We start from the raw sequence: 56,116 nt of genomic DNA on the forward strand, positions 1-56,116 counted from the left end.
CATGCACGGGATGACCGACGCCTCCGCTTCGACCGTGGCGGCCCTGCCCATGCCGACCGCCCACGCCATGCCCTCCATGTCACCGGCGGGCATGCTCGCGGGCCACCTCCTGGCGGCCCTGATCTGCGGCCTGTGGCTCGCGTACGGGGAACGCGGCGCCTTCCGCGTCCTGCGCGCCGTCGCCGCCCGGTTCCTCGTACCGCTGCGCCTGATCTTCCGGCTCCCCGCGCCCGCACACCGGCCCCGTGTCCGCCTTGCGCGCAACCACCGGGTCCGGACGCCCCGCAGGCTGCTGCTCGCCGACGCCCTCACCTCACGGGGTCCACCTCACGGGATCGCTGTCGTCTGACAGCCGGCTCCCCGACGCGCCACGGGCCCAGCACAACCGCACCCCGTACCCGTACCGCGCCTCGGGCATCGGTCCTGCCGTCCGGCAGGCCGTACCACCCGTTCACCGGCCGCGCGATGCCCGCGCTCCGGGCTTGCGGTCACCGTGGCCACTTCGGCCACTCCTGTCACCGCTACCAGCCCTGTCGCCGCAGGCACGGCGCTGTCCTCACCGCTCGCGACGCGGCATCGAATCCGGCCGGATTCCCAAGAAGGACACCAGGCGATGACCGCTGCCCTGCTCACCCGCCCGAGCACCGCCCCCACGACGCTCCCCACCCCCACCCCCACCCGCCGTACGGCCGGTCCCGACGAGGCCGTCACCCTCCTCGCGCTGGCCGCCCGTGACGGCGATCCCGTCGCGGTGGACCAGTTCGTGCGCGCCCTGCACCACGACGTACGCCGCTACGTCGCCTACCTCAGCGCCGACCCGCAGTCCGCCGAGGACCTGACCCAGGAGACCTTCCTGCGCGCCCTCGGCAGCCTGCACCGCTTCGAGGGCCGTTCCTCCGCCCGTACCTGGCTGCTCTCCATCGCGCGGCGCACGGTGGTGGACAGCCTGCGCCACAAGGCGGCCCGCCCCAAGATCGCCGACAGAGACGACTGGCAGGCCGCGGCCGAGCAGAGCCAGCCCCGCGGCGTACCCGGCTTCGAGGACGGCGTCGCGCTCGCGGAGCTCCTGGCGGCGATCCCCGCCGAACGGCGCGAGGTCTTCGTCCTCACCCAGCTCATGGGCCTCCCGTACGCGGAGGCGGCGCTCATGCTCGGCTGCCCGATAGGCACCGTCCGCTCCCGCGTGGCCCGGGCCCGCTCGTCCCTGATCGACCTGCTGGAGGACACGGACGCCACCGCCACCGCCGCCTGACCCGGAACGCCCGAACGGGGGCCGGCCGCGCTCTCGCGGTCGGCCCCCGTGCCGTGGGCAGGGAGGGCAGTCCTCAGGGGGAGGACAGGGCAGCCCTCAGGCCAGCAGCTTCTCCTTGGCCTTGTCGAACTCCTGTTGGGTCAGGTGGCCCTGCTCCTTGAGGGAGGACAGTTTCGCGAGTTCCTCAGCCGGACTGCTGCGTGGACCCGCGGCCTTCTGGACGTAGTCCTGGAAGGCCTTCTCGTTCGCCTGTGCCTGCTTCACGTCGCGCTGGCTCATGCTCCTGCCGCGGACGATCAGGTAGACGAGGACGCCGAGGTAGGGCAGCAGGAGCACCAGGATCAGCCAGCCTGCCTTGCCCCAGCCGTGCAGCTCGTGGTCCCTGAAGATGTCAGTGATCACCTTGAACAGCAGGAAGAACCACATGACCCACAGGAACAGCCACAGCATCGTCCAGAACAGGTTGAGCAGTGGATAGTCGTCCACGCTTCACTCCGATCACATAAGGGACAGATCAATTCATACCGCCCACTGAACCGATCCGCACGTGGAGTAGCCGGTCCACCGCCACAGCGGGACCATGACCCCATGGAGCCCACAGCGGAGCGCCCCCTCACCGGGATCAGCCCCCCGGGCCGGATCGCCGCCCCCGGCGAGGGCATCGGCCAGGACGAGCTGGCGCTCGCCGCGCGCAACCACGGGCTCCCGCTGGAGGCCCTGCGGTACGAGGTCACCCCGGCCGGGCTGCACTACGTACTCGTGCACTACGACATCCCCGACACGAGAGGCGCGGGAAGCACGGGAAGCACGGGAGGCACGGACGCAGGCGCCGACGACCCCGCCGAGACCTGGCGCCTCACCCTCCACGGCCGCCTCCAGAGCCCCCTGAGCCTGAGCCTGCGGGACCTGCGAACCCTCCCCTCCGTGACCCGCCGGGTCACCATGGAGTGCGCCGGCAACGGGCGGGCCCGGCTGTCCCCGCGGCCGGTCAGCCAGCCCTGGCTGGTGGAGGCGGTGGGCACGGCCGACTGGACGGGCGTGCCGCTGCGCGCGGTGCTCGCGGAGGCGGGGGCGGCTCCGGGCGCGGTGGAGGCGGTGTTCACGGGCGCCGACCACGGGGTGGAGCGGGGCGTCGAGCAGGACTACCGGCGCAGCCTGCCGCTGCCCGTCGACGAGGACGTGCTGCTCGCCCACACGATGAACGGCGGACCCCTGCCGCCCCAGCACGGGCATCCGCTGCGGCTGATCGTCCCGGGCTGGTACGGGATGGCGCACGTGAAGTGGCTGCGCGACATCGAGCTCGTCGACACGGCGTTCGGCGGCTACCAGCAGGCCACGGCCTACCGGTACAAGCAGAGCGCCGAGGAACCCGGCGAGCCCGTCACCCGGATCGCCCCGCGCGCCCTGCTGATCCCGCCCGGATTCCCCGATTTCATGTCCCGCACCAGAGTCGTGAGCCCCGGCCCCCTGCGGCTCTCCGGGCGAGCCTGGTCGGGCTACGGGCCCATCGTGCGCGTGGAGTTGAGCACCGACGGGGGCGCCGGCTGGACGGACGCGGCCACGCTGCCGCAGGGCGGCCACCCGTACGCCTGGCAGGGCTGGCACGCCGACTGGACGGCGGTCCCGGGCACCCACACCCTCCTGGTCCGCGCCACCGACGCCTCGGGGCGCACGCAGCCGGTCCAGCAGCCGTGGAACCGCGGGGGCTTCGGCAACAACCAGGTCCAGGCGGTCTCCGTCGTGTGCCGCTGAAGCATGCCGTCCGCCAACCCCTTGCCACAGCCCTCCCCTTCCCCCGAAACTGACACATCGTCAGATCATTGCGAGGGAACGAGGGAAGGAACCGGGGATGCAGACCATCTGGCTCGGCGGGCCCGAATGGGTCGCCGTTCTGCGGATCGGGCTCGGGCTGTGGTGGCTGGAGAGCTGGCGGCACAAGGACAAGAAGGACTGGTTCGGCGGAGGCGGCATCCGCTGGGCGGCCGGCGTGGCCGAGAAGCACCGCTGGGGGTTCGTCACGCGCGGCTTCGACATCGTCGTCAAGCCCTACCCGCGCTTCATGGCCTACCTCGTCGCCTACGCCGAACTGGCCCTGGGCCTCGGCCTCATCGTCGGGTTCCTGACCCCGATAGCCCTGCTCGCCGGGCTGCTGCTCAACCTGGTCTACCTGATCCTGATGATCCACGACTGGGGCGAGCAGGGGCAGAACCTGATGATGGCCCTGATCTCCGCGGTCGCCTTCTTCGCGATGGGCTGGCAGGTCTGGTCCCTGGACAACGCCCTGGGACTCTTCTGACCCCGCCGGCCACCGGAACCCCGCGGTGTCGGCCCCGCCGGTCGAGCGGGTTGACCGCGATGCCACAAGGGCACACGGCACAAGGGGCACGGGCGCTCAGCGCAGGCGGGGCCGGAAGTCCACCTCCGAGGGGCCCTCATCCCCCGGCCAGGCCAGCAGGCGGGGCGGAGCCGCCGGGGTCTCCGCGAGGACGGTCCCGCGCGAGACGACGTAGCGGGGGCGGACCTGGCGGCGGACGGCCTCGGTCGGGGATTCGGCCGGCAGCAGTACGAAGGAGGCCGGGTTGCCCTGGCGGACCCCGTACTCCGAGGGCGACAGGCCCAGGACGCGCGCCGCGCGCTCGGTCACCATCTCGAAGGCCACCGGGATCTCGTCCGCCCCCGTGAGCTGGGCGGCGTAGATCCCGACGAGGGCGGTCTGCAGCGGGTTTCCGGTGCCCAGCGCGTTCCAGGGGTCCATCACGTCGTCGTGGCCGAAGGCCACGTTGACCCCCGCCGCCAGCATCTCCTTGACCTGGGTGAGGCCGCGCCGCTTGGGGTAGGCGTCGAAGCGGCCCTGGAGGTTGAGGTTGGCGAAGGGGTTCGAGACGAGGTTGATGCCGGAACGAGCCAGCAGGCGCTGGAGTTTGAAGCTGTACGCGCCGCCGTAGGAGCCCATCGCCGTCGTGTGCGAGGCCGTCACGTGCCCGCGCAGCCCCGAGCGCAGGGCGTGGGCGGCCAGCACCTCCACGAACCGGGACTGCTCGTCGTCGATCTCGTCGCAGTGCGCGTCCACCCGCAGTCCCTGCTCCTCGGCGAGCCGGAAGGCGACGGCCAGCGAGGCCACCCCGTCCTCCCGGGTGTCCTCGAAGTGCGGGATCGCGCCGACCACGTCGGCCCCGCGCCGGACGGCCTCGCGCAGTAGCGCCTCGCCGCCGGGGAAGGAGACGATGCCTTCCTGCGGGAAGGCGACGATCTGCAGGGTCATCACGTCCCGCACCCGGTCGCGCACCTCCAGCAGCGCGTCGAGCGCGGTCAGCGCCGGGTCGGTGACATCGCAGTGCGTGCGCACGTGCAGCACGCCCTGCGCCGCCTGCCAGCGCAGCACCTCGGTGGCCCGCGCGATGACGTCCTCGCGGGTCAGGGTCTTCTTGCGCTCGCTCCAGCAGGCGATGCCCTCCCACAGGGTCCCGGAGACATTGGGGCGCGGATCCCCGGCCGTCAGGGCCGTGTCGAGGTGGATGTGCGGTTCGACGAAGGGCGCGCTGAGCAGGCCGCCGTGCGCCTCGATCAGCACCCCCGTCGCCGGCGGCTCCTTCTGGTCGTCGTACGGAAGCACGCGCGCGATCCGCCCGTCCTCCGCGACCTCGATGTCGTGCAGGCCTTCGCCGTGCAGCAGCCGGGCGCCCCGGACGATCATCCGCATCGCGTCAGCCTACGGCTCAACCCCGCTTCGCCTGGGCCTTCTGCTGCATGCCCCGGGTCTTCGCGGAGACCGACTGCACATCGCGCACGGCGGCCTTGGCGCGCGCCTCGGCCGCCGTGTTCTTCGCCATCGCACGCTCTGAATCATGGTGGGACGGCTTGCCGGTACGCGCCTTCTTCGCCATGACCGTCACTCCTCCACGCAGCCTCGTACGCTGGACCGCGTACCCAAACCACCCTGCGCCCGTTCGGCCCCATCGGCATCTCGGGGGCCGGGCCGCGGCCGATCCGGTTACATGGGGTGCATGACTGACGCCACCGCCGACACGAACGCCGCCGCCGTGCCCGACTGGGAGAAGCGCTTCCGGGCCCCGCGCGTGGGACTGCCCGAATGGGCCGAGGACGCGCCCGACCGCTCGCTCTTCGTCTCCAACGCCACCGGGACCTACGAGCTGTACGCCTGGGACCGCGCCACCGGCGCCCAGCGGCAGGCCACCGACCGGCCCAACGGGACCACCGACGGCACCCTCTCCCCCGACGGCGAATGGGTCTGGTGGTTCTCCGACACCGACGGCGACGAGTTCGGCACCTGGGTCCGCCAGCCCTTCGCGGGCGGCCCCGACGAGCCGGCCACCCCCGGGCTGGAGGCCTCGTACCCCGCCGGGCTGGCCATCGGACGGGACGGGACGGCCGTCGTGGGGCGCTCCACCGACGAGGACGGGACCACGATCCACGTGGTCCGGCCCGACGGATCCGAGCCGGCCGTCGTCTACCGGCACCGCGAGTCGGCCGGCGTCGGCGACCTGTCCCGGGACGGGACCCTGCTCGCCGTCGAGCACACCGAGCACGGCGACGCGATGCACTCGGCCCTGCGCGTGATCACCCTGGACGGCGAAGCGGTCGCCGAGCTGGACGACTCCAAGGGCGGCACCGAGGAGCTGGGCCTCATGGTGCTCGGCTTCGCGCCCGTCGAGGGAGACACCCGGCTGCTCGTCGGCCACCAGCGGCGCGGCCGGTGGGAGCCGATGGTGTGGGACGTGGCCGCGGGCACCGAGGAAGGGCTGGCCGTCGACCTGCCGGGCGACGTCGGCGCCGAGTGGTACCCCGACGGGTCCGCGCTGCTGATCGAGCACGGCTACGAGGCGCGCAGCGAGCTCTTCCGCTACGACCTGGCCGCGCGGGAGCTCGTACGGCTGGACACGCCTCCGGGGACGGTGTCGGGTGCGACGGCGCGGCCCGACGGGTCGGTGGAGTACCAGTGGTCCTCCGCGGCCGAGCCCTCCGTCATCCGGTCGACCGCGGGCGGGGTCGTGCTCGACCCTCCCGGTTTCCGGCCGCCGGGCTCCGTACCGGTCGAGGACGTGTGGGTGGAAGGGCCGGGCGGGCGGATCCACGCCCTCGCCCAGCGGCCCGCCGGCCACGGCGAGGGCCCCTTCCCCACCATCTTCGAGATCCACGGCGGGCCCACCTGGCACGACAGCGACGCCTTCGCCGCGACCCCGGCGGCCTGGCTCGACCACGGTTTCGCGGTCGTCCGGGTCAACTACCGCGGTTCGACCGGCTACGGACGCGAGTGGACCGACGCCCTCAAGCACCGGGTCGGCCTGATCGAGCTGGAGGACGTCGAAGCCGTACGGGAATGGGCGGTGGACTCCGGGCTCGCGGACCCGGCGCGCCTGGTGCTGTCCGGCGGTTCCTGGGGCGGCTACCTGACCCTGCTGGGCCTCGGTACTCACCCGGACGCCTGGGCGGTGGGGCTGGCGGCCGTACCGGTCGCCGACTACGTGACGGCGTACCACGACGAGATGGAGGCGCTGAAGTCCCTGGACCGCACCCTCTTCGGCGGCACCCCGGAGGAGGTCCCGGAGCGCTTCGAGGCCTCCTCGCCGCTGACCTACGTGGACGCGGTGAAGGCGCCCGTGCACATCGCGGCGGGGCTCAACGACCCGCGCTGCCCCATCAAGCAGATCGAGAACTACGTCGACCGGCTGGTGGCGCGCGGGGCGGAGCACGAGGTGTACCGCTACGACGCCGGGCACGGCTCGCTCGTCGTCGAGGAGCGGATCAAGCAGGTCCGGATGGAGATCGACTTCGTGCTGAAGCACCTGCCGCGGTAGGCCCGCGACGGGCCCCGGCACCGGCGATCCGGTGCACCCCCCGTACGGTGGTGGGGTGCACCGGTTTCTCCTGACCCCGCGCTGGTGGGGGATCAACGTCTTCGTCGCGCTCGGCGTTCCCTTCTGCCTGTTCATGGGGAGCTGGCAGCTCGGCCGGTTCGAGGACCGCGTCGACACCCACAAGGAGGCGACCAGCGCACGCCCCGCCGAACAGGCGGCCGCGCCGCTGGACTCGCTGCTCCCGGTGGACAAGCGGACCTCCGGACGGCTCGCCTCCGTCTCCGGGGAGTACGCCGACCAGCTGCTCGTCCCCGAACGGCGGCTCGACGGGAAGTCCGGCTTCTACGTCCTGACCCTGCTCAGGACCGACACGGGCAAGGCCGTACCCGTGGTCCGCGGGTGGCTGCCCGGAGCGGCCGACGCGGGCCGGGCCCCTGCCCCGCCGGCCGGCCGGGTCGAGGTGACGGGCGCGCTCCAGGCCTCGGAGAACTCCACCAGCAAGGGCGTCTACTCCGCGGGCGGACTGCCGGCCGGGCAGCTCGGCGTCATCGGGGCCGCCTCGCTCGTCAACATCGTGCCGTACGGCCTGTACGACGCCTGGCTGACCGTGCAGACGCCCGCCGACGGGATGACCCCGGTACCGGCGCGGGCTCCGGCCAACACCGGGCTCGACCTCAAGGCCTTCCAGAACCTCGGCTACACCGGCGAGTGGTTCGTCTTCGCCGCGTTCGTGCTCTTCATGTGGTTCCGGCTGTACCGGCGCGAGGTGGAGACCCTGCGCGATGCGGAGGCGGGCCTCCTCACCGAGACCGGGACCGAGACCGGGACCGGGACCGAGACCGAGACCGAGTCCGGGACTGCGGCCGCGTCCGAGACCCCGTCGGGCGAGCCGGCCCAGGCCGGGGCCGGCTCGGCGTAGCGGCCTACCTGTTCGGGATGACGCCCGTCCGGTAGACCGTTCCCCCGCACGCCTCGGCGATGGTCAGCTGCGTCGTCGGGCCGTCCGGACCGAGCGTGTTGGGCGTGTGGGCCACCAGGGCACCGAGCGGCGGAGTCTGGGCCTGGCCGGTGCCCGCCTCGGCGCCCGGGGCGCCCTCCGACGAGTTGGCGTCCCCGGACCCGCCCGCGGCGGGGCAGCCGCCCTCCGGCGGCACCCATGCGAAGCGGACCTCGTAGGTCGCGTTCGGCGCGAGCACCAACCGCAAGGTCTCCACCGACGGGTCGGGCAGCAGCCCGGTCGCCGGATCGCCCGTGACGTGGTTGACGACGGTCACCGCGGCCCCGCCCTCGAACGCCGGGCCCGCCGCCAAGCTCTCCGGGCCGCGGACGGTACAGCTGCGCGAGGACACGTTGGTGACCTTGAAACTGCCGTAGATCTTGCCGCCGGCCGACGGGGCCCGGGTGCTGCCCGCCACGCCGACCTGGCTCTGGGTGCAGTTGGGCACGTCCGAGGACGCGGGCGGGGGGACCGCACCGCCACCGACGCTGCCGCTGGTGCCGGGCAGGGGGGAGGGGGCGCCGGGCGGGGTGATGTCCGCCCCGCCGGCGCTCGGGAAGCCGCCCGGCGGGGTCGGCGAGGAGCTGGCGCCGCCGTCCTGCGCGTCCTTGTCCTTGTCCTTGTCCTTGTCGGAGGACCGCTTGGGCTTCGGACGGGAGCCGGAGCCGTTCTGGTGCAGGCCGGACCCGTCCTTCGAGTTCCCGCCCTGCTGGCCGTGGCCCGCCATGGTGGAACGGTCGGAGCTCCCGCCCGCACCGGAGAACATCTGCAGGCCCACCGGGACCGAGCCGCCCAGCACCACCACGGCCGCCGCCGCGGCGACGAGGATCCGCCGGTTGCGGACCCGGCGCGCGGGGACCGCGTGCCGCAGCCGCTCCAGCGCGCCACCGGAGGGCTCCAGCCCCCCGACGGCCCCGCGCAGCAGATCGCGCAGCACGTCCTCCTCGCCCGCGGGTTCGGAGGCCAGGGTCTTGACGAGGGCGAGCTTGGCGACGGCGGGCTCCGCCTTGGCGGGCTCGGCAGTGGTGAGCTCGGCAGCGGTGGGCTCGGACTTGGCAGGCTCGGCACCAGTGGGCTCCGCCGTGGCGGGCTCGGTGCCGCCGGCTTCCGCACCGGCGGCCGGCTCGGCGCCGCCCGGCTCGGAACCGGCGGACGCGGCCGTACCGGCCGTACCGGCCTTACCGGGCTCGTCCGCCGTACCCGGCTTGCCGCGCAGGAGCTCCATCAGGGCCTCCGGGCCCCCGGAGGCGGATCCGCCCGACAGGCCGGGCAGCGCCTGGGCCTCGTCCTCGTTCGTCTTGCGGTCCTCGTTCATGCTTGCGCAGCCTCCATCGCCACCCGCAGCGCGGCAATGCCCCGCGATCCGTACGCCTTGACCGAACCGAGTGATATGCCGAGGGTCTCGGAGACCTGGACTTCCGTCATGTCCGCGAAGTAGCGCAACGACAGCACCTCGCGCTGGCGTCGCTGGAGACCGCGCATCGCCTTGATGAGATCGTCCCGTTCCAGCAGGTCGTACGCGCCTTCCTCGGCGCTCGCCATGTCCGGCATCGGCTTCGACAGAAGCTTCAGGCCGAGGATGCGGCGGCGCAGGGCGGAGCGCGAGAGGTTGACGACGGTCTGGCGCAGGTAGGCCAGCGTCTTTTCCCGGTCGCGGACCCTGTTGCGGGCCGAGTGGACGCGGATGAAGGCCTCCTGGACGACGTCCTCGCAGGAGGCGGTGTCGTCGAGGAGCAGTGCGGCGAGGCCCAGGAGCGAGCGGTAGTGGGCCTGGTAGGTCTCCGTCAGGTGGTCGACGGTGGTCCCCGCGACGACCTCGACGACCTCGGCGATCTCGGCGGCCTGAGCCACCTCGGCCGTCGCGGCCACCTGGGACGCCTGCGTGCCACCGGTGTCCTCCGCGCTGTCGCGCGGCCCCGGCACGCGGCCGTCCTTGGCCGGGGACGGGCGGACGCCGGACGCTGCGGGCACCCCGGGCAGCAGGGGGGCGCCGGACGTCTTGGCGGCGGGCGGTACGGGAACGATCACCGGGAACCCACCGGGCATGCGGGATCGCAGGCGCAACGGGACCGGGATCGTCCCGGTGCGCGCCGATATGACGGGGAGTTCCAGCAATGCTTCTGCCACGCCAGTTGGACACGCGTGCCCCCGTCAGGGTTGTACGCGCACGGCAGATTCATCGGCGGGATTCTCATCGTCTTCTTGCGTAGCCGCACACCCGGACGCGCGTCGTCGTACGACGTCAGCCGTCGGGCCATCCACTCGATCAAGGGATTAACGATGATCCTACAAAGTGAAAGAGCCAAAATCAGCCGCGATGAGCTCCGCAGTTTGTGTGGCATTGAGCGCAGCACCCTGCCGGAGGTTGTCCGCGCAGACGAAGAACTCCAGCGACCGCGGGTCGTCCAGAGAGCGCCGCACCCGCCCCACCCAGGCCGGATCCGTTCCCGCGGCGTCCGAAGGGGTCGGGAACTCCCCCGCGGCCGGGTCGTCCACGAGGACCACCCCGGGCGCCGATTCCAGGATCTCCCGGGCGTGCGCCGCCTCGACGGCTCCCTCGAACCGGGCCCGTACGGTCAGCGAGTGGCCGGTCAGTACGGGTACCTGTACGCAGGTCACGGACACCGGCAGCTCCGCCAGGTCCAGGATCCGGCGCACTTGCGCCCGTACGGCCAGCTCGTGCGAGGACCAGCCGTCCTCGCGCAGCTCCCCCGACCACGGCACCACGTTGAGCACGAGCGGACCCGCGAAGGGCCCGGTGTCCTCGCCCACGGCCCGGCGCACGTCCCCGGGGTGCTCCCCCAGGGAGCTGCCGGCGACGAGGGACAGCTGACGGCGCAGTGCCTCCGAGCCGGCCCGGCCGGCGGCGCTCGCGGCCTGGTAGGTGGAGACGGCCAGCTCGGCCAGTGCGTACTCGGCGTGCAGCGCGCCCAGCGCCGCCATCATCGCGGCGGTCACGCAGTCGGGCCCGGCGACGATCCCGCGCGGCCGGATCCGTACCGCGTGCCCGTTCACCTCGGGCACCACGAGCGGTACGTCGGGGTCCTCGCGGAAGGCCGCGGACTGGTCCACCACGACGGCCCCGCGCGCGGTGACGCGGGGAGCCCACCGGGCCGAGACCTCGGCCGGGGTCAGGAAGAGCGCGATGTCGCCCTCCCCGAGGCCGTCGAAGGCGTCTTCGGTGAGGGCGAGCACCTCGGTCTCCGTGCCGCGCACGGTCAGCCGGCGGCCGGCCGAGCGCGAGGAGGCGATCAGGCGTACGTCGCCCCAGACGTCGGCCCGCTGGGACAGCATCTGGAGCAGGACGGAGCCGACGGCTCCGGTCGCCCCGACCACGGCGAGTGCCGGAGCCGGGGCGGACCGGGCCGCCGCCGTGATCAACGTCCCGTGCCTCCGTAGACGACGGCTTCGTCGCCGCTGTCGTTGTCGAGTCCGAAGGCCGTGTGCACGGCGCGGACGGCCTCGTTGACGTCGTCCTGGCGGGTCACGACCGAGATGCGGATCTCCGAGGTGGAGATGAGCTCGATGTTGACGCCCGCGTCGGACAGCGCCTGGAAGAACGAGGCGGTGACGCCCGGGTTGGTCTTCATGCCCGCGCCGACCAGGGAGATCTTGCCGATCTGGTCGTCGTAGCGCAGGGACTCGAAGCCGATGGTGCCCTTCGCCTTCTCCAGGGCGTCGATGGCCTTGTGGCCCTCGGCCTTGGGGAGGGTGAAGGAGATGTCCGTCAGGCCCGTGGAGGCGGCGGACACGTTCTGCACGATCATGTCGATGTTGATCTCGGCGTCCGCGATGGCGCGGAAGATGGCCGCGGCCTCACCCGGCTTGTCCGGGACGCCGACGACCGTGATCTTGGCTTCGGAGACGTCGTGAGCGACTCCGGAGATGATGGCGTGCTCCACCGGCTCGTCCCCTTGCGGATTCTCGTTGCTGACCCAGGTGCCCGGCAGTCCCGAGAAGGACGAGCGGACGTGGATCGGGATGTTGTAGCGGCGCGCGTACTCGACGCAGCGGTGCAGCAGCACCTTGGAGCCGGAGGCCGCGAGCTCCAGCATGTCCTCGGAGTTGATCCAGTCGATCTTCTTGGCCTTCTTCACGACGCGGGGGTCCGCGGTGAAGACGCCGTCGACGTCGGTGTAGATCTCGCAGACCTCGGCGTCCAGCGCCGCGGCGAGCGCGACGGCGGTCGTGTCCGAGCCGCCCCGGCCGAGGGTGGTGATGTCCTTGCTGTCCGCCGACACGCCCTGGAAGCCGGCGACGATGGCGATGTTGCCCTCGTCCAGCGCGGTGCGGATTCGGCCCGGCGTGACATCGATGATGCGCGCTTTGTTGTGGACCGAGTCGGTGATGACGCCTGCCTGGCTGCCGGTGAACGACTGGGCCTCGTGGCCCAGGTTTTTGATCGCCATGGCCAGCAGGGCCATGGAGATCCGCTCTCCGGCGGTCAGCAGCATGTCGAATTCGCGCCCGGCAGGCATCGGGGACACCTGCTCGGCGAGATCGATCAGCTCGTCCGTCGTGTCGCCCATCGCGGAAACCACGACGACCACTTGGTGGCCGTTCTTCTTGGCATCCACGATCCGCTTGGCAACACGCTTGATGCCTTCGGCATCGGCTACGGAGGAGCCTCCGTACTTCTGCACGACAAGGCCCACGTGCGCTCCTCGCTCAGTCCGTCTCATTGCTGGTGCAGTCTAACGAGCGGCCGCAATACGACCGCCTCGTACCACATCATGAGACGAAAAGATCACCGTAAACGTTCCCCGACCGGGGCGTTTACTTCCGGCCGAGTCCGCCGAGCTCCTCGGCCATGACCTGCCCGGCCTGCTCCGCGAGGTCCTCCTCCGTGATGTCCTCGTCCGTGTCCAGCCCGTCCAGGGCGGCCAGCGGCTGGTCCAGGCGGACGTGCGCGATCAGTGACTGGAGGGCGCGCAGCGTGGCCGATGCCGTCGGTCCCCAGTTGGTGAAGTACGAGAACTGCCACCACCACAGCGCCTCGGTGATCCGGCCCGACTGGTGGTGGATGAGCCCGTGCCGCAGGTCGGCGACCACGTCCGCCAGGTCGTCGGAGATCCGGTGCGGGACCGGGGCCTTGCGCGGCTCGTAGGGGTCGAAGACCTCCGAGTAGACGTCGACCGGCTCCAGCATCACCGCGAACCGCTCGCGCAGGTCGTCCACGTCCGGCTCCGGGCCCAGGTCGGGCTCGTAGCGCTCGTCGGGCAGCACGTCCTGGTAGGCACCGAGCCGGCCGCCCGCCAGCAGCAGCTGGGACACCTCCAGGAGGAGGAAGGGCACCGCGCTGTCCGGGTCCTCGCCCTTGGCCACCTCGGTGACCGCGACGATGAAGGACTCGATCTGATCCGCGATCGAAGCCGCGAAATCGTCCGGATCCTGTCCCAGGGCGTGCAGCGTTGCGTCAGACATCGAGAAGTCGCCTTCCTTCAAAGGCCCGCCCGAGCGTGACCTCGTCCGCGTACTCCAGATCTCCCCCTACGGGGAGCCCGCTGGCCAGGCGGGTGACCTTGAGGCCCATGGGCTTCATCATGCGGGCGAGGTAGGTGGCGGTCGCCTCGCCTTCCAGATTCGGGTCGGTCGCGATGATCAGCTCGGTGACCGAACCGTCCGCGAGCCGCGCCAGCAGCTCCCGGATGCGCAGATCGTCCGGGCCGACGCCCTCGATCGGGCTGATCGCGCCGCCGAGGACGTGGTACCGGCCCCGGAACTCGCGGGTCCGCTCGATCGCGACGACGTCCTTCGACTCCTCGACCACACAGATGACCGTCAGATCGCGGCGCGGATCGCGGCAGATGTTGCACCGCTCCTCCTGCGCCACGTTCCCGCACACCGCACAGAACCGGACCTTGTCCTTGACCTCCAGCAGCGCGTGCGCGAGGCGGCGGACATCGGTGGGCTCGGCCTGCAGGATGTGGAAGGCGATCCGCTGCGCGCTCTTGGGCCCGACGCCGGGCAGCCTGCCCAGTTCGTCGATCAGGTCCTGGACCACGCCTTCGTACAACGGACTGCCTTCTTTCGGTTCTGAAGTTCGTAACGGGGCCGGCTACCGGGTCCCGGAGGTCGGATCTAGAAGGGCAGGCCGGGGATGCCGCTGCCGCCGCCCAGGCCCTGCGCCAGCGGGCCCAGCTTCTGCTGCTGGAGCGCCTGCGCGTTCTCGTTGGCCGCCTGGACCGCCGCGACCACCAGGTCCGCGAGCGTCTCGGTGTCCTCGGGGTCCACGGCCTTGGGGTCGATCACCAGCGCGCGCAGTTCACCGGAACCGGTGACGGTCGCCTTCACCAGGCCGCCGCCGGCCTGGCCCTCGACCTCGGTGCGCGCCAGCTCGTCCTGCGCCACGGCGAGGTCCTGCTGCATCTTCTGGGCCTGCTGGAGCAGCTGCTGCATGTCGGGCATGCCACCACCGGGAATCACAGGTCACTCACTCCGTAGCGTCGGGCCAAGCACCGGCGGCTTGGTCAATCCGAGCCTACGTGCTCCCCGGGCGCCGCGCCCTACGCCGTGAGGACCAACTCTTTCGAGTGAGAGACGGGGCGTACGCGTACCTGATGGCGCCCTCCTTGCGGGCGGAAATCCCGGGAATCGGCGCCCACCCCGTGTCATTCGAAGGTAGGAAGAGCATGCGCACCATTGCGCACACGCGCACCACCACACGTTCAGCGCAGGCAGAGGGAGTGCCCGGGTGAGTCAGCCGGAGATGCAGCCCGAGGGGCCACCCCGGGATCCCGCTGAGGACGGCGACCTTACCGGCCGGCCGTTCCCTCTCGGGGACTGGGGCGAGCCCGCCGAGCGGCTCGACGAGCTCTACCGGCGGGTCGAGGCCGACGCGCTGCGCACCGCCGAGTGGTACCTGTCGGACCGGGCGTGGAAGCGCCGGGGAGCCCGGATCCTGCGGATCGGGGCCGCCGCCGGCGCGGTCACCGGCGCCGCGATGCCGCTGCTGGAGCTGACCGGCTCGGTGTCCGGGGCGGCTTCGTATGGCTATCTCGCGCTGCTCCTGGGCGCGGCCTGCCTGGGCTGCGACCGGTTCTTCGGCCTGACCTCGGGCTGGATGCGGGACGTGGCGACGGCGCAGGCCGTGCAGCGGCGACTGCAGACCCTGCAGTTCGACTGGGCCACGGAGAACGTGCGCGAGATCCTGGGCCCGACCGAGGGCACCGCCAGCGAGGCCGCGGAGCGATGTCTGACCGTGCTGCGCCGGTTCTCCGAGGACGTGACCGAGCTCGTGCGGTCGGAGACCGCGGAGTGGATGGTCGAGTTCAGCTCGGGCCCCGCCCCGCTGGTCATGCAGTCCCTGGGCGCGGGCGGATCCCGCTCGGACGCGTACGTCCCGCCGGCCCGCTTCCCGCTCCCCCCGGGCACCCGCCCGAACATGCCCCGTCAGCGGCCGCCGGAGCAGCCGCGCTGACGGGGTGGGGCCGGCTCCGCGTCGCGGCGGCGCCGGCCCCACCCCGTACGGCCCGCGTCAGCTGAAGATGATCATCGAGCCTTGGCCGAGGCTCCGGGTCGCGGCCGCGTGCAGGCCCAGCCATACGTGCCGCTCCCGCGCGAAGGGGCTGTCGTCGTACGGGATCGGCCCGGCGGGCTCCTCCAGCGACGTCGGCCGCCCCGGGGGCGCCGGAGCCAGCGGCGGGTTCAGGGGGTCTATCCCGATCGCGGGAGCCACCAGTGCCAGCTCGCGCAGGAGCCCCTGCGCGGACCCCAGCGGCCCGCCTCCGGCCAGCAGCTCCTCGTTGGCCAGCGGGTAGGCGAAGTCGACGGGGACGTAGGCCCCCGCGTGGTCGTAGTGCCACACCAGGTGCGACTGCTGCGCCGTCGGCTCGAACATCTCCAGCAGTTGCTCGTAGTCCCCGCCCAGCTCGTCCACCGGTGTCACCGGCAGTCCGCAGATCTGGAGCAGGTACGCCCGCCGCAGGAAGTGCAGGGCGTCGTAGTCGAAACCGGCCACCGGGGCGACGTCCCCGGAAAGCCCCGGCATGTACGCGAACACCGGCACGGACGGCAGTCCGGCCTCGCCCAGCGCCTTGTCGTACGAGGCGATCTCTTCCGCGAAGGGGTTGTCGGGGCTGTGGCACAGCACGTCGACAAGGGGGACCAGCCACAGGTCACAGGCCACTCGGCCTCCGATCAGTCGTTGTCGCCGATCGGGCCAGCGTAGTGCGCCGGACACGCTCAGCGAAGGGGTGAGCAGAACCTGGGGGACGAGAACCGCGCCGGATCCGGGCCTACGGCTCCCCCGGGCCCACCCTCCAGACCCATACGTCGCGCACCTGCTCCGGCTCCCGGCCCAGCAGCCCGGTGATCAGGCCCCGCAGCTCCCCGTCCCGGTCCTGGAAGGGCAGGACGACCGCGCCGGCCTTCCAGAACTCCAGGTCCTGGCGGGCCTGCGTCCGCCAGCCGGCGTCGACCTCGGGCGGCTGCGCGCCGTAGCGGACGTCGCGCAGGAGGTTCGAGAGGTGCCGCGGGGTGGCCCCGTAGATGCCGATCCGATCGGGTCCCCACGGGCCGTTGAAGTAGCCGCCGGCCAGGCGGAAGCCGAAGTCCGCCTCGACCTGCCAGTGCAGCGCGTCCGCCTGGCCCGGGTCCGGCAGCGGTACCGGAACGAGTGCCTCCCCGTCCTTGACGTAGCCCTTCCAGTCCCCGGAGGTGATGAAGGCGGGCACCGGCGCGCGGTCCCGTACGGTCAGCGGCAGCGGCAGGACCGGGATCAGCGCGGCCGCCGCACCCAGCAGGCCCAGCGTGCGCAGCTCCCGCTCGGGCAGCCGGATGATCCGGTCGAGCGCGAGGGCGAGCAGGATGCCCAGGATGGGGGCGCACACCATCGCCACGCGCCCCTCGATCACCGACTCGAAGAGCGGCAGCTTGATCATCAGGCGCCAGGGGCCCGGCAGCACGATCTCGGTACGGGGTACGGGCACCCACGGTCCGAGGGACAGCAGGAGCGCGGTGAAGCCGGTGAGCGCGAGGGCCCGTACGGCCTTGCTCCGCCACAGCCACACGCACACGACGACGCCGAAGGCGAGCAGGGGCCAGCCGTAGAAGGCGTTCTGCTCGGTGGTGTTCAGGGAGAGCTTCCCGGCCGTCTCGGGGTCGCCGAACAGGGAGCGGGAGGCGTACTCGATGAGGGCGCGCGGGCTGTTCCCGGCGTTGTCCCCGTGCAGGACCGAGTGGTAGCTCTGCGGGCCGAAGAACTGCCAGTACAGCGGTACGGCCACCAGCGGCAGGCACACCGCCAGCGCCACGACCAGACCGGAGCCCAGCGGCCGCGCGGCGGCGAGGGCGCGGCGGGGGGCGACCAGGAGGTAGGCCAGGCAGAAGACCAGCATGCCGAGCGCGGCGATGAGCAGCGGCTCCTCGCCGATGAAGATCTGGTACGTCGCGAAGAGCCCGAGCAGTACCCCGTCACGCGTCACACTGCGGCCTGCGCGGGGGCCTTCGCGGTGGCCTTCGCACAGGCGCAGGGCCCGGTCGATGATCAGCGGGATCATGAAGAGGACGACGAAGTTCGGATGGCCGTTGGCGTGCGAGACCATCGGCGGCGCGAAGGCGGCGAGCGCCCCGCCCGCGGCGGCCGCCCAGCGGCTGCGCACGAAGCGGCACCGGATCAGCCAGTACCAGGTCCAGGCGCTGGCGGCCATGCCGAGCGTGAGGACCAGCGCGAAGGTGACGGTCTCGCCGAAGAGCAGCGTGACCGGGATCAGCGGGACGTTCAGGCCGAGCATCGTGGCGTTGGCCATCAGGTTCACGCCGTCGGGCATGCCCTGGGAGAGGGTGAAGAGCGGGTTGCGGAGGTGGGTGATGTTGTCGGTGGTGACGCCGACGAACCACTCCCACTGGTTCTGGTCCTGGAGCGCGTCCGCGAGGTAGGCGCCGTCGAGGTCCGTCCACAGGCCCTGGAAGACGTAGAGGGAGAGCAGGAGGAAGGCGCCGGCCACGGTGAGGCCGCCGGCGTTGAGGCGGAACAGGTCGCCGAGGGCGCGGCGGCGGTCGGGGCGCGGGGCCGGGGTCGGGGCCGGGGTCGGGGCGTTCCGGGTGCGGCCGCGGTGCACGGGAAGCTCGACCTCCGCCACGGGCCAGCCCTGGCGGCGGACCCAGCGCAGGACCTCGGCGTCGATGGCCGGTCCGTCGAGGGTGGAGGCGCCGAAGGCTGCGCGGGCCCGGTCGCCGTCGAAGAGGGCGAAGGCGCAGGTGTCGGCGCGGAATCCCGGTATGCCGGGGATGCCGAGCGTGCGGACCAGGCGGCTGCGGGAGCGGCCGAGGACCACGGCGGGGGGTGCGTCGTCGTGCGTGCCCGGGTCCGGGGCCGGGTTCAGGTCCGCTCCCGCGTTCGCGTCCAGGACTTCTTCGAGGCGGGCCAGTTCTTCGAGCGGGGTGCTGAGGGCGGCGTCGGTGAGGAGCACCCGCTCGCCCGTGGAGGCGAGCACCCCGGCGCGGAGGGCTGCGCCCTTGCCGCTGCCGGCGCTGTAGTCGCCGTCGCCGTCGCCGTCGGGGCGGATCAGCCGGATCCGGGGTTCCGCGGCGGCGGCCGGCGTCGGGGCAACCGCGTCGCCGGTGACCACGATGAGTTCCCAGGCCCCGGGACCCGTGCCGCAGTGGGCGTCGAGGTGCTCGCGCAGGGCGGTGAGGTTCTGCTCCGGGACGGGAGCCGGGATGACCACGGACAGTCCGACGGCGCCGAGCCAGCGCTCACCGGCGGGGGTCGTGGGGGCCTGCTTCTCCTGGCCGGCGCTCACGGCGCTCTCGCCGCTCACGCGCCGCCCGCCTTCAGGCCCGCGGCCCAGTCGAGACCGTGCTGGTTGTACGCGTGCACGAGGCGTCGTACCTCCTCGGCGTCCGCGCGGGTCACCGCGTCCATCAGTTCGTTGTGGCCGGCCCACAGGTCGGAGCGCAGGTCCGGCTCCGCTTTCAGGTAGGGCACGGAGAACACCCAGCACTGCACCCGGATCCGGTGCAGGAATTCGGAGATGTAGATGTTGCCGACCAGCCCGCTCAGCTCCCTCCAGAAGCGCAGGTCGTAGCCGATCAGCACGTCGAGCGAGCCGTTCAGCGCTGCCCGCCGCGCCTCCTCCGCCCGGCGGCGCACCGAGACGAGCCGTTCCCCGGAGCCGGGGGCGGTGCCGCGTTCCACGAGCCTGCGGAAGATGCCTTCCACGATCAACGTACGAGCCTCGATCATGCCCCGGAAATCGTCCACGGTGAAGACTCGGACGCGGAAGCCGCGGTGCTGGACGGAGTCGAGCAGGCCCTGCGCGGAGAGATCGACGAGGGCCTCGCGGACGGGGGTCGCGGAGACTTCGTACTGCTCGGCGATCTGTTTGACGGTGAACTCGCTCCCGGCCGCCAGGCGCCCCGCGAGCACCTCGTCACGCAGCGCGTCCGCGATCTGCTGGCGAAGTGTGTTGCGGGTGACAGCGCCGCTGCCTGGCATAGGGGTCCGTCTCCATCTGTGGGCTTCGGACACCTTAGGCCAGGCAGCGCGGCCGAAACCGATCGGTTTGTGGCCGCTATGTGGATTTAGTGCCCGTTATGCGGACGGGCCGCGTTTCCCTTCTTGATCATTTGACCCTGCGCGGGTCCCTCCCAGAGCACCCGCGCAGGGTCGTCCTCGCTGCTCGGAGCCTGTTCGGGGGCTGTGCGCGGCCCGCCCGGGCCCCGCCCCCGACCTCGGTTCCGGGGGCGCCGGTCAGGCTCGCTCAAGCCCCTGCAAGCGTCGACGAGGCCTCGGTCAGGCCGAAACGTGCCGGTCGGCGACGGTCAGCGCGTCGTCCAGCAGGGCCAGGCCCTCCTTGGCGTCCGCTTCCGTGATGTTGCACGGGGGGACGACGTGGGTGCGGTTCATGTTGACGAACGGCCACAGCCCGGACGCCTTGCAGGCCGCGGCGAACTCGGCCATCGGCGCGTTGTCGGCGCCCGCGGCGTTGTAGGGAACGAGCGGCTCGCGCGTCTCCTTGTCCCGTACGAGCTCCAGGGCCCAGAAGGTGCCGAGGCCGCGGACCTCCCCGACCGAGGGGTGGCGCTCCGCGAGGTCGGCGAGAGCCGGGCCGATCACGTTCTCGCCGAGGTGGGCGGAGTGCTCGACGATGCCCTCCTCGTCCATGGCGTTCATCGTCGCGACGGCGGCGGCGCAGGCGAGGGGGTGACCGGAGTAGGTCAGCCCGCCCGGGTAGGGGCGCGTGGCGAAGGTCTCGGCGATCGCGCCGGAGATCGCGACGCCGCCGAGCGGGACGTAGCCGCTGTTGACGCCCTTGGCGAAGGTGATCAGGTCGGGGGTGACGTCGAAGTGCTCGGCGGCGAACCACTTGCCGGTCCGGCCGAATCCCGACATGACCTCGTCCAGGATGAAGACGATCCCGTAGCGGTCGCAGAGCTCGCGCACGCCGGCCAGGTAGCCGGGCGGCGGGGTCATGATCCCGGCCGTGCCGGGGACCGACTCCAGGATGATCGCGGCGATCGTCGCCGGGCCCTCGAAGGCGATGGTGTCGGCGAGGTGGGTGAGGGCGCGCGCGCACTCCTCGGCCTCGGTGGTCGCGTGGAAGGGCGAGCGGTAGAGGAACGGTCCCCAGAAGTGCACGACGCCGGCGGCGGCCGTGTCGGAGGGCCAGCGGCGCGGGTCGCCGGTCAGGTTGATCGCGGCGGAGGTGGCGCCGTGGTACGAGCGGTAGGTGGACATCACCTTCTGCCGGCCGGTGTGCAGCCGGGCCATGCGGACGGCGTTCTCCACGGCCTCGGCGCCGCCGTTGGTGAAGAAGATCTTGTCGAGGTCGCCGGGGGTCCGCTGCGCGATGAGGCGTGCGGCCTCGGAGCGGACGTCGACGGCGAAACCGGGGGCCAGGGTGCAGAGCCTGGCGGCCTGCTCCTGGATCGCGGCGACGACCTTGGGGTGTTGGTGGCCGATGTTGGTGTTGACCAGCTGGGAGGCGAAGTCGAGGTAGCGCTTGCCGTCGTAGTCCCAGAAGTGCGACCCCTCGGCTTTGGCCACGGCGAGCGGGTCGATCAGGGCCTGGGCGGACCAGGAGTGGAAGACGTGGGCGCGGTCGGCGGCCTTGACGGTGGCGCCCGAGGTGACGTGAGGGGTCATGGCCGCAACCGTAGAAGTGTGCAGGTGGGGAGGGATATCGGCGGTCTGTATGCGGGTGGGGGGCGGGTCTCGGCAGTCTGTCTGGGGAGGGATTGACAGCAAGCTGTCATGATGGCAGCCTACTGTCATAGAGGGAACGCGAACGGACACGACATGAGCGAGCGGCACGGGTCGGGGCAAGTCCGGTCTGGTTCGGTTCGGTTCGGCATCAGACGCACGGCGACACTGGAGGGCGAGCACGATGAGCGAGACCCGGACGAAGACGGTCCACGTGGCGGTGTACGACACCTACGCCGACTGGGAGACGGGCCACACCACCGCACACCTCACCCAGCACGGCTACGAGGTCCGCACGGTCGGCGTCACCGCCGGACGCCCCGTCACCACGATGGGCGGCCTCCGCATCCAGCCCGACCTGGCCCTGGCGGACCTGCGCCCCGAGGAGTCCGCGCTCCTCATCCTGACCGGCGCCGGACTGTGGGACACGGGCGACGAGCTGGTGCGCTTCGCGGCGAAGGCCGGGGAGTTCCTGGCGGCGGGCGTCCCGGTCGCCGCGATCTGCGGAGCCACGGCCGGCCTGGCCCGCGCCGGAGTCCTGGACGGACGTACGCACACCAGCGCGGCCCCCTTCTACCTCGGCGGCCAGCCGGGCTACGGCGGCGCCGAGCACTACGTCGAGGCCGACGCGGTCACCGACGGCGACCTGATCACGGCGGGCCCCACGGAACCGGTGGCGTTCGCCCGCGAGGTCTTCGCCCGACTCGGGGTGTACGAGCCGCACGTGCTCGACGCCTGGTACCGCCTGTTCCACGACTCGGACGCGAGCGCGTACCCGGTCCTGATGGCGGCGGACCCGAACCATGCCTGACCGGCCCCAGACCCGGCGCGGGGATGCGGAGCCCGCCGCGGAGCCCCCGGAGGCCGGCGGCGCGGCTCCCGCGGCGCGCGGCAGGGGGCCGCGGGAGAACTCCCGCCGCACCAGCCAGGACCTCCTGAGCCGCACCGCCCTCGGGGTGTTCCGGCTCAACGGCCAGTTCCTCTCCGTATCGGAGGAGCTGGCCCGCCCGGCAGGGCTGACCGCAGCCTGGTGGCAGGTGCTGGGAGCCGTACTCCGCGAACCGCTGCCCGTCGCCGGCATCGCCCGGGCCATGGGCATCACCCGGCAGAGCGTGCAGCGCATCGCCGATCTGCTGGCCGCCAAGGGCCTCGCCGAGTACGTCCCGAACCCGGCCCACCGCCGGGCGAAGCTGCTGCGCCCCACGGATGCCGGCCGGGCCGCCGTCGCCAGGATCGGCCCGGGGCACGCGGCCCTGGCCACCCGTCTCGCGGAGGCCCTCGGCGAAGACGGCTTCGCCGAAACGGTACGGGTCCTGGAGCGCTTGTCGGCCGCGCTGGACGCTCTGCCGGCGCCGGTCGACGTGCCGGCCGGTTAGGTGTATTGACCCGCAGGGTTGTTGACTCGGGTGATGGGTGGGTGTCCGCCCAGTGCGGTGTGGCTGCGGTGGTGGTTGTAGGTGTGGAGGAAGTCTGCCAGGGCCGCTGTCCGTTCCTGGTTGGAGGTGTAGGGCCGTAGGTAGGCCCATTCGTCCAGGAGGGTGCGGTTGAAGCGTTCGACTTTCCCGTTGGTTTGTGGCCGGTAGGGCCTGGTCTTCTTGTGGGCGATGCCGGCCGCGGCCAGGGCCTGGGTGAACAGCTTCGACTTGTAGCAGGAGCCGTTGTCGGTCAGGACGCGTTCGACGGTGATGCCGTGGCGGGTGAAGAAGACGTTCGCCCGTTGCCAGAACCCGGCGGCGGTTTCCTTGCGTTCGTCGGTGAGGACTTCGCTGTAGGCCAGACGGGAGTGGTCGTCGACCGCGGAATGGACGTAGGAGTAGCCGATCACTGGCGTGGAGCTTCTGCGCTCGGTGGTGCTGCTCTGGCGGTTTCGGTCGCCTGCCGTCCGGCCGACCGTGCGCCAGCCGCCACCGTCCGGGATGTTCCCGAGTTTCTTGATGTCGACGTGGATGAGTTCGCCCGGGTGCTCGCGTTCGTAGCGGCGGATCGGCTGCCCGGTGGGCCGGTCCAGCCAGGCCAGGCGGCCCAAACCGTGGCGGGTCAGGATCCGGTGCACGGTCGAGGCGGGCAGCCCCAGGATCGGGCCGATCCGGGCAGGGCCGAGCTTTCGGGTTCTGCGCAGGTCACAGACCCGGGCTTCGACCGCTGCGGTCGTGCGGTGCGGTGTTGTGCGCGGCCGGCTGGATCGGTCGTGCAGGCCCGCTTCGCCCTCGGTCCGCCATCGGCGGACCCACTTGTGGGCGGTGGCCCGCGAGATACCCATCTCGGCCGCGACGTGCGCGACGGGGCGGCCCGAGCGGACTCGTTCGACCAGCAGGCGCCTACCGAAGACGGTCAGCCGGGCATTACGGTGGGACACGAAGACCTCCGTCGTGCAATGGGTTCCTAGACAGCTCCCACCACACCGGAGGTCTTCGCCATGTTCAAGACCTCGGCAGTGTCAACAACGCTCGTGATCAATACAGTTAGGCCGTCTCTTTCGGATCGTGCCGGATCCGTGGTGGGGTCGGTCCCGGCGGGGTTGGTCCAGCCGGGGTCGGTCGCGGCGGGGGCGGTCCCGGCGGGGTGGTGGGCATGGTGCGAGGGTCCATGACCCAGTGGTTCGTCGACAGGATCCGGTCCGCGAACGTCACATCGCGTTCGGCGACGAACCGGAAGCCGAGAGAGCGGCAGATGCCGTTCGAAGCGCCGTTGCCCGTCGCGGGAAACGCGTGCACGAGCCCCCAGCGGTCCTCGTCACGTGCCCGTTCGAGCAGGGTGCGGACGGCCGCTTTGGCCAGTCCGCGTCCCTGGTGCTCCGGCAGGACCATCCATCCGATCTCCGACACGGGCCCGTCCTCGGTGTCGTGGGACCACAGGGTCACAGTTCCCGCCACCACCTCGGGCGCGGCCGGGTCAGGGATGATCATCTTGATCCAGCCGAGATCCGCGACCGCCTTCCGGACGTCCCTGCGGACCTTGTCCTCCATGCCTTCGCGTGGAAGCGGTCCGCCGAGGTCCGCCATCATGACGGGATCGCACCGCATCCTGACGTAGGCGTCGACATCGACGAGCTCGACGTTGCGCAACCGCACCGGCCACCCCCTGGATCGTCACACCGCCCCGGACGGCACCCCGCGGAGCGGTCCCGCGCGGAACGGTCCCGCGTCGGTCCACCATCCCAACACAGCCCGCCCGCCCACCTGGTGGAATCTCCGCATCGGGTGTGTCCTGGACCCGGAGCCACGCCCCCGCGGCCGGCCCGGGGCAAGCCCACCCCCGCAACCGGCATCGCGCCCGGCCGCACTATTGTCGGGCTCCGGCGAGTCCCGGGGGGAGGGCCACCTGTCATGGAACCACTGCACTCGCGCGACGCGGAGCACATCGGTCCGTACCGCCTGCTCGCCCGCCTCGGAACCGGCGGAATGAGCCAGGTCTACCTCGGCCGCGCCGAGGAGCACGCCCCCGGCACGGGCACCGGGACCTCCACTCATACCAACACCGGCACCGGCACCGGCACCCGGACCCTCGCCCGTACGGGCACCCGCACCGCCGCCGTGAAGCTGATCCACCCCCACCTCGCCGCCCACCCCGACTTCCGCACCCGTTTCCACCGCGAGGCCGACGCCGCCCGCCTCGTCGGCGGGGCCTGGACCGTCGCCGTCCTCGACGCCGACCCCGACGCGGAGATCCCCTGGCTGGCCACCGCCTACATCGCCGGGCCGAACCTGCGCCAAGCCGTGGGGCGCGACTTCGGCCCGTTGCCGGCCGGCTCCGTACGGGTCCTGGGCGAGGGGCTCTCGTACGCCCTCCAGGACATCCACCGTGCCGGACTCGTCCACCGGGACCTGAAGCCCGGCAACATCCTGCTCACCGCCGACGGCCCCCGCGTCATCGACTTCGGCATCGCCCGGGCCCTCGGAGCCACCGCCGATCCCGCCCTCACGCAGACCGGCGAACTCCTCGGCTCCCCCGGCTTCCTCGCCCCCGAGCAGCTCAACGGCACCCCCGTGACCCCGGCCTGCGACGTGTTCGGCCTCGGCTCGGTGCTCGCCTACGCCGCCACCGGCCGGCTGCCCTTCGGGGACCCGGACCAGCCTGGAGGCATCGCCGCGCTCCTGATGCGCGTCACCGAAGCGGAACCGGACCTGGCCGGCGTACCGGCCGAACTGCGTGACGTCGTACGCGATTGCCTGCACAAGGACCCGGCCGCCCGGCCCGGCCCCGCCGAGATCCGCGAACGGCTCGGCGCGGGGCGGAAGGACGCCCCGGACGCCCCGGCAGCCCCGGCCGCCCCGGAGTCCTGGCTGCCCGCGCCCCTCGTCGCGCGGCTCGGGCAGCACGCCATCGCCCTGCTGGACCGCGTGGACGCCGGCCCGGACCGGCCCGAGCCGGCGACCGTGCCCGCCCAGCGCACCGCGGCGGACCCGGGCCCCGGCCCGTACGCGCCGACTGCTGCGCCCGCCCCGACGCTCACGCCCGTGCCCGGGGCCTTCTCCGGACACGGGGCCTTCTCCGTGCCCGGACCCGGGCTCGCGGTCGGCGGGCGCTCCCGGTCCGCGGCCGTCTCCACGGCCCTGCTCGTCGCCGTCGCCGTGGTCGTCGCCGTCGCGGCGGGCGGCACGGTGTACACCGTCATGAGCGGATCCGGCGAGGGTTCGCCCCGCTCCCACCACGGCGCCGTCCCGGCCGGCTCGTCCGGCCCGCGGGGCACCACTCCTGCCCCTTCTGCCCCTTCCAGCCCTTCCAGCCCTTCCAGCCCTTCCGCCACTTTGGCCACGCTCCCCGCGGCCTACGCCGGCACCTGGCGGACCACGTACGGCGATCAGAGCTGGCAGCTCACCCTCAGCCCCGGAACGGCCGGCTCCGACGTCATGTCCCTGACCCTCCAGGCCCCGGGACTCAGCTGCGCGTGGACCGCCCCGCTGCGCTCGGCCACCGCCGACAGTGTCGGGCTTGACCCCTCCACGGTGATCTCCGGTGCGCCGCCGTCGTGTTCGCCGGGCGGCCGGAGCACCCTGCGGCTGCTCTCCAACGGGAACCTGGTGCGGGAGCTCGACGGCAGCGCCGCCCTCCCGCTCACGTACCGGCGGCGCTGATTATGTCGATGTCAATAAGCCTGTAGGCAAAGCTTGTTGCATTCCGCGCTCCCCCGCACACTGCGGCACATGGAGCCGTTGAAGGTAGTGGCACGACTGTGGGAGCGGATCGAGGCACGCGACTGGGACGGAGTGGCCCTGCTGATCGCCGAGCACGCGGTGATCGAGTGGCCCGTGAGCAGCGAACGCATCGTCGGTCGCGACAACTTCATCGCCGTCATCAGCGATGACGACTACGCGGACGAGAGATCCGTCGACGTGCTCCGCATCCTCGCGGACGGCGATCTCGTCGTGACCGAGGTGGAGATACCTCAGGACCACGTCGTCTACCGCGCCGTCTCCCTGTGGACCGTACGGAACGGGCAGATCGCCGGCGCCCGGGAGTACTGGACCAGCCCCGGCCAGGACCCGGCCCCGCGCTGGCGCGCCGGTTTCGTCGAACCGCTCGTGGAGCCGTCGCTCGCCGAGTCCCTGGCGGCGGACTGAGCGGGTCCCGACCCGCCCGGCTGGGCCCGCCTCAGAAGGAGGGCGCGTCCAGCAGCCGCTCCAACCGCACCTCGGTCACGCTCACGCCGTCGGGAGCGCCGAACGCCTCGATCATCACGCTGTTGCCGATGTCGGTCACCTCCAGGGCCGGGTGATCGGCCCCCACGCGCAGGTCGATCCGGACCACGGGCTCGCCGTTGAAGTCCGGCATGCGGTGGATGCGCGCCGCCGGGTACTGCAGGCCGATGAGCTTGTTCCGCAGTTCCTCGTACGTGCCCGTGTTCGTCCCCGAGAAGGCCCGGCTGATGCGCGTTTGGTGCCGCTGGGCCACGCACTCCTCCGTCGCGTCCAGCGGCACCGCGTCGACCGGTACGGGCTGGACGGAGTCGGGCGCCGGCTCCACCGCGGTGGTGGTGCCGGCCTCGGCGGACGACGCCACCGCGTCGACGGTGAGGGACAGGTCCGGGGCGCAACTCTGCCCGATGAGGTCCGCCAGTTCGAGGAACCGCACCTCGGCGTCCTGGTCGCTCGCCGCGACGGCGCCGGGCACTGAGGTCGGGGCGGCGGTGGCGTTCTGCGCGCCGAGACCGGCCAGGACGACGACGCCGCTCAGGGCGGCCACCAGCAGGGACTTCGGGAGAAGAGTTGTTCGCATGTCCGTACGATGCGGCCGGCTGGCCACCGGCCACATGAGTACCCGTACTCAACCCACCGGGAGCACGAACTCACCCACCAACTCCCCCAGTCACCCGGTCACCCGGTCACCCGGTCCCCGAGTCACCCGGTCACTCAGTCGCCAACGCCCGGCGAACCGCCCTCTGAGTAGCCCCTGTCATACCTGAGAGCTACTTGGGAAGTGGGCTCTCCAGTGGGACGCCGACCAGGGCTCCCGATTCCTAACTTCGTGACCAGAGAACACCGCACGAACTCCCCTCTGGCACGAGCGAAGGAACGGACTCATGAACCGCCGACCGCGACCCACCGCACGTCCCGACGGCCGCCGCGGCGGCCGTCTGCGCCGCACGCTGCTGGCCGGGCTCGTCGCCGCGGCCGTGGTGTTCCCCGTTTCCGCCGCCGCTTCCCCGGACGTCCCCGCGCCGGCCCCGGCGGTCCTCGGCGAGAGCGCCGCCCTCCCCGACCGGTACGCCGCCCACCTCGCCAACCTCGCCGAGGCGGCCCGTACGGCGCAGAACGCCGGCCGCCAGGGCCGCGCGGCGAAGCTCCGGGCGATGGAGGCGGGCGGCGATGCCCGGTTCCTCGTCTTCGACGGGCGCGGCAAGGGCCGCGCGATAGAGGTGTTCGGCGATCTGGAAACCGCCGACCGGGTCGCGGTCCTGGTCCCCGGGTCGGACACGACGCTGGACACCTACCAGAGGTTCCGCGCCGGAGCCGTCGCCCTTCAGCAGCGCCTCCGCGCCGAGCACCCCCGGTCCGCCGTGGTCGCCTGGCTCGGGTACGACACCCCCGGCACGGTCAGCCCGGCCGTCCTGACCACCGGCCGCGCCGACGAGGCCGCCGCCGAACTCGGCTCCTTCCTTCCCCGGTTGGCCCGGCTGGCCGCCCCGGAGGCCCGCCTCTCGCTCCTCTGCCATTCCTACGGATCCGTCGTCTGCGCCCGTACGGGGACGGGCCCCGAGGTCACCGACATCGCGCTGTTCGGCAGTCCGGGCACGGCGGCCGGTTCCGCCGCGGACCTGCCGACCCGGGCCCGGGTCTGGGCCGGCCGGGGCGGATCCGACTGGATCTCCGGTGTCCCGCACGTCCGCGTCGGCGGCATCGGCTTCGGCACCGATCCCGTGGACCCGGCCTTCGGAGCCCTGCCCTTCGCGGCCGGATCCGGGGGCCACAGCGACTACCTCAAGCCGGGCACCGAGTCCCTGAACAGTCTGGCCGGGATCGTGCTCGGCGCCTCCCCGGCGGCCCGGCCCGTCCCGGGCCCCGCTCCCGCAGCTGCCTCCGCCTCGTCCCCCACCGCCCTGACCGCCCTCCTCGCCCCGTCCGCCCCCGCTGCTCCGGAGGTCTCCCGTGCGCGTGCGTGAACCGCAGACCCGCTGGTCCGTCCTCGCGGACCGGATCGACTCCGGAACCCCCGCCCACCGGGACCGGGCCGTGGACGCCCTCCGGGCCTTCGCCATCCTCGGCGTGGTGCTGGGCCACTGGCTGGTCACCGCGCTCACCAGCGCCGACGGCGGCCTCAGCAGCACCAGCCCGCTGGCCCACCTGAGCGGACTGGCCCCGGTCTCCTGGGTGTTCCAGACCCTGGCCGTCTTCTTCCTGGTCGGCGGCCACGTCGCCGCCCAGGGGTACGCGTCGGCGCGCGGCCGCGGAGTCCCGTACGGGCAGTGGGTCCGTCAGCGTCTCGGCAGGCTGTTCCGGCCGGTCGCCGCCGTCCTGGTCCTCTGGAGCATCGCCGCCGGCGGCATGCTGCTCGGCGGCGTCGGGACGGACACCGTCCGGACCCTGCTCAAGCTCGTCCTGTCACCTCTGTGGTTCCTCCTCGTCTTCGCCGCGCTGACCGCCGCGACCCCGCTCGTCGCCCGGCTGAGCCCGCTGTGGCCGCTGGCCGTGGTGGCCTCGGTCGATGTCTGGCGGTTCGGGTTCGGCGGGCCCGAAGGGATCGGCTGGGTCAATGTGGCCGCCGGCTGGCTGGTGCCCTACACCCTGGGCGCCGCCTGGTCGCGGGGTGCCTTCGCCCGGCGTACCCCGGCCGCCCTTCTGCTGGGCGGGGGGATCGCCGCCACGACCGCACTGATCCTCTGGGGCGGGTACCCCGCTTCGATGGTCGGCGTCCCCGGAGCCGCGATCTCGAATCTGAACCCGCCGACGCTGGCCGCCGTGGCGTTCGGACTGGCCCAGTGCGGGCTGGCGCTGCTGCTGCGGGGACCGCTGGCCCGGGTGATGAGCCGGCCACGGGCCTGGGCGAAGGTGGCCCTTGTGAACCTGTCCGCCATGACGATCTTCCTGTGGCACCAGACCGCGATGATGGCCGTCACCGCCCTGGGACTGCTGATCTCCACCGATCTGCCGGGCCTGCACACCGTGCCGGACTCCGCGGAGTGGATAGCCGTCCGGCTGCTCTGGCTGCCCGTGTTCGCAGCGGCGCTGGCGGTCTGCTGGGCCGCCTTCCACACCTACGAGCAGGTCGGCGGCCGCCCCCGTGGCCGGACCCGGCGCGGATCCTCCGGCGCACCGGCCGCCCCCTCCCGGATCGTCGCCTCGTCCGCCGCGGCCCGGCGGAGTGCCTCCCCCGTAGCTCCCACCTCCTCAACTCCGGCCGGTGAAAGCACAGTCACCGGGCCGGTGGCTCCCGCCAAGGAGAACCTCCATGCCTAGGCTGGGCGATGTGAACGAGCAGAGCGAGCCCCCGACTCCGGCCCCGAGCCCGGATCCGGGTCCGGGTCCGGCCGACCACGCGGCCGTGGCTGCGACCGCGGGCGGCAGGGAGCCGGGAGACGCCCCCGCCAGGGCCTCGGCCGTGGTGCGGGGTGTGGCCCGGGGGCTGCTGGACCTGAAGTCCGATCCCCTGCCGAGGATGTCGCGGCCACGCTGGCTGGCCTGGGGCCCGCACGTGGTGCTCACCTATCTGGCGCTGGCCTTCTTCGCCGTCACCACGGAGCAGCTCGGCAACCACTACGGGGTCCACGGCTCCGTCCGGTCGTTGCTGGGGACCCTGGTCGGCGTGTCCATCGTGATCGCGATGCGGTGGCCGATGGCCGGGTACTGGCTCGGCCTGACCGCGGCGGGGCTGATCGCCGGTCAGATCCACGGCCACGTCGGGCAGGGCCAGAGCTGGCCGTGGATGCCTGCCGGACTGTTCGCCTTCGCCCCGGTGCTGCTGCTGGTGTCCCTGCGGGTGCCGCCCCGGGTGACCGTCGGGGCCGTCACCGTCGTCATCGCGTACACCGGGCTGGCCGAGGGCCTCTTCAGACCCGAGAACAGCGGCACCGGAACCCCCGGGGCCATCCTTCTGTTCGCCTTCACCGGCCTCCTCGGCTACGCCCTGCGCGCGACCCGGCTGACCCGCACACAGCTCGTCCGGCAGGAGACCCTCACCGAGGAGGAGCGCGCCCGGCGCACCCTGCTGGAGGAGCGCAGCCGGATCGCCCGTGAGCTGCACGACGTCGTCGCGCACCACATGTCGGTGATCTCCATCCAGGCGCAGGTGGCCCCCTATCTCGTGGAGAACCCGTCGGAGGAGCTCAAGGAGAACCTGGCCGGGATCCGCGCGAATGCCGTGGAGGCCCTGACGGAGCTGCGCCGCGTGCTGGGGGTGCTGCGTTCCGAGCACCCCGACGAGGCCAGCGGTCCGCACCATCCGCAGCCCACCCTGGCCGAGTTGGACGGCCTCGTGGACAACGTGCGGGCCGCCGGGCTGGACGTCACCGTCGAGATCGCGGGCATCCGCCGCCCGTTGTCCCCCGGGGTGGAGCTCACGGCGTACCGGATCGTGCAGGAGGCGCTGAGCAACTGCCTGCGCCACGCGCCCGGCTCCCGCGTGGAGGTCGGCATCGCCTACGGACCCCGCGATGTGCACCTGTGCGTGGCCAACACGACCCCCACCCGGCCGGCCCCGCCGACCATGGGAGCGGGGCACGGGCTGCTGGGGATGCGGGAGCGAGCGGGCATGCTGGGGGGCGAGCTGGCCGCCGGCCCCCGCCCCGACGGAGGGTACGAGGTGAGCGCCGTACTACCGATGGATCCCGCGCCCCCGGGCGGCGGGCCTTCCCCCGCCCCCGCGACGATGGACAAGGACTCATGACTGCTGCCCCGATCAAGGTGATGATCGCCGACGACCAGATGATGGTCCGCCAGGGCTTCACCGTGCTCCTCGACGCCCAGCCCGACATCGAGGTCGTCGGTCAGGCCGTCGACGGCGCCGAGGCCGTGGCCAAGGTCGCCGAACTGGCCCCGGACGTGGTCCTGATGGACATCCGGATGCCCGGGATGGGCGGGATCGAGGCCACCTCCCTCATCACCGCCGTCCCGGGCTCCGCGGTGAAGGTGCTGGTGCTGACCACCTTCGACCTCGACGAGTACGTGTACGAGGCGCTGCGCGCCGGCGCCTCGGGGTTCCTCCTCAAGGACGCCTCCGCCGATCAGCTGGCGGAGGCGGTCCGCGTCATCGCTGCCGGGGAAGCCCTCCTCGCGCCGAACATCACGAAGCGGCTGATCACCGAGTTCTCCCGGCTGGGAGCTCCGCGGGCGCCTTCGAAGGCGCGGATCGACGAGCTGACGGAGCGGGAGACGGAGGTCCTGTCGCTGGTCGCCCAGGGCATGTCGAACGCGGAGATCGCCCGGCACCTGGTCCTGGCCGAGCAGACGGTCAAAACGCACGTGGGCCGGATCCTGGTGAAGCTGGGCCTGCGGGACCGCACGCAGGCGGCGGTGTTCGCGTACGAGACGGGCCTGATCCGTCCGACGGGCTACTGAAGCGGCCCCGGTAGTACTTGAGGGGGACCCCGGGAAATCCCCTTCAGCGGCGACGCGGACCAGGCCAGGGCCCACCTACCGTGGGGAGCATGACCGAGACGACCCCCGGGGCGACCCCCCGGGCCCCAGAGATCCGGCTGGCTTCGGGCTTCATCCAGAGCCTGCGCCAGGCTCTGATCACCGATGCCTTCGCCTACCGCCCACTGCCCCCGATGCGCACGGACGGGCCGCTGACCCGGCTGCTCCCGAAGCGGATACGGGTGGAGGCCGCACACCTGCCGCACGCATCCGTCTGCCTGATCGCGTTCCTCGTGGTGGTCTTCACCTCGATCACCACCGGTCTGCCCCAGGCCGCTTCCCTGGTGATGGGGCTGCTCGCGGCAACCCCGATCGCGATGACCCTGGTGCGGCCGCTGGGGGCGTTCTGGGTCGCCGTGGCGGTCACCCTGGTCTTCTCGGTCGTCAGCGGCTCCGATCCCAACTGGCCGTGGATCCCCGCCACCTTCTTCTCGTACCTCGCGACGGTGACCCTGGTGGCGATGCGGACCAGTCCCCGGACGGCCGGCTGGATGTGGGTGGTCACGCTGTCGATCGGCATCGGGACGTCCATCGTGCTCGGCCACGGCCAGAACATCAACGTCGGCCCGATGGCCTTCGCCTCGGCGATCGCCCTGCTCGCGGTGAGCCTCCGCACGATCCGCAAGCAGGCGGAGCAGGAGGTCACCGCGCAGCAGGAGGTCACCGCCGTCGAGCGGGACCGGCGCACCCTGCTGGAGGAGCGGACCACGATCGCGCGGGAACTCCACGACGTGGTCGCCCACCACATGTCGGTGGTGGCCATCCAGGCGGAGGCCGCGCCCTACCGGGTGAAGAATCCGCCGCCGGAGCTGGAGGCAGCGTTCGTCACCATCCGGGAGAACGCGGTGGCGGCCCTGACCGAGCTGCGCCGGGTGCTGGGTGTCGTCCGCTCCGCGGACTACGAGGCGCCGGACGCCCCGCAGCCGACGCTGGCCTCGCTGGACGGACTGCTGGCCAATGTGCGAGAGGCCGGGCTGAGCGTGGACAAGACCGTGACGGGCGCGGTGCGCGAACTGCCGCCGGGCGTGGAGCTGTCGGCCTACCGGATCATCCAGGAGGCCCTGAGCAACACCCTGCGGCACGCCCCGGGCGCCGCCGCCGGGGTCGAGGTCTCGTACGTGCTGGGCGGGCTGGGGCTGCGCATCGTCAACGAGGCCGGCACCGGAGATGTGCGGCCCTCGCCGGGGGCCGGTCAGGGGGTCACCGGGATGCGTGAGCGGGTGGCCATGCTGGAAGGGGAGATGACCGCCGGGGAGCTTGCCTCCGGGGGGTTCGAGGTGGCGGTGTTCATACCCGTGGCCGGCAGCCGCCCGGATCTGGCGAAGGATCCGGCATGACGATCAGAGTGCTCATCGTCGACGACCAGATGATGGTCCGTGAGGGCTTCTCCGTCCTGCTGAACGCGATGGAAGGCATCGAAGTGGCCGGGGAGGCGGTGAACGGGCGGGAGGCCATCGCCCAAGTGGCGGCGCTGAAGCCGGATGTGGTGCTGATGGACATCCGGATGCCGGAGATGAACGGCCTGGAGGCGACCCGGGAGATCGTGGCCGCCGACACGGACGCGAAGGTGCTGGTCCTGACGACCTTCGACCTCGACGAGTACGTGTACCAGGCCCTGCGCGCCGGGGCCTCCGGGTTCCTCCTCAAGGACGCCTCCGCCCGCCAACTGGCCGACGGAGTCAGGGTGGTGGCGGCCGGGGAGGCGCTGCTGGCGCCTTCCGTGACCAAGCGGCTGATCACGGAGTTCTCGAAGTTGTCGGAGACCCGGACGCAGGTGGGCTCCGCGGGGGTCACGGAGCTGACGGAGCGGGAGACCGAGGTGCTGGTGCTGATCGCACAGGGGTTGTCCAACGCGGAGATAGCGGATCGCCTGATCATCGCCGAGTCCACCATCAAGACGCACGTGAGCCGGATCCTGGTGAAGCTGGGACTGCGGGACCGCACGCAGGCGGCGGTGTTCGCGTACGAGACCCGGCTGGTGACGCCCGCTTAGGCCGCTCCGAAAAGTTGTCCACAGCTGTGGACAACTTTTCCGAAGAGAGTGGATCAAGGAATGCCGAGGCTCGGGCCGCCCGGTCCCGGCGGCGCGCGGCGATCAGGGCAGCGGCCGGGAGAGCCGCCGCCAGCGCGGTCGACATCAGCAGAGAAGCCCAGGTCGGGGCCCCGCAGCCGGAGATCCGGGGCGGGCGGGCCGCCCCTCGGCCGGGCCGGGGTAGGCCGCCAGAGAGTTGAGCGCGCCCGCACTCGTGCAGTCCAGGCCGACACCCCGGCCCGGTCCGGGACCTCATCGAGGCGGCTGGCTCCGCCCGAGCGCGCCTCGCCGCCACAGCCTGCGTGCCCGGCCCAGTTCCCGGGCGCGCGGAGCCCACACCACGGCCCCGGGCCCCGGGTCCCCGGCCAGCCACACGAACCGCTCCGGCGGAGGATCCTCGGCCGGCGACTCCGATGGCGACGGCGGCAGGGCCGACTGCGGGAGCGCCGGATCGGTACGGGGCCACGCACGTGGCGGCAGCACCCGCCGCCCCAGCGGTCCCAGGGTGAGCACCCACGGCCCGCGGCGGCCGGGGCCGCCGGAGCCGCCGCTCAGGACCAGCAGCGGCGGCAGCCCGTACCCGCGCAGCACCCGGAGGTCGTACGGGGTCCAGCGCAGCTCCGGGTCCCGCAGGGCTCGGTGCACGCGCTGGGCGACGTAGAGCTCCCGGAGGGCGACCAGCACGGGCAGGCACAGCAGCCCCAGCAGGACCGCCTGCAAGGACGTGGGGCGAGTGATCAGGGCCCCGATCAGCGCGGGCCAGCACAGCACCGGCAGCAGCAGGATGAGCAGCGCGTCCTGCCGCCAGTCGCTGAGCGCACCCCGGACGGCCGCCTCCCCGGGCGGCCCCGGCACCAGCGACCCGCCCACCGACAGTTCACCCGCCGGTGACCCACCCACCGGTGGCCCGCCCACCGGCGACCCACCCGCCAGTGATCCGACCGCCGATGGCCCGCCCGCCGGCGTCTCTCCCGCCGGGTCCCCGGTCACCACGCGAAGTTCCGGTGGAGGCCCAGGGCGATGCCGGAGAGGGCCGTCGCGGCGCCGAGGGTGCCTGGCAGGCCCGTCCGGCGTGTGCCCGGGCCGGCTTCGTCGACCTCGTGGAGGCGGCCCCGCCAGGGGTGGTAGGTCGCCGCCTTCGCCGAGCAGCGGAAGTCAGCGGTTCGCTCCCCGTCCCCGAAGGCCCGGTCCCGCCAGCCCACCACGCAGGTCCTCTCGTCCGAGCTCCGGCCGACCACCCGCAAGGACACGGTCGGGTCGGCGTAGGCAGCGCTGATCCCCCCGTACAGGGCGAACACGCGCACGGCGGCCCGGGCGAGCGTCACCCACCGGAACACACCGGCCCACCAGGGAACGTCCACGATCCCTGCCATCGGCCCCCGCCCTCCCCGCGTCAGCGCTGCAGCGGCAGTGTCAGCCCCCACGCCCCCGGGTGCAAGGTCCACGTACGGCGGCGGACCGGACCGGTGATTCCGACGTCCGACCGGTAGCGGAAATCCTCCCCGGACACCGTCACGGCCGAGGCCCGCGCCCGCACGACCCGGCCGGAACCGGAACCGGAACCGGAAGCAGAGTCGGGGTCGGAGTCCGCACCCGAGCCGGACCCGAGCCCGAGCCCCGGTGTCGTCACCGCCCCCATCCGGACCAGCACGTCCGCCAGCCCGTCGCCCTCCCGGGCCGACACGGTGACGTCCTGCACCATCCGGTCCACGTCCGCCAGGACCACCCCGTCGGCCTCCACCCGCAGCCGGTGGCCCCCGCCGGACCCCGTGGCGGAGGAAGCCCCCGCCGGCGGGCGGACGAACGTACGGACCAGCGAGCGGTACGCGTTCCACACCGACGGCCCGGCCGGCCGCGGCACGCCCCCGGGCCCCGGCCGGGACCCGGCCGCGGCCCCCACGGGCGGCGGCGGGATGCCGATCCCGCCCAGCACCACCCCGTCGCTGTCGTCGACCAGCAGGTCCCGCATGCCGACGGCCCCGTCCAGGACCGCCCGCGCGGCCGACACGGCCGACAGCGGCACGCCGAGCTGCAGAGCCAGTACGAGCGACGCGGCCGGCCCCACCGGAATCAGCGAAACGGCCCCCTCGGACAGCGCCCGCTCACGGTGCAGCAGCCCGACGGCCCGAACGAGCGCGCGGTCGTCGCCCACGATCACCGGCTGCCGATGACCCCGGCGGGCAAGGGCCCGCGCAAACTCCTCCTGTGAGTCCGGGAGACAAATTTTCGCCGCCGCCCCCGCTGACAACACATCTTTCGCAATTCGCACGGACTCGCCGTCAAGACGGCGGGCGACCGGGTCGACGAGCACGAGCAGGCCGCCTACCGGCGCGCCCGCATGGCTCATGGTGGGCTCTGGAGCCGACACCTCGGTCCTTCCTCGGGTAGCATCTTTGTGCAAGAGGCCCTTGCGCTATTGCGCCAGGGCCTTCGTCTATTCCGGGGTACCGGTCCGACGGCTCAGCCTGCGGTGTACATCGTCGTACGCCCCCTGACCTTGGACATGCCCCATCCGGAAGAGGTGTACGCCTGTGCCCGCTCTTGTGCTGCTCGGAGCTCAGTGGGGTGACGAGGGCAAGGGAAAGGCCACCGACCTGCTCGGTGGATCCGTTGACTATGTAGTGCGTTACCAGGGCGGCAACAACGCCGGCCACACGGTCGTCGTAGGCGACCAGAAGTACGCACTGCACCTTCTCCCTTCCGGCATCCTCTCCCCCGGATGCACCCCGGTCATCGGCAACGGTGTCGTCGTCGACCCGGCCGTCCTGCTCTCCGAGCTGCGCGGCCTGAACGAGCGCGGCATCGACACCTCAAAGCTGCTGCTCAGCGGCAACGCGCACCTGATCACGCCGTACAACGTCACCCTCGACAAGGTCGGCGAGCGCTTCCTCGGCAAGCGCAAGATCGGTACGACCGGCCGCGGCATCGGCCCGACGTACGCGGACAAGATCAACCGCATCGGCATCCGCGTCCAGGACCTCTACGACGAGTCGATCCTCACCCAGAAGGTCGAAGCGGCGCTGGAGGGCAAGAACCAGCTCCTCGCGAAGCTGTACAACCGCCGCGCGATCGACCCGGCCCAGATCGTCGAAGAGATGCTCCAGTACGCGGAGCAGATCAAGCCGTACGTCGCCGACACCACCCTGATCATCAACAACGCGCTCGACGAGGACAAGGTCGTGCTCTTCGAGGGCGGCCAGGGCACTCTGCTCGACGTCGACCACGGCACGTACCCCTTCGTCACCTCCTCGAACCCGACCGCCGGTGGCGCCTGCACCGGTGCGGGCGTCGGTCCGACGAAGATCAGCCGCGTCATCGGCATCCTGAAGGCGTACACGACCCGTGTCGGCTCCGGCCCGTTCCCGACCGAGCTGTTCGACGCGGACGGCGAGGCCCTGCGCCGCATCGGCGGCGAGCGCGGTGTGACCACCGGCCGTGACCGCCGCTGCGGCTGGTTCGACGCCCCGATCGCCCGCTACGCGACCCGCGTCAACGGCCTGACGGACTTCTTCCTCACCAAGCTGGACGTGCTGACCGGCTGGGAAGAGATCCCGGTCTGCGTCGCGTACGAGATCGACGGCAAGCGCGTCGAGGAGCTCCCGTACTCGCAGTCGGACTTCCACCACGCGAAGCCGATCTACGAAAACTTCCCCGGCTGGTCCGAGGACATCACCAAGGCCAAGACCTTCGCGGACCTCCCGAAGAACGCCCAGGCGTACGTCAAGGCCCTGGAGGAGATGTCGGGCGCCCCGATCTCCGCGATCGGCGTCGGCCCCGGCCGCACCGAGACGATCGAGATCAACTCGTTCCTCTAAGCGGTACCTGCACCGAGCCCGAAGGGGCGGCCCCAGCGGCCGCCCCTTCGGCGTACCCGAGGCCCCAGGGCGATGCCCGGCCGCAGGGCGATGCCCGGCCGGGCGGAGGCGTGCTCACCTCATACGAGCGACGGCCGCCTCGACGGCGGGAGTCGACACGGCCGCCGCCACCCTCCGCATCCAGGCCATCTCCGCGTCGATGTCCGGCGCCTCCCGCAGGAGCGGGTGTTCCGCGGCCGACGGCGCCGCCCCCGCCCGTTCGTTCTCCACGGCGAACAGCACCAGGGCCGCTTCGAAGGCCGCGTCCAGCGCGCTTCCCGTCAGCCCCGCGCCGGTCAGCTCCTCCCGTACGCGCGCCTCCCGCTCCGGGGGCACGTGGCCGGACACCGCCATCGCGGCGTCCCGGATCTCTATGACGTACCGGTAGCGCACGAACTCGTGGTCCCGGCTCAGCGCTTCGGGCAACGGCAGGACCACTTCGGGCGTCACCGCCGTGAGCAGTTCCCACAGCGGGCGCAGCACCCGGCGGTCCCTGCGCAACCGGCGGCGCCTCGCCGCTTCGGCCAGCGAGGGATAGGCCGTGCTGGCGATGAGCAGCACAAGAGTGCAGGCCAGCAGTATTTGCGTGGTGGCGGCGACCCCGGCCGTACTGGTCGATCCGGCCACGGCCGCCGCGAGGTACACCAGTCGGTGGATGACGTAGAGCAGACCGAAACAGCTGGCCAGCCCCAGCAGGTTCATCGAGGTGCGCGACGGGCCGGGCGAGGCCTGGCGGCCGTAGCGCCAGCACAGGTGGATCGCGCTCACCACCCCGTAGGCGATGTAGGCGAGGAAGATCGCCCAGTACACCTGCATGAGGGGCAGATCCGTACGCGTCACCAGGTCGGTGTCACCGTCCGGGAGCGGCGACGCGAAGAACGTGGTGACCAGTCCGGCCTCCGCGAGGCCGAGCAGGACCCAGCGCAGCCACGCCTTCGAGGTCCGCCGGCCACCGGTCGCCTCCCGGATGAATTCGAAGAGCGCCGTCATCGCGCACAGGGCCAGCACGTGCACGGGCAGGTTGGTGAAGCTCTCGATGCCCACGGCAGCGTCGAGGACCCTTCGGACCGCCGGCACCCCGATGGTGAAGATCACGGCCCACAGCATCCACATCGTCCACAGGACGCGGTCCCGCCTGGACGCCGACCTCAGGTGCGGAACCTTCCAGAGGGCGAACAGCCACAGGGGCGGGATGACGACGATGTCGAACGGCCTCAAGTGCGCGCCTGCCCGCCGCGGCCGGTGAACGCTCCGAGCACCCGGTTGAGGGTCTTCGCCGTGTCCGAGGTGGCCGTCGCCACGGCGACGGGGGTCGCGTTGAAGCGCTGCCACATGACGGAAGCCAGCAGCTCCGCCTCCTGTTCCTGGCGGGTGGTGGCCTTGGTACGGCCGCGGCCCAGGAGCCGGGTGACCATCTCGGGGTCCAGGTCGGGGAAGAGCTGCGCCAGCATCTCGGGGTGCGGAACGCTTGGCTCCCGGTGGTCCAGGAGGATGTGGGCCAGCTCGTGCAGGATGATGTGCGTCTGGTGGGGCCGACTCGCGACAGGGGTGTAGTAGACGAGGTCCGCGGCGCCCATGGACACCCACATCCCGCATATTCCGGAGCCGTCGGCGAAGTCGGCGGGCATCGGAAGCAGGGTCAGCGGGCGTCCCCTTTCCGCGGCGACGGCGGCGCAGAGGTCCTCGACCTCGAAGGGGTGCGGAACGTCGTAGTGCTGCACCACCTGCTCGTATCTCGCCCGCAGCTGCCGCCAGTCATCGCGCCGCATGTCCCCGCCCCGCCGTGTCGACCGAACACGCGGCCGCCCGGCGGCCCTGCGTGATCTCCCCGGGCCGACTTTACTGGGGTGGGGGTCTCAGCCCTTCGGGGTCGGGCTTCCCTCGCGCGTCGGGCCGCCGCCCGCCGGACCGTCGCCCATGACACGGCCCCGCTCGACGAGGGAACGCACCGCCTCGATGCCTTGCGTGGACATCGTCGCGACGGCGGCCGCGCGCAGGGCCACCGAGCGCACGTCGTTGGCGCGCATGGCCGCCACCAGAGCGAGCTGTGCCGACACCCGCGCCGCCACTTCGTCGTCGATGAAGTAGGCGAGCGGCACGCCGAAGAACTCCCCGAGGACGCGGAGCGTGCCGATGGTCGGATTGGAGACCTTGCCCTTGGCCAGCGCCCACAGCCGGCCGACGGACAGCTTCGGGTCGTTCGTACCGGAAGCTTCCTTGATGCCGTCGACGACCTCCTGGAGCGTGTAGCGCCTGCCGAGCGGCTGCACGTAGGTGAGGAGGTACTCGACGCGCTGACCGAGCAGCTCCGCCTCCCCGCCGGGTCCGTCCGTCGAGGCCTGGACGTCGGGCGGCACTGCGTCCTCGTCGGTCATTACCTGCCTCCTCAAACCGGCTGGTGGCACTCTAGCCGTCGGGAAAGGTGCCCGAAGCCTGCTACGAGGCCTTGGGCCCGGGAGCACTACAACTCCCGGGCCCTGCAGCGGTCTGAGTCGGTCGTACGAGAGGCGGACTGACGGGCCGCCCGCTACCGGGGCACCCTCCTAGCTTCCGGCGTCCCAGTTGGCGGAGACGGGCAGATCACCCTGGGCGCCCCAAGCGACCTTGGTCAGGCTGCCGTTGTCCATACGGAGGTGGAACTCTCCGGTCGAGGGGCGGAAGATGCCGACGTTGTCGGGGCCGGCACCGTCCCAGTTCGCGGTGACCGGCACGTCGCCGCTCTGACCCCACGCGATCTTGGTGAGACTGCCGTTGTCCATCCGCAGGTGGAACTCACCCGTCGACGGACGGAAGATGCCGACGTTGGCCGCCGCGCCGCCGTCCCAGTTCCCCGCGATCGGCTGGTCACCGGCCTGCCCCCAGGCGATCTTCGTCAGGCTCCCGTTGTCATAGCGGAGGTGGAACTCACCCGTCGAGGGGCGGAAGATCCCGACATTGTCCGGACCGGCGCCGTCCCAGTTCGCGGAAACCGGCAGGTCACCACTCTGACCCCACGCCACCTTCGCCAGCGAACCGTTGTCGTAACGGAGGTGGAACTCACCCGTCGAAGGCCGGAAGATCCCGACATTGTCCGGACCGGCGCCGTCCCAGTTCGCGGAAACCGGCAGGTCACCACTCTGACCCCACGCCACCTTCGCCAGCGAACCGTTGTCGTACCGCAGGTGGAACTCACCCGTCGAAGGCCGGAAGATCCCGACATTGTCCGGACCGGCGTTGGCCTTGCCGAAGAGCGCATCGACTATGCGCTGACCATCGGACGCCTGGACCTGGTACCGGTCGGGGAACGCGGATATCTGGACCGCCTGGCAGACCTCGCCTATCGGCCTGGTCTGCCAGTTGTTCACCTTGAGCAATGCGTTGAGGAAGGCATTGGTCGACCAGGTCGGGTTCATCCGCTGCTCGAAGGAGCCCCAGGGGTCCCGCTGCTGGAACAGACCGACGCTGTCGCGGTCCCCACTCGGATAGTTCACCAAAGTGGTCTCGACTATGGAGGTGGTCACGGCGAGCACCGCGGCCCGATGCGGAAGGCCCCGGGCCTCGACGGCCTTGACGATCGCGCGGGCACACGAAACCCGGTAGGAGTCGAGGGCGCCGCGCAGGGTTCCGGTGAGCTGACCACTGAGCTGGCTGGCAACGGCCTGGTCGGAGGCCGTTTCCGGTCCGCAGGAGTACTTTTCGGCGACGAGGACCGTGGCCGGGTTGGAGAGGTCCGGCCCCTCACTCGCCTGAGCGATCGGAGCCGTGGCGAGTACGCCGACGGTGAGGGCCGCGGTGGCGGCGACGGCGGAGAGGTGGTGGCGCATGGTGCGGTTCACGATGAGCGTCCTGCTTCCGAATCCGGTGGCAAATGAGGTGTCGTCGCATGTGCGCCCCCGGAGGGCGCGGCGTCTCGCCGCGCCCTCCGGGGGATGACGTCACCCGGCGTTGCCGTCCCAGTTCGCGGAGACGGGGAGATCGCCCTGGGCGCCCCAGGCGACCTTGGTGAGGCTGCCGTTGTCCATCCGCAGGTGGAACTCACCCGTCGAAGGACGGAAGATCCCGATGTTGTCGGGACCCGCACCGTCCCAGTTCGCGGTGACCGGCACGTCGCCGCTCTGCCCCCAGGCGATCTTCGTCAGGCTCCCGTTGTCCATCCGGAGGTGGAACTCACCTGTCGAGGGACGGAAGATGCCGACGTTGGCCGCCGCGCCGCCGTCCCAGTTCCCCGAGACCGGCTGGTCACCGCTCTGCCCCCAGGCGATCTTCACCAGCGAACCGTTGTCGTAGCGGAGGTGGAACTCACCCGTCGACGGACGGAAGATGCCGACGTTGTCCGGACCGGCGCCGTCCCAGTTCGCGGAAACCGGCAGGTCACCACTCTGACCCCACGCCACCTTCGCCAGCGAACCGTTGTCGTAACGGAGGTGGAACTCACCCGTCGACGGACGGAAGATCCCGACGTTGTCCGGACCGGCGCCGTCCCAGTTCGCGGAAACCGGCAGGTCACCACTCTGACCCCACGCCACCTTCGCCAGCGAACCGTTGTCGTAACGGAGGTGGAACTCACCCGTCGAGGGGCGGAAGATCCCGACGTTGTCCGGACCGGAAGCGACCGCATCGTCGACGATGCTGTTGTTTCGGACCGGCCTGTAGGTCCCCTTCCCGGAGAAGTACGGGTAGGGAATGGCCCTGTGATGCACGCCGGACTTGGTGAACTCGTAGGCGTCGTACGAGGTCTTCGAGGAATCGGTCCAGCCGGCGAAGACGGCGATGTGGCCATCTGCCCCGGCCGCGTCGTTGAGCAGGGCGTCACCGGGCTTGAGGTCGCTCTTGGATATCCAGGAAGCGACGCCGCTGGGAACGTAACTGGTGGTGTCCAGGCCGGGCTTGCCGAGGCCCCAGGCCATCGAGGCATAACCTGAGCAGTCCGTCCGGTATCCGTCGTGGGTGCCACCCCCGTTGTAGACGAGCCCTCGCCCGACCCAGGACGCGGCCCGCCGGATCACCTCACTGCGCTTGATCTGAGGGCCGGCGGCGAGCTGGTACGCGACGGACGGGCCTTGGCCGGCGCCGCCCGTGTCCGAGACGGCGGTCAGGCCCTTCGACGGTTCGGTCGCCTGGGCCGGTGCGGTGATCAGAAGGCCGGCTGCCAGACCTGCGACGGCCGCACTGGCCAGACCGCGGGTCAGGACATGCGTGTTCGACATGAAAGTCCCCCCATGAGACGAATGCATGACGTGCATGACGTGCGTCACGACCGGCCCGACAGGCCCGCCCGTCCGTCTGGTACGCCTGACGGCGGGAGCGTGCCCGAGGTGCTGGAGTGACGCCGGTTCAGATGGGGGAAGCATCCATACGGGGCTCGAAGGTTGTCAATCTTTAATGAAAATGCACCGCAGGCGTCAATGACGCGATTACGCCCAACCCTGACGCCCAATTGGCCTGACATAACGGGATACACCAAGGCAGATCTCAGTGATTCGCGTGCGGTCGCGCGCTCGACTCTTTGGCTTGATGCTTCACTTTGGATTCACTAAATGCGAAAACGGAGGCTCCCGCACCGGGATGCCCGGCCCTACCAGGCCAGCTGCGAGATCTCCTCCGCCACCACCGCGCACGCGTCCGCCGCCGGGTCGATGAGCGGGAAGTGACCCACCCCGTCCAGCAGGGTCAGCCCCACCATCTCCCCCGCCAGCGCGGCCGCCGCCACGTAGGCCTCGGACACCGCCTCCGGGACCACGATGTCGCTCCGCCCCTGGACCACCGCCGTCGCGATGCCCGTCGGGAGCAGCGCCGCCGGGTCGGCGTACGGACGGCGGGCGGCGAAGCCGGCCATCCCGCCCAGGAGTTGCGCCGAGGCGCCCCCGCACACCCCGAGCTCCTCCGCCACCGTGAAGTCCGCGATCGGGGCCAGCGCCACCACGCCGCGCAGCAGCGGCGGCGAAGGCAGCCTCCAGCCGGCCTGGGCGTCGTACGGGAGCACGTGGCGGGCCGCGGCCCACAGCGCGAGGTGGCCCCCGGCGGAGTGGCCGGTCAGCACCGTGCGGCGCGGGTCGGCCTCCGGCAGGCTGGCGGCGGCCAGACCGGGCAGGGCGTCGAGGGCGGCGGCCACGTCGTCGAAGGTCTCGGGCCAGCGACCTGCCACGGGGCCCTCGGCATCCTGATGCGGCACCGAACTCCCCCGCCGGTACTCGACGTTGGCGACGGCGAAACCCCGGCGGGCCAGGAAGTCCGCGAAGGGGGTGATGTGCTGCCGGTCGTACGGGGCGCGCCAGGCCCCGCCGTGCAGGACGACGACCAGCGGAGCGGAGCGCGCGGCACCCGGCTGCGCCCGCTCCCCGCGCGGGGCGTAGAAGTCGACGATCTGGTCGGGGTGTTCACCGTAGGCGGCCGTCGCGTCGGGGGCTACGGGCGGATGGGAGAAGGCCGAGGCGGCCTCGGCGGCGTCCCGTTCGACTGCGGGGTCCGTCATCGGCTCAACCTCCGGTAACGCATGGGACGAGGGGGACTGGTGTTCCGGTGTTCCGGCAGAGCGGGACCGTATCAGGCCGGAACGGTCCCCTCCGTGGCGGGCCGAGCAGATACCGGCGCGGGCGGGGCCGTAGCCCCGCCCGCGCGGTGATGTGACGTTTCGCTACCGGTTCACCCGAAAATGTGACCCAGTGCGCGCGCCGCACGCTCCGCGTCCGCGAAGCCGACGTACAGCGGGGTGAATCCGAACCGCAGGACATCGGGAGCGCGGAAGTCCCCGATCACCCCCCGCGAGATGAGCTCGCGCATGACCCCGTCCGCGTTCTCGGTGCGCAGCGACACCTGGCTGGCGCGCCGTTCGTGCTCCGTGGGGGTGACCAGCTCGACCTTGCCCGCCGGGACGTACGCCGCCACGCAGTCGAGGAAGAAGTCGGTCAGCGCGAGGGACTTCGCCCGGACGTCCTCGACCGCGACCCCGTCCCAGGCGTCCAGGGCGGCCTCCAGCGCGAGCATGGACAGGATGTCCGGCGTGCCGACGCGGGCCCGTGCCACGCCCTGCGCCGCCTCGTAGGAGGGGGTCATCGCGAACGGGTCCGCGTGACCGTTCCAGCCCGGCAGCGGGGAGTCGAAGGCGGACTGGTGGCGGGTGGCGACGTACAGGTACGCGGGGGCGCCGGGGCCGCCGTTGAGGTACTTGTACGTACAGCCGACCGCGAGGTCCACCGCGTGCGCGTCGAGCCCGACGGGCAGGGCCCCGGCCGTGTGGCACAGGTCCCAGACGACGAGCGCCCCCGCGTCGTGCGCGGCCGCGGTGAGGCCGGGCAGGTCGTGCAGGCGGCCGGTGCGGTAGTCGGCGTGGTTGAGGAGGACCACGGCGGTGTCCGGGCCCATCGCCCCCGCGGCGGCGGCCGGGTCGACCGGGACGACGCGCAGGCCCGTCATCCGGGCCGCCGATTCGGCGATGTAGCCGTCGGTGGGGAAGGTGGCGGCGTCCACGAGCAGCTCGGTCCGGCCGGGCGCGGCCAGCCGGGCGGCGCCGACCAGGGCCTTGAAGAGGTTGACGCTGGTGGAGTCGCCGACGACCACCTGGCCGGCGGCGGCGCCGACCAGCGGGGCTATCCGGTCGCCGATGCGCTCGGGGGCGTTCCACCAATTGGCTTCGCCCTCGGTCCAGGAGCGGATCAGGCGGGTGCCCCACTGCTCCGTGACGACCTCGGCGAGCCGGGCGGCCACCCCTGCGGGGAGCGCGCCGAGGCTGTTGCCGTCGAGGTAGACCACGCCCTCGGGGAGGGCGAAGCGGTCGCGGAGCTTGCCGAGGGGGTCGGCCGCGTCCAGGGCTTCGGCGCGGGCCGCCAGGTCGGCGTTCGCCGCCAGGTCGGCGTTCGGGTCCACGTGCGACTCAGACATGGCTGCGCGCCGTCCAGAGCTCCGGGAAGACGTTCTTCTGGGCGCGCTTCTCCAGCCAGGTCACACCGGCCGAGCCGCCCGTGCCCGTCTTCGCGCCCATCGCGCGCCGGGTGGCGACCAGGTGGTCGTTGCGCCAGCGCCAGACCAGCTCGGCGACGTCGGTGAGGACCTCGCCGAGGCGGTGCAGGTCCGGGTGGGCGTCCGGGGCCGCGTACAGCGCCGTCCAGACGGCTTCGACCTCGGGCGAGGGCTCGTAGCGCCGGGAGAGGTCGCGGTCCAGGACGGACTGCGGGACCGGGAGGCCGCGGCGGGCGAGGAGGCGCAGCACCTCGTCGTAGAGGCTGGGCTCCTGGAGGGCCTTCTCCAGCTCCGCGTGGACGCGCGGGGCGCCGCGGTGCGGGACCAGCATGGAGGCGGCCTTGTCGCCGAGCAGGAACTCCATCCGGCGGTACATCGCCGACTGGAAGCCGGAGCCTTCGCCGAGGGCGGCGCGGTACGCGTTGAACTGGCCCGGGGTCAGCTGGGCGAGGGGGCGCCAGGAGGCGTTGAGGGCCTCCAGCTCGCGGAGGGATCGTTTCAGCGCATCCATCGCGACGGGGAGCTGGTCCTCGCGGAGCGCCTTCGCGGCGGTCTCCCACTCGTGGACGATGACCGTGAACCACAGCTCCATGACCTGGGTGGTGACCAGGAACACCATCTCGCCCGGGTCGTCCGAGCGCAGGTGCTGGAGGTGGGTGAGGACGTCCGCCTGGACGTAGTCCTCGTAGGGGGTCGTGCCGGCGAAGTCGAGGTTCGGGGTGTCCGAACCGCCGTCTCCGGAGGCATCAAGGGCGTGCGACATCGCTGTCTCCTCGATACGTGCTTCCGGGTAGCGGTCCGCTCCTTCCGGTGAGGTGAGTGGAGCTCCGGTCCCCTGTCCGCATCATAAGACCGACGTGCCGCAGGGCTTCAATAGTCAGTGGCGCACGTCACCTTCCGCGACCGGGCGGGCCCCATGCGGGAACCCGCCCGGTACGGGCGCAGAAGGATCACGCCTCAGGCACGGCCTCAGACGGCGAGGACGTCCGCGGCCGTCTCGGAGGAGTCGCGCAGGAAGGTCGAGCAGCGCTCGTACTCCTCCTTCTCGTCGATCGCGCCGGCCGCGCGGGCCAGGGCGTTCAGGGCGCGCAGGAAGCCGCGGTTCGGCTCGTGCTCCCACGGCACCGGGCCGTGGCCCTTCCAGCCGGCGCGGCGCAGCGCGTCCAGGCCGCGGTGGTAGCCCGTACGGGCGTACGCGTACGACTCGACCGTGCGGCCGGCCGCGAAGGCCTCGTCGGCGAGGAGCGCCCAGGCGAGGGAGGAGGTCGGGTGCGCGGCGGCCACCTCGACGGCGGGGGTGCCCGCGGCGACGGCCGCGATGCCCGGCTCGTCGGGGAGGTGGGTGGGGGCGGGGCCCCCGAGGAGGTTCTGGTGAAGAGACATGCCCACAGTCTGGGGGATGCGGGCACGCGGGCACGCAGAAGGGCCCGGCCCCGCCGTCCGTGGACGGCGGAACCGGGCCCTTCCGGGAAGCCGCTGCTACTGGAGCTGCCGCGTGAGCCGCTGCTACTTGAGCTTGGTGCCCGTGGAGCGCAGGTTCGCGCAGGCCTCGGTGACGCGCGCGGCCATGCCGGCCTCGGCGGCCTTGCCCCACGTGCGGGGGTCGTACTTCGACTTGGTGCCGACCTCGCCGTCGACCTTCAGGACCGCGTCGTAGTTGCGGAACATGTGGTCCACGACCGGGCGGGTGAAGGCGTACTGGGTGTCGGTGTCGAGGTTCATCTTCACGACGCCGTTCTCCAGCGCGGTGGCGATCTCCTCGGCCGTGGAGCCCGAGCCGCCGTGGAAGACGAAGTCGAACGGGGAGGACTTGCCGTACTTCTCGCCGACGCCGGCCTGGAGGTCCTTGAGGAGCTCGGGGCGCAGGACGACGTTGCCCGGCTTGTAGACGCCGTGCACGTTGCCGAAGGAGGCGGCCAGCAGGTAGCGGCCCTTCTCGCCCAGGCCCAGGGCCTCGGCGGTGCGCAGCGCGTCGTCGACGGTGGTGTACAGCTCGTCGTTGATCTCGTGGCTGACGCCGTCTTCCTCGCCACCGGTCGGGGTGATCTCGACCTCGAGGATGATCTTCGCGGCGGCGGCCTTGGCGAGCAGCTCCTGGCCGATGGCCAGGTTGTCGGCCAGGGTCTCGGCGGAGCCGTCCCACATGTGCGACTGGAAGAGCGGGTTGAGGCCGCGGGCCACGCGCTCGGCCGAGATCTCGATCAGCGGGCGGACGTAGGTGTCCAGCTTGTCCTTGGGGCAGTGGTCCGTGTGCAGCGCGACGGTGATGTCGTACTTGGCGGCCACGATGTGCGCGAACTCGGCCAGGGCGGCGGCGCCGGTGACCATGTCCTTGTTGTACTGGCCACCCAGGAACTCCGCACCACCGGTGGAGATCTGGATGATGCCGTCGCTCTCGGCCTCCGCGAAGCCGCGCAGTGCAGCGTGCAGGGTCTGGGTCGAGGTCACGTTGATCGCCGGGTAGGCAAACTTGCCTGCCTTCGCCCGGTCGAGCATCTCGTTGTAGACCTCGGGGGTTGCGATGGGCATCTGTCCGCTCCTTGGATGTGCGGGGAGTGTGCTTATTGCGGGCCCTGACCTGGGGGCGACGTTGCCGTCGTGCCCATCTTTCCAGACTCGGGGGCACACTCCACCTCCGTGACGGCACCACGCGGCCCGATCCGGGTGGAGTGTTTCACGTGAAACACTCCACCCGAACAGAAAACCGCAGGTCAGGACCTGCTTACGGACTCCTGAGGACCTAAGTCACCAGTTGTGCGGAAGCACGACCCACTGTCCGAGGGTTAGGACAAACCGAGGTCGTCCAGCTGATAGCCGGTGAGGTAAGGCAGCCCCGCGGCCGCGATGGCGTCGGCCGCGCCGCGGTCGACGATCGTCGCGACGGCCACGACCTCGCCGCCCGCCTCGCGGACCGCCTCGACGGCGGTCAGCGGGGAACCGCCGGTGGTCGAGGTGTCCTCGACCACCAGGCAGCGCTTGCCCTTCACGTCGGTGCCCTCGATGCGGCGCTGCATGCCGTGCGCCTTCTGCGCCTTGCGGACGACGAAGGCGTCCAGGCGCGCGCCGCGCGCGGCGGAGGCGTGCAGCATCGAGGTGGCAACCGGGTCGGCGCCCAGCGTCAGGCCGCCGACGCAGTCGAACTCCAGGTCGGCGGTGAGGTCGAGCATGACCTGGCCGACCAGCGGGGCGGCCTCGCCGTCCAGGGTGATGCGGCGGAGGTCGATGTAGTAGTCGGCCTCGCGGCCGGAGGAGAGGATCACCTTGCCGTGCACGACGGCCTTGTCCTTGATCTGCTGCAGAAGCGCATCGCGTGTGGCTACCGCCATTACTTCGTTGACGTCACTCATGGCCCCGAGCTTAATTGGGCCCTACCCGAGCCGCCGCCACGTCCACGTCGTGGAGATCTCCAGCGGGTCCACGGGGGTGACCAACTGGGGGAGGCTGTTCAGTCCGTTCGGCGGGCCCGACTGCGGTTCCACGCAGACGGCCTCGGGCTCCTCGTCGTAGACGACCACCCATTCGGAGCGGCTGGTGACCTTCAGCTCCAGGGCGTCGGGCCACGTGAGGGTGACGTCGACCCCGTACGGCATGCCGAAGCAGTCGTCCCAGGGGCCGGGCTTGGGGTCGATGCGGTTGCCGGTGGGGAGGTGGTCGGCGCCGCGCTCCTCCTGCCAGGCGGCCTCGAAGTCGATGCGTACGTCGGCCCCGCCGCCGGCGAGGTTGCGCAGGAACCAGGGGTGCCAGCCGGCCTGCGCCGGGAAGGAGTCACCGTAGGTCTCGATGCCCATCGTCAGGGTCAGCGCGTTCTCGCCGAGCTCGAAGATCTGGGTGACCAGGCCCTCGTACGGCCACGGGTCGGCGAGCGGGTACGTGAAGGCGGCCTCGGTGGCGGTGGCCCGGGCGGGGCGCCAGGCGGCGTCGCGGCCGAAGCCGTGGATGGCGTGCGGCGGGTGGTTCAGCGGCAGCTGGTGCAGGGTCGCGCCGTCCTGGAACTGCCCGTCCCTGGTCCGGCCGCACCACGGGACCATGGGGAAGGACCCGTAGTGGTCCCCCTGCCGCAGCAGCTCCGTCCCGTCGATGCGCAGACTGCTGATCCGGCAGCCGTTCTGCTGGTCGATGGTCACCTCGGCGCCGCCGGCGCGCAGTTGCGTACTCATGCCATGACCTTAGTCAGCCCGGCGGGGTGTTCAGGCCCGCGCCGGGAAGCGGGCGCGTTCCCCGGGTCAGCGTCGGCGGCGCAGGGCGCGGCCCAGGAGGACCGCCGAGGCCACGGCCACGGCCGCGGCCGGGGCGATCCAGCGGAGGTTGGCGTTCGCGGAGGCGGAGGTCGGGGCCGGGACCGGGGCGTAGCGGCCGCGCGGGGGCGCGTGGTCGACCTCCTCCGCGCTGCGGCCGATCATCGTGCGGCGGGCGTGCGCGGCCTCGGCCGGCGGACGCGGGGGGCCGCCGAGGTCCCCGAGGTCGGCCATGCCTTCGAAGGTGCCCTCCAGGAACGGGTCCAGGGACGGGGGCGGGACGTCGGTGTCGAACACGGACGCGGTGACCTCGGTGAACCCGGGGCCGGGGTCCTCGTGGTCCGAGTCAGCACCAGAGTCAGAGCCAGAGCCAGAGCCAGCATCAGAGTCAGAGTCGACGTCGGCGTGCACGTCGGAGTCGGCGGCGGTGTCCACCGCTGCTTCGCCCGCCCCGGCGGTGCCGTCGACCGCGAGGGCCGCGAGGTGCCCGGCGGCGCGGTCCAGGAGGCGGTGCGCGGCCGTGGCGGCCGCGTCGGGGGCGAAGGCTGCGGCGCGGCCGTCGGCGGCGGACTCTGCGGTGAACTCCAGCCGGGTGCCGCCGTCCGCCTCGGTCAGGCGCAGCACGAGGGAGAGCTTCACGGTCCCGCTCCCCCGCACCTCGGTGCCCTCGCCCGCGAGGGTGAAGTGGTCCGGGTCCTGCTCGGTGACGGCGAGGGTGCCGCGGTAGGTGACGGTGTGCCCGCCGACCCGCACCCTCAGCCGGCCGGACAGCGGCCCGGCCTCGGTATCGGCGTCCTGCTGGAGCCCCGGCACGCATCGCGCCAGCCGGGCGGGGTCGCGCAGCACGGCGCGGACGTCGGCGGAGGGGACCGGTACGAACACCTGATGCTCCATGCGGACGAGCCTACCGACGCGACCGCCCGGCCACGAGTACCCCGGCCATGCGTACCCGGGCTACGAGCACTCCGGCTACGAGTACCTCGGGTGCGGCAGCGTCGACGGCGGGAGGCCCGCCACCCGGGTGCTCTCCGTGTCCCGGGCCGCGTCGGCCAGGGACTGCGTGGACAGGGACCGCAGGACGGGCGTCTCCCGGTCCACCCGCAGCCGGGGCACGCCCTCGCGGGCCGCCAGGACGAAGCCCCAGTCCTGCGGGAGCTTCGCGGCGGCGGCGGACGCGGAGCCCGCGCCGAGCACCCGGTCGGGGCCGGCGGCGAAGCCCGAGAGGCGGCCGCCCGCGCTGTAGGGGGCGGTGCGCAGGCCGGCCGCGCGCAGGGTGGCCTCGACGGTCCAGTAGGTACGGGGCCTGGTGCCGGGCGGCCCCGCGTGGACGGCGAGCCGCCCGCCGGGGCGCAGGGCCCGCGCGGCGAGCCCGTAGAACTCCTGCGAGTACAGCTTCGTGCTGGGGGTGATCCCGGGGTCGGGCAGGTCGGAGACGATGACGTCGAAGCGGGCCCGGGAGGCGGGTGCGCGCAGCCAGCGGAAGGCGTCCTCGGTGACGACGCCGAGGCGCGGGTCCTCGTACGCCCGCCCGTTCAGCGCGGAGAGCATCGGGTCGGTCCGGGCGAGCCGCACGACTCCGGGGTCGAGTTCGACGACGGTGACGGAGGCGACGTCGCGGTAGCGCAGCACCTCGCGGGCGGCGAGGCCGTCTCCGCCGCCGAGGACCAGGACGCGGGTGTGCGGGCCGGTCATCGCGGGGTGCACGAGGGCCTCGTGGTAGCGGTACTCGTCGTAGCCGCTGACCCGCAGGCGGCCGTCGAGGAAGAGGTCGAGGGAGCGCGGTGAGCCGTTCGGGGGACCGGTGAGGACGAGTTCCTGGACTCCGGTCTGGACGGCGACGCGGACCTCGCCGCCGTAGACGGCGCGGCGGGCGACGCGTTCGAAGTCGTCGGCGAGGACCGTGGCGCAGCCCAGGACGGTGAGGACGGTGACGTTGACGGCGACGAGCAGCCAGCGGGCGCGTCGGCTCAGGTCCCGGCGGAACAGCCACAGGACGAGGCCGCCGCCGGCGATGACGTTGACGGTGCCGGTGAACATGGCGCCGGTGAGCTGTCCGAGGACGGGCAGCAGCAGGAAGGGGAAGGCGAGGCCGCCGACGAGGGCGCCGACGTAGTCGGCGGCGAACAGGTCGGCGACGGCGCCGCCCGCGTCCTGTCTGCGGATGCGCTGGATGAGGACCATCAGGAGCGGGATCTCGGCGCCGATCAGGACGCCGATGGCGAAGGAGAAGGCGACGAGGGCGGGCCGGGACTCCCCCAGCCAGGCGAAGCTGGCGTAGAGCGCTATGGCGGAGAGCCCGCCGAGCAGGGCGAGGCCCGCTTCGACGAGGGCGAAGCCGAAGGCGGGGCGGGCGCGCAGGGCCTTGGCGAGCAGGGATCCGACGCCCATGGCGAAGACCATGACGGACAGCACGACCGACGCCTGGGTGACGGAGTCGCCGATGAGGTACGAGCCGAGGGCGAGCAGCTCCAGCTCGTATACGAGCCCGCAGGCGGCGCAGACGAACACGGTGGCCAGGACGAGGAGTCGGCCGGTCCTGGGCCGTACGGGCAGGGCGGCCGGGACGCGGGCCACACCGCGCGGCTCCGGAGCCGAAAGCACCCCGCGCGGGGCGGAACGGTCGATCATGAAGCGAACCGTACGTCACCGCCTGCTCGCATCCGGTCACCCACATGGGTGTAAGTGGCGCACTGGTTCGGGCAGTTGGCGTAACCGCTCGGCAACTCCGCGACCCCCGCGACCCCAGGGCCCCCGGATCGGCGCCGGCGCCCGGCCGGGACGCCCCCTGGGGCCCGGCCGACTCGGCCTGGCGCTGCGGCCGGAAGGGTTCACCGGGTCGCGACGCCCGGCACGGCGCTAGATCAGCACCGGCGCCTGGGCGCCCAGCTGCACGGCGCCCGCCGCGTCCACGCCCGCACCGGCACCCGTCCCCGCGGCCCGTACGCCGACCCGGGTGCGGGTGGCCACCAACTGCCCTTCCTGCGGGTACGCGTGCCAGGTCCGCCAGCGCACCTGGCCCTCGTAGCGCTGCGCGAGCATGGCGGTGAAGGCGTGCGGGCTGCCGGGGAAGGTGCCGGCGAGCCCGTTCGGGTGGTCCGCGACCAGCGCGAGCAGTTCCTGCGCGCGCCCGGCGAAGGAGCCGCGCGAGAGGTTCTCGACCCGCGCGGCGAACTCGTACTCCCAGTCGCCGACGCGCTTGGCCACGCCGAGCGGAAGCGGGGTGCTGCTGCCGGGCATACAGGCGACGGTCTCGGAGCAGAGCACGTCGCCCTCTTCCAGGAGTACCTGGTGGGAGGCCCCGAGCAGGCGCAACTCCACTTTCGCTCCACCCAGTTCGAGGTTCAGTACGGCCAGGGCGGGCAGCCGCTCCCGACCCAGGGCCCAGGCGAGATCGGCGGCACGCGTGTCGGTATAGGTGGTCTGGAGGGTCGTGAGCATGAGTCGGCTCCGCAAACGCGCGAGGGAGATGGGCCGGGGCCCGCCAGCGGTAGTCAACGGGTGGGGGGACACCGGCACGGGTCCACAGGAAGTCCAGGGAGGTCCGAGGACTGGTCTACTCAACCGAGGGAATCATGAAAGGCACGGCACTCACAGCGTTTTTACCCAAGTTGCAGGGGTTTACATCCCCTCGGGGGCTACCCAGTTCACGTGTTCAACGACATGCCGCCCGTACGCCGTAATGCGCGGCCGTGACGTCCGAACAAGAAGACGCCCGACGGAAGTTGTGCCCGGCGGGCGCCTCACCTATGCGGGACGCGGTACGAAGGTGGTCCGGAGGCTGAAGCCATGGAGCCATGCCTCCATGCTGCCCCGTCTCAGCTGGAACCGCATCCTCCGCCGCCGCCGCAGGACGAGGAGGAGCCACAGCTGGACGAGGAGGAGCCGCACGAGGAGGAACCCCCCGAGTCGCCCCCGGCCCACCAGCCCCCGCCGCCGTCACTGCCGCTGCTGCGGCCACGGCTGCCGCCGACGCTCCGGCCGCCGGCCCCGCTGACCTTGGCCACCAGCCCGACGATCACCACGGCCGCCACCACGAAGATCACTATTCCGAGGATCATCCCCCGACCCCTCTCTGCTCCCCCGGTTGCCCGGGGTGCGGGATCCCCTTCGTCCCGCGTGCTGGGGGGATGCCCGTGCCGTACACGGCCCAAAGCACACTTGAGCAAGTCCAGAGCTTCCCCGCAGGATGGCGCCCATGAGCGCTCCCGCACGCACCAACCGCCCCTTCCTCAACCGCAAGCTGGCGGCCTTCGGCACCACGATCTTCGCGGAGATGTCCGCACTGGCCACCGCCACCGGGGCGATCAACCTCGGCCAGGGCTTCCCCGACACCGACGGCCCCGCCGAGATCGCCGAGGCCGCGGTGCGCGCGATCCGCGACGGCCGGGGCAACCAGTACCCGCCGGGCCCCGGCGTGCCGGAGCTGCGTACGGCGATCGCCGCCCACCAGCAGCGCTTCTACGGCCTCGCCCACGACCCCGACACCGAGGTGCTCGTCACCGCCGGAGCCACCGAGGCCATCGCCGCCTCGCTGCTGGCCCTGCTGGAGCCGGGCGACGAGGTCATCGCCCTGGAACCCTTCTACGACTCCTACGCCGCCTGCATCGCGATGGCAGGGGCCGTCCGGGTGCCGCTGACCCTGCGCGCCCCCGACTTCCGCCTCGACGTGGACGCGCTGCGCGCGGCCGTCACCCCGCGCACCCGCCTCCTGCTCCTGAACACCCCGCACAATCCGACGGGCACCGTCCTGACCCCCGCCGAGCTGGCCGCGGTGGCGGAGCTGGCCGTCTCCCGCGACCTGCTGGTCATCACGGACGAGGTGTACGAGCACCTGGTCTTCGAGGGCGTCCACACCCCGCTGGCGAGCCTGCCGGGCATGCGCGAGCGCACCGTCACCATCTCCTCCGCCGGCAAGAGCTTCTCCTTCACCGGCTGGAAGGTCGGCTGGGTGACGGGGACGCCCGAGCTGGTCACGGCGGTCCGCTCGGCGAAGCAGTTCCTGACCTACGTGTCCTCGGGCCCGTTCCAGTACGCGATCGCCGAGGCCCTCGCCCTGCCCGACTCGTACTACGACTCCTTCCGCGCGGACCTGGCCGCCAAGCGCGACCTCCTCTCCGACGGCCTCGCGGCGGCCGGCTTCGAGGTCTTCCGCCCGCAGGGCACCTACTTCGTCACCACCGACATCACCCCGCTCGGCGAACACGACGGCCTCGCCTTCTGCCGGGCCCTGCCGGAACGCTGCGGCGTGGTGGCCATCCCGAACCAGGTCTTCTACGACGACAAGGCCGCCGGCGCCAGCCACGTCCGCTGGGCCTTCTGCAAGCGCACCGACGTCCTGGAGGAGGCCGTGGAGCGGCTGCGGCGGCTCTGAGGGCGGGGCCCGGGGGCTCGGGGGGCTCGGCAGCCCTGTAGTCGTAGGGTTTGCCCATCGTGGCGACTCCGATCGGGAGCACCCCAGAAAGTCGGGACGCATGGCGACGGAAACGCTGTCGAACGGCGCACGGCCCGGGCGGCGCACCGGGCTGTCCGGCCGGGCCGGGCGGGTGCCGGGCGCCGTGCTCGCGCTCGGGGTGTACGCGGCCGTGCGCGCGGGCGGGGTGCTCGCGGTCGCCGTGGTGGCCTGGTGGACCGGGCGCAGCCCCGTACGGGTGCTCGGGGAGTCCTGGGACTCCGTCTGGTACCTGCGGATCGCCGAGCACGGCTACGGGCGGACCCAGATCTATCCCGGCATCGGGTCCGTGCAGAGCGACTCCGCGTTCTTCCCGCTCTACCCCGTCCT

Annotated in this window: 55 protein-coding genes and 1 pseudogene (2 of these 56 running past the window's edge); 20 read left to right on the forward strand and 36 right to left on the reverse strand. The window is 72.1% G+C overall.

Annotated elements, in window-relative coordinates:
- Nucleotides 1-349 carry the end of a hypothetical protein gene (locus OG276_RS16740; RefSeq protein WP_266906255.1) on the forward strand. The gene continues 446 nt to the left of window position 1, outside the view, so the window shows 349 of its 795 coding nt (coding positions 447-795); its start codon lies off the left edge, out of view; its stop codon occupies nt 347-349.
- Between the two features lie 264 nt (nt 350-613).
- On the forward strand, nt 614-1,252 hold the full coding sequence (locus tag OG276_RS16745) for a sigma-70 family RNA polymerase sigma factor (RefSeq protein WP_266906257.1): 639 nt from the start codon (nt 614-616) through the stop codon (nt 1,250-1,252).
- Between the two features lie 96 nt (nt 1,253-1,348).
- Here the strand turns inward: OG276_RS16745 and OG276_RS16750 are convergent, their stop codons facing one another.
- Entirely contained in the window at nt 1,349-1,738 is a 390-nt protein-coding gene (locus OG276_RS16750; RefSeq protein ID WP_266906259.1) for an SHOCT domain-containing protein, read from the reverse strand.
- 102 nt (nt 1,739-1,840) lie between these two features.
- Here OG276_RS16750 and OG276_RS16755 point away from each other — a divergent pair, with 102 nt between their 5' ends.
- A complete protein-coding gene (locus OG276_RS16755; protein WP_266906261.1) occupies nt 1,841-3,004 on the forward strand; it encodes a sulfite oxidase in 1,164 nt (387 codons plus the stop codon).
- A 97-nt stretch (nt 3,005-3,101) separates the two neighbouring features.
- A complete protein-coding gene (locus tag OG276_RS16760) occupies nt 3,102-3,548 on the forward strand; it encodes a DoxX family membrane protein (protein ID WP_266906263.1) in 447 nt (148 codons plus the stop codon).
- A 96-nt stretch (nt 3,549-3,644) separates the two neighbouring features.
- Here the strand turns inward: OG276_RS16760 and codA are convergent, their stop codons facing one another.
- Together codA and OG276_RS16770 are read right to left on the reverse strand one after the other, a co-directional pair.
- Nucleotides 3,645-4,952 (reverse strand): cytosine deaminase, encoded by a 1,308-nt coding sequence (gene codA, locus OG276_RS16765; RefSeq protein WP_323182340.1) that lies wholly within the window; start codon nt 4,950-4,952, stop codon nt 3,645-3,647.
- A gap of 16 nt (nt 4,953-4,968) precedes the next feature.
- The gene (locus OG276_RS16770; RefSeq protein ID WP_266906264.1) at nt 4,969-5,136 is read right to left on the reverse strand and encodes a hypothetical protein; all 168 of its coding nucleotides are present in this window, start codon (nt 5,134-5,136) and stop codon (nt 4,969-4,971) included.
- 120 nt (nt 5,137-5,256) lie between these two features.
- Between OG276_RS16770 and OG276_RS16775 the strand changes: the two genes are divergently transcribed.
- Together OG276_RS16775 and OG276_RS16780 are read left to right on the forward strand one after the other, a co-directional pair.
- On the forward strand, nt 5,257-7,068 hold the full coding sequence (locus OG276_RS16775) for a prolyl oligopeptidase family serine peptidase (protein WP_266906266.1): 1,812 nt from the start codon (nt 5,257-5,259) through the stop codon (nt 7,066-7,068).
- A gap of 55 nt (nt 7,069-7,123) precedes the next feature.
- A complete protein-coding gene (locus OG276_RS16780) occupies nt 7,124-7,987 on the forward strand; it encodes an SURF1 family protein (protein ID WP_266906268.1) in 864 nt (287 codons plus the stop codon).
- A gap of 4 nt (nt 7,988-7,991) precedes the next feature.
- Here the strand turns inward: OG276_RS16780 and OG276_RS16785 are convergent, their stop codons facing one another.
- The 7 genes from OG276_RS16785 to OG276_RS16815 form a co-directional block, all read right to left on the reverse strand.
- A complete protein-coding gene (locus tag OG276_RS16785; protein ID WP_266906269.1) occupies nt 7,992-9,380 on the reverse strand; it encodes a hypothetical protein in 1,389 nt (462 codons plus the stop codon).
- Complete coding sequence (locus OG276_RS16790; protein WP_266912886.1) at nt 9,377-10,111, reverse strand: SigE family RNA polymerase sigma factor; 735 nt, start codon at nt 10,109-10,111, stop codon at nt 9,377-9,379. The genes OG276_RS16785 and OG276_RS16790 overlap by 4 nt, the downstream gene beginning before the upstream one ends.
- Nucleotides 10,112-10,351: 240 nt before the next feature.
- Nucleotides 10,352-11,446 (reverse strand): aspartate-semialdehyde dehydrogenase, encoded by a 1,095-nt coding sequence (locus OG276_RS16795; RefSeq protein ID WP_266906271.1) that lies wholly within the window; start codon nt 11,444-11,446, stop codon nt 10,352-10,354.
- A complete protein-coding gene (locus OG276_RS16800) occupies nt 11,443-12,720 on the reverse strand; it encodes an aspartate kinase (RefSeq protein ID WP_266906273.1) in 1,278 nt (425 codons plus the stop codon). Before OG276_RS16800 ends, OG276_RS16795 begins: the two co-directional genes overlap by 4 nt.
- Before the next feature lie 121 nt (nt 12,721-12,841).
- Nucleotides 12,842-13,489, reverse strand: a complete 648-nt coding sequence (locus OG276_RS16805) for a DUF5063 domain-containing protein (RefSeq protein WP_266906275.1) — start codon at nt 13,487-13,489, stop codon at nt 12,842-12,844.
- On the reverse strand, nt 13,482-14,081 hold the full coding sequence (gene recR / locus OG276_RS16810; protein WP_243330636.1) for a recombination mediator RecR: 600 nt from the start codon (nt 14,079-14,081) through the stop codon (nt 13,482-13,484). Before recR ends, OG276_RS16805 begins: the two co-directional genes overlap by 8 nt.
- Nucleotides 14,082-14,146: 65 nt before the next feature.
- The gene (locus OG276_RS16815) at nt 14,147-14,491 is read right to left on the reverse strand and encodes a YbaB/EbfC family nucleoid-associated protein (protein ID WP_250744897.1); all 345 of its coding nucleotides are present in this window, start codon (nt 14,489-14,491) and stop codon (nt 14,147-14,149) included.
- Nucleotides 14,492-14,759: 268 nt separating this feature from the next.
- Here OG276_RS16815 and OG276_RS16820 point away from each other — a divergent pair, with 268 nt between their 5' ends.
- Nucleotides 14,760-15,485, forward strand: coding sequence for an SLATT domain-containing protein (locus OG276_RS16820; protein ID WP_266906291.1), 726 nt, complete (start codon nt 14,760-14,762; stop codon nt 15,483-15,485).
- Nucleotides 15,486-15,542: 57 nt separating this feature from the next.
- Here OG276_RS16820 and OG276_RS16825 read toward each other — a convergent pair whose 3' ends face one another.
- From OG276_RS16825 to OG276_RS16840, 4 genes are all read right to left on the reverse strand, one after another.
- Nucleotides 15,543-16,193 (reverse strand): hypothetical protein, encoded by a 651-nt coding sequence (locus tag OG276_RS16825; protein ID WP_243330640.1) that lies wholly within the window; start codon nt 16,191-16,193, stop codon nt 15,543-15,545.
- 109 nt (nt 16,194-16,302) lie between these two features.
- On the reverse strand, nt 16,303-18,828 hold the full coding sequence (locus tag OG276_RS16830; protein ID WP_266906293.1) for a glycosyltransferase family 2 protein: 2,526 nt from the start codon (nt 18,826-18,828) through the stop codon (nt 16,303-16,305).
- Nucleotides 18,825-19,505, reverse strand: a complete 681-nt coding sequence (locus OG276_RS16835; protein ID WP_266906295.1) for a GntR family transcriptional regulator — start codon at nt 19,503-19,505, stop codon at nt 18,825-18,827. The genes OG276_RS16830 and OG276_RS16835 overlap by 4 nt, the downstream gene beginning before the upstream one ends.
- 297 nt (nt 19,506-19,802) lie before the next feature.
- Nucleotides 19,803-21,155, reverse strand: a complete 1,353-nt coding sequence (locus OG276_RS16840; protein WP_266906297.1) for an aspartate aminotransferase family protein — start codon at nt 21,153-21,155, stop codon at nt 19,803-19,805.
- A 241-nt stretch (nt 21,156-21,396) separates the two neighbouring features.
- Here OG276_RS16840 and OG276_RS16845 point away from each other — a divergent pair, with 241 nt between their 5' ends.
- Together OG276_RS16845 and OG276_RS16850 are read left to right on the forward strand one after the other, a co-directional pair.
- Complete coding sequence (locus tag OG276_RS16845; RefSeq protein WP_266906299.1) at nt 21,397-22,023, forward strand: type 1 glutamine amidotransferase family protein; 627 nt, start codon at nt 21,397-21,399, stop codon at nt 22,021-22,023.
- A complete protein-coding gene (locus OG276_RS16850; protein WP_266906301.1) occupies nt 22,016-22,588 on the forward strand; it encodes a MarR family winged helix-turn-helix transcriptional regulator in 573 nt (190 codons plus the stop codon). The genes OG276_RS16845 and OG276_RS16850 overlap by 8 nt, the downstream gene beginning before the upstream one ends.
- Here the strand turns inward: OG276_RS16850 and OG276_RS16855 are convergent.
- Nucleotides 22,585-23,568 (reverse strand): IS481 family transposase, encoded by a 984-nt coding sequence (locus tag OG276_RS16855; protein WP_266901552.1) that lies wholly within the window; start codon nt 23,566-23,568, stop codon nt 22,585-22,587. The genes OG276_RS16850 and OG276_RS16855 overlap by 4 nt on opposite strands.
- A gap of 217 nt (nt 23,569-23,785) precedes the next feature.
- Nucleotides 23,786-24,283: pseudogene (locus OG276_RS16860) on the reverse strand (GNAT family N-acetyltransferase); the annotation flags it as partial.
- 255 nt (nt 24,284-24,538) lie between these two features.
- On the opposite strand from OG276_RS16860, the gene OG276_RS16865 reads away from it, so the two are divergent.
- Both OG276_RS16865 and OG276_RS16870 read left to right on the forward strand, forming a co-directional pair.
- On the forward strand, nt 24,539-26,287 hold the full coding sequence (locus tag OG276_RS16865) for a serine/threonine-protein kinase (RefSeq protein ID WP_266906303.1): 1,749 nt from the start codon (nt 24,539-24,541) through the stop codon (nt 26,285-26,287).
- A gap of 69 nt (nt 26,288-26,356) precedes the next feature.
- Complete coding sequence (locus tag OG276_RS16870; RefSeq protein ID WP_266906305.1) at nt 26,357-26,773, forward strand: nuclear transport factor 2 family protein; 417 nt, start codon at nt 26,357-26,359, stop codon at nt 26,771-26,773.
- Between the two features lie 31 nt (nt 26,774-26,804).
- Here OG276_RS16870 and OG276_RS16875 read toward each other — a convergent pair whose 3' ends face one another.
- Nucleotides 26,805-27,428, reverse strand: coding sequence for a hypothetical protein (locus tag OG276_RS16875; protein ID WP_266906307.1), 624 nt, complete (start codon nt 27,426-27,428; stop codon nt 26,805-26,807).
- Between the two features lie 304 nt (nt 27,429-27,732).
- Here OG276_RS16875 and OG276_RS16880 point away from each other — a divergent pair, with 304 nt between their 5' ends.
- The 6 genes from OG276_RS16880 (at nt 27,733) to OG276_RS16905 (ending at nt 34,274) form a co-directional block, all read left to right on the forward strand.
- Entirely contained in the window at nt 27,733-28,812 is a 1,080-nt protein-coding gene (locus OG276_RS16880; RefSeq protein ID WP_266906309.1) for an alpha/beta hydrolase, read from the forward strand.
- The gene (locus OG276_RS16885) at nt 28,799-30,106 is read left to right on the forward strand and encodes an acyltransferase (protein ID WP_266906311.1); all 1,308 of its coding nucleotides are present in this window, start codon (nt 28,799-28,801) and stop codon (nt 30,104-30,106) included. Before OG276_RS16880 ends, OG276_RS16885 begins: the two co-directional genes overlap by 14 nt.
- Nucleotides 30,099-31,532, forward strand: coding sequence for a sensor histidine kinase (locus OG276_RS16890; RefSeq protein ID WP_266906313.1), 1,434 nt, complete (start codon nt 30,099-30,101; stop codon nt 31,530-31,532). The genes OG276_RS16885 and OG276_RS16890 overlap by 8 nt, the downstream gene beginning before the upstream one ends.
- Nucleotides 31,529-32,203 (forward strand): response regulator transcription factor, encoded by a 675-nt coding sequence (locus OG276_RS16895; protein WP_266906315.1) that lies wholly within the window; start codon nt 31,529-31,531, stop codon nt 32,201-32,203. The genes OG276_RS16890 and OG276_RS16895 overlap by 4 nt, the downstream gene beginning before the upstream one ends.
- Nucleotides 32,204-32,292: 89 nt before the next feature.
- Complete coding sequence (locus OG276_RS16900) at nt 32,293-33,618, forward strand: sensor histidine kinase (RefSeq protein WP_266906317.1); 1,326 nt, start codon at nt 32,293-32,295, stop codon at nt 33,616-33,618.
- Complete coding sequence (locus OG276_RS16905) at nt 33,615-34,274, forward strand: response regulator transcription factor (RefSeq protein WP_266906319.1); 660 nt, start codon at nt 33,615-33,617, stop codon at nt 34,272-34,274. The genes OG276_RS16900 and OG276_RS16905 overlap by 4 nt, the downstream gene beginning before the upstream one ends.
- Before the next feature lie 291 nt (nt 34,275-34,565).
- Here OG276_RS16905 and OG276_RS16910 read toward each other — a convergent pair whose 3' ends face one another.
- The 3 genes from OG276_RS16910 to OG276_RS16920 all read right to left on the reverse strand — a co-directional run bounded on the left by OG276_RS16910 (nt 34,566) and on the right by OG276_RS16920 (nt 36,660).
- Nucleotides 34,566-35,183, reverse strand: a complete 618-nt coding sequence (locus OG276_RS16910) for a hypothetical protein (RefSeq protein ID WP_266906321.1) — start codon at nt 35,181-35,183, stop codon at nt 34,566-34,568.
- 116 nt (nt 35,184-35,299) lie between these two features.
- On the reverse strand, nt 35,300-35,686 hold the full coding sequence (locus tag OG276_RS16915) for a hypothetical protein (protein ID WP_266906323.1): 387 nt from the start codon (nt 35,684-35,686) through the stop codon (nt 35,300-35,302).
- A 20-nt stretch (nt 35,687-35,706) separates the two neighbouring features.
- On the reverse strand, nt 35,707-36,660 hold the full coding sequence (locus tag OG276_RS16920) for a diacylglycerol kinase (RefSeq protein WP_266912888.1): 954 nt from the start codon (nt 36,658-36,660) through the stop codon (nt 35,707-35,709).
- 184 nt (nt 36,661-36,844) lie between these two features.
- Here OG276_RS16920 and OG276_RS16925 point away from each other — a divergent pair, with 184 nt between their 5' ends.
- A complete protein-coding gene (locus OG276_RS16925; protein ID WP_266906325.1) occupies nt 36,845-38,128 on the forward strand; it encodes an adenylosuccinate synthase in 1,284 nt (427 codons plus the stop codon).
- Between the two features lie 114 nt (nt 38,129-38,242).
- Here the strand turns inward: OG276_RS16925 and OG276_RS16930 are convergent, their stop codons facing one another.
- From OG276_RS16930 to OG276_RS17005, 16 genes are all read right to left on the reverse strand, one after another.
- On the reverse strand, nt 38,243-39,385 hold the full coding sequence (locus OG276_RS16930; RefSeq protein ID WP_266906327.1) for an MAB_1171c family putative transporter: 1,143 nt from the start codon (nt 39,383-39,385) through the stop codon (nt 38,243-38,245).
- Nucleotides 39,382-39,936, reverse strand: a complete 555-nt coding sequence (locus OG276_RS16935) for a hypothetical protein (RefSeq protein ID WP_266906329.1) — start codon at nt 39,934-39,936, stop codon at nt 39,382-39,384. The genes OG276_RS16930 and OG276_RS16935 overlap by 4 nt, the downstream gene beginning before the upstream one ends.
- Before the next feature lie 87 nt (nt 39,937-40,023).
- Nucleotides 40,024-40,542: a hypothetical protein gene (locus OG276_RS16940; protein ID WP_266906331.1), complete on the reverse strand. Its 519-nt coding sequence runs from the start codon at nt 40,540-40,542 to the stop codon at nt 40,024-40,026.
- Nucleotides 40,543-40,710: 168 nt separating this feature from the next.
- A complete protein-coding gene (locus OG276_RS16945; RefSeq protein ID WP_266906333.1) occupies nt 40,711-41,982 on the reverse strand; it encodes a hypothetical protein in 1,272 nt (423 codons plus the stop codon).
- 99 nt (nt 41,983-42,081) lie between these two features.
- Nucleotides 42,082-43,353: a hypothetical protein gene (locus tag OG276_RS16950; RefSeq protein WP_266906335.1), complete on the reverse strand. Its 1,272-nt coding sequence runs from the start codon at nt 43,351-43,353 to the stop codon at nt 42,082-42,084.
- Nucleotides 43,354-43,721: 368 nt separating this feature from the next.
- On the reverse strand, nt 43,722-44,618 hold the full coding sequence (locus OG276_RS16955) for a S9 family peptidase (protein ID WP_266906336.1): 897 nt from the start codon (nt 44,616-44,618) through the stop codon (nt 43,722-43,724).
- Between the two features lie 170 nt (nt 44,619-44,788).
- A complete protein-coding gene (gene kynU / locus OG276_RS16960) occupies nt 44,789-46,024 on the reverse strand; it encodes a kynureninase (protein ID WP_266906338.1) in 1,236 nt (411 codons plus the stop codon).
- Nucleotides 46,017-46,865, reverse strand: coding sequence for a tryptophan 2,3-dioxygenase family protein (locus OG276_RS16965; RefSeq protein WP_266906340.1), 849 nt, complete (start codon nt 46,863-46,865; stop codon nt 46,017-46,019). The genes kynU and OG276_RS16965 overlap by 8 nt, the downstream gene beginning before the upstream one ends.
- A 206-nt stretch (nt 46,866-47,071) precedes the next feature.
- Nucleotides 47,072-47,485, reverse strand: coding sequence for a DUF3151 domain-containing protein (locus OG276_RS16970; protein ID WP_266906342.1), 414 nt, complete (start codon nt 47,483-47,485; stop codon nt 47,072-47,074).
- A gap of 123 nt (nt 47,486-47,608) precedes the next feature.
- Nucleotides 47,609-48,631 carry a class II fructose-bisphosphate aldolase gene (gene fbaA / locus OG276_RS16975; RefSeq protein WP_112446238.1) on the reverse strand — a complete coding sequence of 341 codons (1,023 nt, stop codon included), beginning with the start codon at nt 48,629-48,631 and terminating at the stop codon, nt 47,609-47,611.
- A gap of 254 nt (nt 48,632-48,885) precedes the next feature.
- Entirely contained in the window at nt 48,886-49,449 is a 564-nt protein-coding gene (gene pyrE / locus OG276_RS16980) for an orotate phosphoribosyltransferase (RefSeq protein WP_266906345.1), read from the reverse strand.
- A 21-nt stretch (nt 49,450-49,470) separates the two neighbouring features.
- On the reverse strand, nt 49,471-50,259 hold the full coding sequence (locus OG276_RS16985; protein ID WP_266906347.1) for an aldose 1-epimerase: 789 nt from the start codon (nt 50,257-50,259) through the stop codon (nt 49,471-49,473).
- A gap of 66 nt (nt 50,260-50,325) precedes the next feature.
- Nucleotides 50,326-51,231, reverse strand: a complete 906-nt coding sequence (locus tag OG276_RS16990; RefSeq protein WP_266906349.1) for a CoxG family protein — start codon at nt 51,229-51,231, stop codon at nt 50,326-50,328.
- Between the two features lie 75 nt (nt 51,232-51,306).
- The gene (locus OG276_RS16995) at nt 51,307-52,965 is read right to left on the reverse strand and encodes a polyamine aminopropyltransferase (RefSeq protein WP_266906351.1); all 1,659 of its coding nucleotides are present in this window, start codon (nt 52,963-52,965) and stop codon (nt 51,307-51,309) included.
- A gap of 228 nt (nt 52,966-53,193) precedes the next feature.
- Nucleotides 53,194-53,775 (reverse strand): DUF2617 family protein, encoded by a 582-nt coding sequence (locus tag OG276_RS17000; protein WP_266906353.1) that lies wholly within the window; start codon nt 53,773-53,775, stop codon nt 53,194-53,196.
- A 377-nt stretch (nt 53,776-54,152) separates the two neighbouring features.
- Nucleotides 54,153-54,395, reverse strand: a complete 243-nt coding sequence (locus tag OG276_RS17005) for a hypothetical protein (protein ID WP_266906355.1) — start codon at nt 54,393-54,395, stop codon at nt 54,153-54,155.
- A gap of 128 nt (nt 54,396-54,523) precedes the next feature.
- Between OG276_RS17005 and OG276_RS17010 the strand changes: the two genes are divergently transcribed.
- Nucleotides 54,524-55,708, forward strand: coding sequence for a pyridoxal phosphate-dependent aminotransferase (locus OG276_RS17010; protein WP_266906357.1), 1,185 nt, complete (start codon nt 54,524-54,526; stop codon nt 55,706-55,708).
- 100 nt (nt 55,709-55,808) lie between these two features.
- Nucleotides 55,809-56,116, forward strand: partial view of a mannosyltransferase family protein gene (locus OG276_RS17015; protein WP_266906359.1) — the beginning only. Its footprint extends 880 nt past the window's final position; the window shows 308 of its 1,188 coding nt (coding positions 1-308); its start codon is at nt 55,809-55,811; the stop codon falls past the right edge of the window.

The organism is Streptomyces sp. NBC_00086, assembly GCF_026343255.1.
Lineage (GTDB): Bacteria > Actinomycetota > Actinomycetes > Streptomycetales > Streptomycetaceae > Streptomyces.

Bases quoted from the DNA above. Each gene is read 5' to 3' on its own strand.
- OG276_RS16745 (WP_266906257.1), top strand. From the start codon at position 614: ATGACCGCTGCCCTGCTCACCCGCCCGAGCACCGCCCCCACGACGCTC.
- OG276_RS16755 (WP_266906261.1), top strand. From the start codon at position 1,841: ATGGAGCCCACAGCGGAGCGCCCCCTCACCGGGATCAGCCCCCCGGGC.
- OG276_RS16760 (WP_266906263.1), top strand. From the start codon at position 3,102: ATGCAGACCATCTGGCTCGGCGGGCCCGAATGGGTCGCCGTTCTGCGG.
- codA (WP_323182340.1), bottom strand. From the start codon at position 4,952: ATGCGGATGATCGTCCGGGGCGCCCGGCTGCTGCACGGCGAAGGCCTG.
- OG276_RS16770 (WP_266906264.1), bottom strand. From the start codon at position 5,136: ATGGCGAAGAAGGCGCGTACCGGCAAGCCGTCCCACCATGATTCAGAG.
- OG276_RS16775 (WP_266906266.1), top strand. From the start codon at position 5,257: ATGACTGACGCCACCGCCGACACGAACGCCGCCGCCGTGCCCGACTGG.
- OG276_RS16785 (WP_266906269.1), bottom strand. From the start codon at position 9,380: ATGAACGAGGACCGCAAGACGAACGAGGACGAGGCCCAGGCGCTGCCC.
- OG276_RS16790 (WP_266912886.1), bottom strand. From the start codon at position 10,111: ATGCCCGGTGGGTTCCCGGTGATCGTTCCCGTACCGCCCGCCGCCAAG.
- OG276_RS16805 (WP_266906275.1), bottom strand. From the start codon at position 13,489: ATGTCTGACGCAACGCTGCACGCCCTGGGACAGGATCCGGACGATTTC.
- OG276_RS16835 (WP_266906295.1), bottom strand. From the start codon at position 19,505: ATGCCAGGCAGCGGCGCTGTCACCCGCAACACACTTCGCCAGCAGATC.
- OG276_RS16840 (WP_266906297.1), bottom strand. From the start codon at position 21,155: ATGACCCCTCACGTCACCTCGGGCGCCACCGTCAAGGCCGCCGACCGC.
- OG276_RS16845 (WP_266906299.1), top strand. From the start codon at position 21,397: ATGAGCGAGACCCGGACGAAGACGGTCCACGTGGCGGTGTACGACACC.
- OG276_RS16850 (WP_266906301.1), top strand. From the start codon at position 22,016: ATGCCTGACCGGCCCCAGACCCGGCGCGGGGATGCGGAGCCCGCCGCG.
- OG276_RS16865 (WP_266906303.1), top strand. From the start codon at position 24,539: ATGGAACCACTGCACTCGCGCGACGCGGAGCACATCGGTCCGTACCGC.
- OG276_RS16870 (WP_266906305.1), top strand. From the start codon at position 26,357: ATGGAGCCGTTGAAGGTAGTGGCACGACTGTGGGAGCGGATCGAGGCA.
- OG276_RS16875 (WP_266906307.1), bottom strand. From the start codon at position 27,428: ATGCGAACAACTCTTCTCCCGAAGTCCCTGCTGGTGGCCGCCCTGAGC.
- OG276_RS16880 (WP_266906309.1), top strand. From the start codon at position 27,733: ATGAACCGCCGACCGCGACCCACCGCACGTCCCGACGGCCGCCGCGGC.
- OG276_RS16890 (WP_266906313.1), top strand. From the start codon at position 30,099: ATGCCTAGGCTGGGCGATGTGAACGAGCAGAGCGAGCCCCCGACTCCG.
- OG276_RS16895 (WP_266906315.1), top strand. From the start codon at position 31,529: ATGACTGCTGCCCCGATCAAGGTGATGATCGCCGACGACCAGATGATG.
- OG276_RS16900 (WP_266906317.1), top strand. From the start codon at position 32,293: ATGACCGAGACGACCCCCGGGGCGACCCCCCGGGCCCCAGAGATCCGG.
- OG276_RS16905 (WP_266906319.1), top strand. From the start codon at position 33,615: ATGACGATCAGAGTGCTCATCGTCGACGACCAGATGATGGTCCGTGAG.
- OG276_RS16915 (WP_266906323.1), bottom strand. From the start codon at position 35,686: ATGGCAGGGATCGTGGACGTTCCCTGGTGGGCCGGTGTGTTCCGGTGG.
- OG276_RS16920 (WP_266912888.1), bottom strand. From the start codon at position 36,660: ATGAGCCATGCGGGCGCGCCGGTAGGCGGCCTGCTCGTGCTCGTCGAC.
- OG276_RS16935 (WP_266906329.1), bottom strand. From the start codon at position 39,936: ATGCGGCGCGATGACTGGCGGCAGCTGCGGGCGAGATACGAGCAGGTG.
- OG276_RS16940 (WP_266906331.1), bottom strand. From the start codon at position 40,542: ATGACCGACGAGGACGCAGTGCCGCCCGACGTCCAGGCCTCGACGGAC.
- OG276_RS16950 (WP_266906335.1), bottom strand. From the start codon at position 43,353: ATGTCGAACACGCATGTCCTGACCCGCGGTCTGGCCAGTGCGGCCGTC.
- OG276_RS16955 (WP_266906336.1), bottom strand. From the start codon at position 44,618: ATGACGGACCCCGCAGTCGAACGGGACGCCGCCGAGGCCGCCTCGGCC.
- kynU (WP_266906338.1), bottom strand. From the start codon at position 46,024: ATGTCTGAGTCGCACGTGGACCCGAACGCCGACCTGGCGGCGAACGCC.
- OG276_RS16965 (WP_266906340.1), bottom strand. From the start codon at position 46,865: ATGTCGCACGCCCTTGATGCCTCCGGAGACGGCGGTTCGGACACCCCG.
- OG276_RS16970 (WP_266906342.1), bottom strand. From the start codon at position 47,485: ATGTCTCTTCACCAGAACCTCCTCGGGGGCCCCGCCCCCACCCACCTC.
- fbaA (WP_112446238.1), bottom strand. From the start codon at position 48,631: ATGCCCATCGCAACCCCCGAGGTCTACAACGAGATGCTCGACCGGGCG.
- pyrE (WP_266906345.1), bottom strand. From the start codon at position 49,449: ATGAGTGACGTCAACGAAGTAATGGCGGTAGCCACACGCGATGCGCTT.
- OG276_RS16985 (WP_266906347.1), bottom strand. From the start codon at position 50,259: ATGAGTACGCAACTGCGCGCCGGCGGCGCCGAGGTGACCATCGACCAG.
- OG276_RS16990 (WP_266906349.1), bottom strand. From the start codon at position 51,231: ATGGAGCATCAGGTGTTCGTACCGGTCCCCTCCGCCGACGTCCGCGCC.
- OG276_RS16995 (WP_266906351.1), bottom strand. From the start codon at position 52,965: ATGATCGACCGTTCCGCCCCGCGCGGGGTGCTTTCGGCTCCGGAGCCG.
- OG276_RS17000 (WP_266906353.1), bottom strand. From the start codon at position 53,775: ATGCTCACGACCCTCCAGACCACCTATACCGACACGCGTGCCGCCGAT.
- OG276_RS17005 (WP_266906355.1), bottom strand. From the start codon at position 54,395: ATGATCCTCGGAATAGTGATCTTCGTGGTGGCGGCCGTGGTGATCGTC.
- OG276_RS17010 (WP_266906357.1), top strand. From the start codon at position 54,524: ATGGCGCCCATGAGCGCTCCCGCACGCACCAACCGCCCCTTCCTCAAC.